The sequence below is a fragment of the Ravibacter arvi genome (genome assembly GCF_039540405.1).
Classification (GTDB): domain Bacteria; phylum Bacteroidota; class Bacteroidia; order Cytophagales; family Spirosomataceae; genus Ravibacter; species Ravibacter arvi.
The window spans coordinates 749728-801395 of the sequence record NZ_BAABEY010000036.1; the positions used below are offsets into that span (position 1 = coordinate 749728).

The window sequence follows — 51668 nt, forward strand, 5'->3', positions numbered from 1 at the left end:
CCTGAAAGCCTTCCATCATTTGTTGGGTCGTGCTTCTGGCTGACACCAGGATGATGGGAATATGCCGGGTATGGAAATCGGATCTCAGGCTTTTGCAAACTTCCAGTCCATTCATTTCGGGCATCATCACATCGCATACGATCATGTCGGGCATGTGTTCCCGGGCAAGTTCAAGACCTTTTTTTCCATTTTCAGCTTCCAGTGTCCGGTAGCTGTCGCGGAGGGCCTCAATGCCGAAAGCACGAAGCTCGTCGTTGTCGTCAATTATGAGAAGTGTATGCTTTTGCGGGTCGTTGATCGGGTCATTTTCGGGTTTAATGCTACTGTATTCCATAAGGTTTGCACTTGTGTGATGGGCGATGGTGGGTTCTGTGAGATCTGATTCTAAAAAGTGAGTTTTTCCTTTTCGGAGCGTGAGTTGGAAGCAGGTCTCGCCGTCGTGTGACGACGTTTTTTGCCTGCTGGTTACTTCCAGTTTTCCCTGGTGCTGACCGGCGATTTCCTTTGAAAGCGCCAGCCCGATGCCGTAGCCGGTATTCCCGGAAGTGTTTTCATATACCTGGTAAAAGTTGGTAAAAAGGTGACCAATATGTTCGGGCGCTATGCCTTGTCCATTGTCCTGCACGGTAATTTTGATTTCCTCTGCTTCTTCCTGTACGGTAACTACGACCTGACCGCCTTCCTGCGTGAATTTGAAGGCATTGCCCAAAAGGTTGTACAAGACCTTCTGGATTTGTGAAATATCAAACCATGCACTGACGACCGGGGAGGAGGTCTCGAGCCGGGCGGTAATTTCCTTTTCGGCCGCAACGTGCTCAAATGAAGCCATCACGTTCCGGAGTACCGCTACAATGTTGTGCTCGGACACAAAGAGTTTTATTTTATTTCCCTGGATTTTCCTGAAATCAAGCAGTTCGTTGACCAGCACCATGAGCCGGTCGGAATTGTTTCGCGCATATACGAGGAAATTCCTTATTGCGCTGCCTTCCGTTGTCAATTCGAAGGCTTTTCCAACCGGGCCTGAAATGAGTGTAAGATGGGTCCGTATTTCATGCGAGATGTTGGTGAAAAAATCCAGCTTGGCCTGATACAATTCGTTTTCCTGCCTGGCCGTTCTTTTAAGCCACAGAAAGCGGTTCAGGGCATAGATTGCTCCTGCCGCCAGCAGGGCATAAACCACGTACGCATACCAGGTGTTCCACCAGGGCGGGAGCACTTCCACACGGACCTTAAGCGGTTCCGGCATCCAGTAGCCGTCACCATTTGCGGCTTTTACCATAAACGTATAGGTCCCGGGAGAAAGGTTGGTATAGGTGGCGCTCGGATTATCTACATAGTTCCAGTTTTTCTCGAAACCGGAGAGCTTATACGCAAACCGGTTCTGATGGGATTTCGGATAGCTTAAAAGTGCAAAGTCGAGGGTAAAGACGTTCTGGTCGTGACGAAAAACAAGCTTGTTTTCCCGGCTGATTTCCTTCTGAAAAATCCCGGAATTGTCTTTCAAATCTGTTTTTTTGTTAAACAACTTCAGTGAGGAGATCACTATTTTCGTCGGGGTGGTGTCGAGTGAAACGCTTTCCGGATGAAAGAAAAAAGGACCTTTGTTGGTGGGGTAGAAAAAAGCGCCTTCACGCGTGAGGAATCCGGCATTTACGCGAAGTGTCGATTTTTGTGGCAGGCCGTCGGCTTCTCCAAAGTATTGAATGCTTTTTCGGTCGGGGTGGAACCGGATGAGGCGGGGTTCGGAGCTCAACCAGAGAAACCCGTCTTTGTCGCACATGATATCAGTTAATACCGTGTTGTCTGCGAATTCCGGGGTGGGCCGGAATTGGTTGGACCGGCGGTCCAGCAACCATAGCATATCGGAAGTAACCGCCCAAATCCGCCCGGAACTGTCTTCGGCAACTCTCCACACATCATGTACGTCGCCGTCGTCTTCGTTTATTTTCATGGACCGCAGGCCGCTGCCGTTTTTGGGCAGGAAAAGAACTTCTTTCTTACCGCCAAACCATGTATTGCCTTCCGAGTCTTTCGAGGCGCTGGCAACCCGCGCCCCGATTCCGGGCCGGAAATTACCTGTTTCCTTGTCGAATAAAAACGAGCCGAACGGGCCGTGCACCATCAATTCGCCGTTACCGGCGGCCAGGAAACCGGTGATCCGTCCCTTTTTTTTGAATTTTTCCGGAAATGGGTAGTCCTCTCGTTTTTTGGTTTGCAGGTTTAAACGGCTCACGATAGAGTTCCCCCCACACCAGAGTATCTGTTCCCTGTCGAGATAGAAACGGTTGTATCGCATGGCGTAGGGGAGGTCGATGGGGTAAGAAGCCTTCACTTCATGCCGATCATTAAACACCACCAGTTGTTTCTGGTTATCTGAAATCCCCCAGATGTTTCCATCCGCGCCTACGCCATACCAGCCGTCGGCGAACTGGCTGGTAAGCTTGCTGTTATTCCCGGCCAGGAGTTTGGTAAACGGATCCGGAGCGACAGAGGTATAATGGATGCCAGCGTTATAGCTACCCAGCCAGAGTCCGTGCTGCCGATCAATAAACCCGCTGACAACCATGGGGTCGGTGAGCGAATTGGGATAGGGCGAATCATTCCCGTACCAGGTGGCATGTCCGGTATGCTCGTCATAAGAGACGATGCCGTCAAAGGTAGTGATCCAGATCTTTCCTTTGCCATCAGGCAGGATGGCTGAGACGACGGGCTTCCGTTTGCCCGCACGCGAGAAAAAAGGGGGCTCCTGAAGGCTTCCACCGACAGGGTCCAGGCACTTTAGATCACCCGATTCGGTTCCGACCCAGATTTTGTTGTTATTATCGCAATAAATCGACGCTACGTCATTTTCCTGAGGGTACGGGCTGCCCGGGTGAACCTGGAAGCGTTTCGTTATTTTCCCGTTGTGGTCCATGCATACTACGCCCTTGGCGGTCCCCAGCCATGTCTCACCGTTTTTTCCGGTGCTTATGGCGCGTATTATATTGGCGCGCGGGTCGCTTGCGTCAATCATAATATGACGGAAAGCGGGTTGCCCCCCGCTATTTTCCAGAATGCTCAGACCATGCTCCGTCCCAACCAGGAGCCTGCTCCGGCTGTCTTCGTGAAGGCAATTCACGGTGTCGCTTGCAATACCGGTTAAGTCGTCCCGGTGACGAAACGAGGAAAAGGTGTCGAGCTCTCTGTTGTATAAGACCAGCCCAATATGCGTGCCGATCCATATCCGGTTTTTTGAATCACAAAGTATGCTTGTCAGATAGTTGGCCGGAAGACTGCCTGACCGGGACCGGTCATGGTAGTAACGCCTGAAGCTTTGTGAGTCATACCGGAGAAGCCCGCGCGTGGTAGCGAACCAAATAAACCCTTCCTGGTCCTGTGTAATGTCAACCGCAACATCTTGTTCTCCGCCCTGAACCCTGGTAAAAAAAACAGAGGCAAAGGCTGTATTAGCTGCGCCAGTAGAAATCAGGCAGGCTATTACAAAATATACAAAAGTGGGTTTCACGGAACTAGTAAAATATACTAAAAGACTCGGTAATAACTTGTAGAACTTTTGTGAAATAATGTTCTAGTCGGAGAATAAACAAGCATAATTCCGCCCGGGGAAATTATTACAAGAATTTCTAACCTAAATGGCAAGAAAAACACACCAAACGCACCTGCCCCCTGCCGGCATTCGCCGGCAGGGGGCAGGTGCGTTCCATAGGACAGGAGACTCTAATAAGGGGTATGTCTCAAAAAGGGTAGAGAGAATGGGCGGACTGACACTTATTTACAAAAAAAAATCGATGCCTTTTTCGAAAAATAGAAGAACAAGTATTTCTACCCGGGTTGACAAAAATAGACTACCCCCGCGTCGCGTCTATTGTAGTTTTCTGCCTTAGGGAAAATCCCGCTCACTTGAATTGGAAAATGAGCGGGAAAATGAATGTCACTATGATCGTCCATAGTGTATAGAGGGGAAGGTAAGCGGAAATGACTTTCCCGACGGATGAAAGTTCTGTTTTGCCGGCTGCAACTCTGAAGAGCCGGATGGTTACAAGTACCAGGTTTCCGAGGATAAGGAGGTTTGCGCCGAGCACAGCCGTGCGGTTGGGGGTAAATCCCCATTCCGAGATGCGGAAGAGTATCGCGGAGAGTGCTATCCCGTTGATGAGGATGGTTATTACTGACAAGCCGAGTAATACCCCTGTTGTCAACCTGTTTTTTTGTTTCCCGGCACTCTCCGCTATTGAAAAGAAAATGATGCCGATAACCGCTAGCAGGAGCAGATTGAAGAAGATCAGGAACTCACGGTCGGTGTAGGGGTTTTTGCCGGTACCGATAATGGCGATCAGGTAGACCACCAGGATAATGAGAACCAGCGGGCTGAATATCCTGGCGATAGCAGGTGACACCTTATTAACCAGTTGCGGGTTGGAACTAACGAGGTAGGTAGCTACGATCGGCGCCGCGGCCAGTCCCAATACCGCTACATTGTCAAAGTAGAATTTTTCGATTCTGATCCCGATCAGTTCGAAAAGCCCTATGGTGAACGCACTCATAAGACCGCCGGCTATCAGGATAAGTCCGGTCATGATCACCCATTCTCCGTTGTATCTCAGGAAGTTTAACCTCCTGCCGAGGTCGAAGGCGTTGTTGCCGCTAAACGCCAAGCCTAAAAGCGACCAGAGAAAAAGTATCAAATGGATGCCGGATAGTACCAGGGTATCGCTTTTCAGGGTTTTCGGGAAAACGTTGATAAATATCAGGGATGCAGCTATTGTACCAAACAGAAATAGAATACGGGGTTGACGGAGGTTATTTTTCCAGGTGAAATATGCGGTAAGGATCGGGAAGACGATGAAACCGATGTTCCGTTGATAGAAATACTCCTCGTCGATGCCGAAAATAGAAGGGATTTTTGCCAGGAATCCGGCGAGCAATGATGCCGCCAGCAGCAGCCACAGCTCGGTACTTGTGCCCCAGTTGAGTTCCTCACCCTCGTACCTGAGCCGCTCGTTCCAACTTTCTGCAAGCAGGTTTCCTTTCCATTCAGGGTATAGTTTTAAAAAAGAGTCCCTGAAGGCGACCTTATCCCGGCGGTACATTTTTTCCAGGTATGCCGGATCGTCGAAATGTGCGCGTATATCGTCTGTCATGGGCCTCGCTTTGTCAGAGGACCGGTTCTCGTCGGAAGTATTGCGGGTATCAGTCATGGTAACCGGATTGTTTGGGTGAGATGAAAAGTACTTTTTTTTTCAAAGTGTATATTAAAAAAAATTACTCCTGGGCGGCGATCAGGTTTTCAAGGGCCTGGAGGTGTTTTTGAAAAGCAGTTTTGCCGGCGGGGGTTACCGCGTAGCTGGTATTGGGTTTCTTTCCGATGAAGGTTTTGTTGACACTGATGTATTTTTCTTTTTCCAGCGCTTTTAAATGAGTGGCAAGATTCCCGTCGGTCAGGTTCAGGAATTCTTTTAGGGAATTAAAATCCAGGCTGTCATTTACGGCAAGCGCCGACATGATGCCGAGTCGGATCCTGCTTTCAAAGGCTTTGTTTAAATCGTCGATCAGTGTTTTCACCTCTCGTATTTGTAGTGAATGTAAATGCCGTAAACAATGTGCAGGACGCCGAAACCCGTTGCCCAGAAGAACAGGCCGAGCGGAACAAAGCATGTGCTCAGCAGCCCCAGCGCAATTTGGAGAATGCCCAGGAACCTTATTTCGGGGTAAGTGAAATTCCCGGCATTATAGAGGGCAAGGCCGTAAAATACCAGGGTGAGCGGAGCGGCCAGCCCGACGTATCCCTGCGACATGAGTATAAGCACGAGCAGTCCGCCGGCGACAAGGGGCACGCTCATTTGCAGGAGCAGCCTCCTGGAGGTGGAGTTCCACAATCTTTCCCCGCGCCGGCTCGCTTTCTCCGCGGAGAAGTAAACGGCGGTTCCGACGGCCAGCGCCAGCACAACTAAGCCGGTCAGAACAAGTTGCAGCCAATTAGTTCCCGCCGGCGATACCCGGGTGGCGAGTACTTCCGGCGTCAGGCCCAGGAAATAGTAGGCGGTAAAAGCTCCGATTAATGCATAAAAGCCGGCCATAATGCCTGCCCAGCCGGCCAGAGACAGGAATTTCGAAGTCCGCTCCATCATGGAACGAATCTCGTTGATGTCCTGGATGTAGTCCTTTTTGTCTCTCATTAAAAAGTACTTTTTTTTACAAAGTTAAAACCTGGAATTTATTATGCAAATTTTCAAGCACGCTAAATCAGAATTTACCAATCGGGCCCCCGTCCATCCCTCCACACAACTTCCAATTTCAGACTTCCGACCTCCGACCTCCGACCTCCGATTTCCGATTTCCGACCTCCGATTTCCCCTTCCCCCTCATTCCACCACCAGGATCTCATACAGCGGGACCGTATCAATTTTCACAATGGCCCGTCCGTTTTCAAAACGGAATCCGCATTTTTTTCCCGAGGGCTGGAGGGTAATTCGGGCGGGTTTTTTACCTGTTCGGATGGAAAGTGTCAGCGGGCCCGCGGGCGATACTTTTTCAATATAAGTAACCTTGTCATGGGGGCCGGAGGTATTGACGAGGTGCACCGTCAGTTTGTTGCCGAGCATACTGGCCGATAAATCTATATCGGTTGCACCTTCTGAACGGACGATAGGATCCGGGAAAAGCGCTTTCACGGCGTCATTAAGAACTGCCCGTTTTTCCTTGCTGCCGTTTTTCAGGTATTCCAGGCCGAAAGCGTCTGGCATAATGCCGATTTGCCCGCTGCCCAGCCGTTTGAAAGTCGTAGGACTCCCGGCGTCTGCTGCAGCCCATTCCGAGAAAAAGCCCGCCGTTTCATTTCCGATGATCAAAAGCGATCCGCCTTCCTTTACGTAGCTGATGAGGTCTTCACAGAGCACGCGCGAAAGTTGCTGCCATTCGGGTACCACAATAAGCGGAAACTTTTTTATGTTACGGTTCAGCATGTCCTCACTGACGATATCCACGCTGTTTTGCCCTTCCAGAAGTGCCTGCAGAACACCCCGCAGGCGGTTGTTACCGGTATTGCGTGTAAAAAGCCCGCCGCTTTCCTTTTGATACGAGCCGGTCGGAAAAAGGAGGCCAATTTGCGGAATTTGGACCGAGTGGTGACAGAATGGTTGTCGCTCCCGCGCAAACTGCGCAACTTCAGCCATTACCTCCATTTCTCCCGGTTTAATGGACCCGTCCCGGTTTTGAGAAAAGTACGCTTGAAAGCCGCCGCCCAGCGCGAGTACGATGGCGGCCTCCTGCTTGAGCTGTACGGCTGTCTTTTGTTTCCAGGGAATGCTGTCGTGATTGGGGGTGCGCGAAAAGCTCCACGCCATAAGGTCCCAGGGGAGGCCCTGATGTACCAGGTACCGTCCGGCATAGCGCGCCGAATTGACACTGTTCCGATGGTCATAGTCGCCTGAAAGGAAATTGAGCGGAACAGAAACCGCCTCCGGCATATGGTCGGTAAATGCCCAGTTGCTGCAAATCTGAAAATCGGGATAAACGCTCCGGACCTCGGCTACATAGTGGCGGAGGTATTTTCGGAAGGCTTCGCGATTAAACTGCATCCACTCATACCAATGCGGATCTTTGGATGTTTTGGGCGGATCTGAAATGCCGGTTGCCTCGCGGAAAAGGCGGGTTGCCCGCTCGCCATAGTCGGGCACGGTCGCCCAGCACTCTCCATCGACCCAAACACCGTCTACGCGATAGTCGCCGGCAAGCTCTTTTAACTGTGGTATCAGCAGCTGGTCCGCATAGGGGCCAAAAACCGAGGTGATGTCCTTATTCTTTTTGCCGTCCGCGTTGGTAACGGCCCAGTCCGGGTGCAACTCGACGGCCCGTGAGTCCCATACCCCGGAATAGTGCATAAAAAGCCCCACTCCCCTCCGGGCGGTCTCCCTTCTCCAGACCCGCAAAGCATCTTTTTCGATTCCGGGCGCGGGATTACCGACTTTTGTCGGGTAGCTCGAATAGCCGGGATGTCCTTTACAGTCTATCTGTATGTAGTCGGGCCGGACTTTATCGAGAATGGAAGTTACCATTTCGGGTGTGGTCCGGCTGCCAATGTGCCGATCGGTCGGACCGGCGTGAAAATCGAAATGAATGCCAAGAAAACTTTCGTTACGCCGCAGCCGTTTCGGATCAGATCCCTCCCGGGTCGGGGGTGACGATTGCGCCGATACGGTCCGGGTTTCCGCTAAACCGTTGCATGTGATCAGGAACCCGCACAAGACAAATTTTAAAAGTGACCCTTTCATATGGAAAAAGGATAAAGGTTGGTTGCTTACAAAAGCATCCGTCGGATCCGATTTACCCGGCAATTTCTTGGCGGTGAAGCCCGTCAGCGGGATTTTACTTCAAGGGAAACTAGCACTTCAGGGATTTCGTTAAATAAGTATCTTATACTTTTTGAAAAGCTGTTATGACTGAACAACGGAAAACTTCAATTGATCCCATCACGGCGCAGGAAGGGAGCCCGCCCCAAAATGACTGGCAGGAGCTTGCGCGGCAATTACGGAGTCCGAGTGGTGACGAAGGCCGAAAGGTTGCCGTAAGCATGAACCATGCCAATATGGAGATGATCGTCAGGGCGTTCGAGCTTTCCGAACTGGCGTCGGATCAGCAGCTTTTGGAACTCGGACCCGGTAACGGGGCGCATTTGCAGGAGGTGATGCACCGTTGGCCGGGGATTTGCTATACGGGAGTGGAAATTTCAGAGACGATGATTCACGAGGCCTGCACACGCAACCAGGGACTCAGGAATATTGCGCTCCTGATGACCGACGGACAGAAGCTGCCCTTTGGTGATCAGGCCTTTGACCGCATTATCACCGTTAATACGCTCTACTTCTGGGAAGAACCGGCCGTCTATGCTGCTGAAATACGCCGTGTACTCAAAACGGAAAGCGGCCTGTTTTGTCTCGCATTTGTGGACGATGAATCTATGGAAAAACTGCCCTTTACCGCTCATGGGTTTAAATTATACAATTTGGAGACCGCCGGCCAACTCCTTGCCGACGCTGGTTTTGTGATCAGGGGTAAGTTTAGCGAAACCGGGACCATTTTGAGCAACACCGGGGATAAGATAGACCGGACGATAAATTATATCCTTGCAGGCCGGAATTGAACCGGTACCTAAATGACGAAAGGGCTCCCATCGGGAGCCCTTTCTTTTGGCTGCTGTTCAATAAACAGTCGCCCGTTAATTTTTAAGCACTTTGTGCGTAGAGACCCGTCCACCGGTTCTGGTGACATTCAGCAGATATACGCCGGTAGGAAGATGACGGACGCTGATGTCGTTCAGCGGGTTGGCCCCTGACTGGTAGAGGACTTGTCCCGTAGTAGAAATCAGTTCCACTTTTTCGACATTTCCGGCATCGCGTACCTTCAGTTTGATAATTTCTACTGCCGGGTTAGGCGTAACGAGAATCTCCGAAGCGAACTTGAAGGAAGCGCTTTTTATCGGGCTGTGATCGAAGGTGCCGTCCTTGTCGATCATTTTCAACCGGTAATAGTTAAGGCCTTCTGCAGGAGCGGCATCCGTGTATTTATAGCGGTTGCCGATGCTGGTATTTCCGGAAGCCGCTACTGTGCCGAGTTTGTGCCAGGTTTTACCTTCGAGGCTGCGCTCTACTTCAAAACGGTCGCTGTTCAGTTCTTCAGAAGTTGCCCAGGATAGGTGAGCAGTTTCTCCTTCCTTGCTGACGGCAAAGTTGACGAGCTTCACAGGCAGGGAGTTCGGGTCGAACACCGAGATGTACAGGGTAGCGCTGGCAGGCATGCCGCCTGTGTTATTAATAGTGTAAGGGAATACACCCGTACCTTCAAATCCGTTTGCAGGCGTATAGGTGTAGGAACCGTCCGGTGAGAAGATTACTGTACCTGCGTCGTTGGTTACCGTGGTAGAGGCAACGTTAAGACTTCCCGATACACGGGCATTGGTAACGTTAATACTTCCTCCTGCGGCATCCCAGTCGTTGATCAATACACCAGGGGTCAGGGCAGTAAGCGGTGTGGCCGGCGTAGTCTTGTCGTAGTCGTCGGTAGCAATTACGGAAGAAGCGCCCGGAGGAAGAATGTTTACAACGACCTGGGCTTCGCGGCATAGCGCAGACGGGGTTTCACATATTTCATAAGTAAAGACATCCGTGCCGTAAAATCCCGGATTGGGCGTATATTCTACCTTGTCGCTCGCGATCACGGCAGTTCCGTGGGCCGGGTTGGTCTTGACAGACAGATTGGCCAGCACGCCGTTTTTATTGCCGGGCTTATCGTTGGCCTTAACGTCTATGGCTTTGGCGGGAACCGGCGCAAACTGTTTTCCTGTTACAGTGACCAGGTCGGCATTGGCTACAGGCGGGTTGTTGGATTTGGCCGGGTCAAGCACAGTAATTGTAAGCGTTCCGATAGGACAGTCTGTTGTCTGACCAGCCGGGCATACCGGGACTTCAAAAACGTATACCCCTTCTTTGACTGTCATGAACGTATAGGTTCCGTCAGATACCATAGCAGGAGCTGTGGTGTTAGGGTTAGACGGATCAGCTACTGCAGTACCGTAAGCTACGACCAGGCCGGAGCCGATTACATCATTGGTACGGACATTGCCCGGAACCGATTTGTTGATATAGGCCACGTTGACGTCCGGGTTGGGAGTGAGACAAGCAAGGCTACCTCCGCTGGTTGAGGTGCGGGTATCGACAAATGCGCCATATACTTTGATTTCGTTGATTACGCTTGCAGATACCGGTCTGTTGGCAACAATCCTGATTTCGTTAAAAGGCTGACTTGCTACGAAACCCACGTTAAGGAATCCTGCGCCGGTGCCGAAAATCGGGAGGCCAAGCAGTTCCAGGTCAATCAGGTTGCCCAGGGTAGCGCTGCTTCCGGCCGGTGCACCGTTGAGATAGGTTTCAACTGTGAGCGATGACAGCAGATCGACATTCACCAGGGAAGGATCTACTTCGATGGTAAAGCCGGCCGCAGTTCCGGAAGGATAGGTGTTGAGTGCATCCACTACTGAAATAGAAGCCTGCGCGAGCACATCGGCATTTCCGTTAACAGTCAGCAGGGCGTAGTCGGTGGTGGAGGCAGAAACGACATTCCAGGTATCTTTTACTCCGCCCAGGCTGACGCTTGCGATGCCGCTTGCCCCGGTGCGTGCCGGGTTGATGTAAACCGGGAATGCAGTTTGGTTAAGATAATAGCTACTGTTGCAGGAGATAGTCGGAGAAGGACAGCTGCCGGTTACTTTTACTCCGTAAATCCTGATGGTGCCCAAATCGAGTGCAACCGGTTGTTTGAAAACAATCTGCGCTTCGTCGAAGGCTACGTCGGATACCACGCCGAGCAACTGCCGGTTTAACCCGTTGTCGAGGAGGCTGGTTGTAGCGCTCAGGAGCATACCTGCAGAGGAAATGGTTTGAACCGGCGTAGCCGAGCCGTCGTTGTACAGCTTGATTTCTATGGCAGAAAGTACGTCTGCAGAAAGCAGGGTGGCGGTACCGATTTCAAAACCTACGAAAGACTTGGCAGGGTAGGTCTCAATTGCATTGGCTACTGACAGGGTTGCGTCAACCGCTACACCGGCAGCAAGTATAACGGAGGCATAGGTAGAAGCACTGCCATCGATGACATTCTGGCTGTCATTGATACTGCAACCTGCACAAACCAACGCGTCGACACCGGTTTTAGCGGCGTTGACGTAAACCGGGTTGGCCGGAATAGAAGCCATGGTAGGATTGTTACAAGCCAGCGGGTCTGTAGATGCACAGAATTTCTGGATGGCGAGCGAATAAACGCTGGTGGTTCCCAAAGTAACCCCTGTCTGCTCCACAATAAGCTGAATTTCATCGAAGGCCTGGGTCGGTATAAACCCGATGGTTTGCCGTGCTACCCCGGAAAGAATAGAGGTATTGACGGAAATAAGCGCATTTGCACTCACTTCGTCAGTGGTGGCGACGCCGCCTTTAAAGGTTTTGATTTTGAATCCCTGGAGGAGACCGACGCCTGCCAGGACCGGACGCGACACATCGAAGCCGATGAAAGCACCTGCAGGGAAGTCTGAGAGTTGTTTTTTGATAGCAATAGTACCGGTTGAAGCAACACCGACGGGCAGAACGATTTGAGCCGGCTGGGTTGCGCCAGCGTTCAGCACGTTGTCCACATCGAGAATGTTGTTGTTAACGCCGATGGTTCCGCTTATGCCCGTGTTGGCAGTGCTCAACATAACAGGGTAGTTGGAGTCGCTTATCGTTACCGGTGTATTGCAGGCGAGTGGGTCAGCTTCACAGAATTTCCGGAAAACAGCGTTGTAAATTCGGGTCTCCGCAGCTACCGATACGCCGAGTGCGGAGGGGATTTCCACGAGCCGAACCTGATTGAAGGGTTGATTGGCTACAATGCCCAGTGTTTTGCGGCCGGTTCCGCTAAGCAACCCGCCTGAAAGCATCAGGCTTGATCCGGAAACTTGTTGCACCTTGTTGGCCCCATCCCATAATTCAACCCGGTAATTGCCCAACAGAGAAAGAGAAAGGAGGTTGTTGTTTTCAATGACAAATCCGGCAAATGTTCCGGCTGGATAGCTGGTAATTTGATCAGTGACGGCAACGTATCGTTCGCCGGAGAGAGACAATCCAAGTGCCTCAAGAGCCCCCAGGTCGATGCCTGCAAGTGAACTGAAAGAAGCGTAGTCTGTGGTAGAGGCAGTTACCAGGTTGCCCGGGTTATTAATGCCCTGAAGCCCCAGAAAGGTCAAAAGGTTAGGAAGCAAACCGCTTTGGCCGCTGCCAGCACTTACATTATAAGCCGGGAAATAAGGACTTGTTTTGGTGTTACAGGCCAGGTCGTCGCTTGCACAGTAGTTTACCTGCGCAACGCTACGGATGTCTAAGTTGGCTGAGTTTGTGGCACTTCCCAGTCCCGTAGTACAGGCCAGTCCATTCGGAGCATTCAGAGTAGCCGAAATCCTGATACCACGAAACGTACCGGCTTGAGAAGGAGTAACAACACCGACCTGGTAATTACCGCCGCCGAGATCGGTTACAATAGGGGTAAGCGCCGATCCAACCGGGTTGCCTGAAGCATCCAGCAGCGTCAGAGAAAATGAATCGAAAGTCGTCAAAGGGTTTTTTGAAGTGATGACGCCGATATAGTTTCCGCGGTTGTAGTCGTTTGCCGCATCCTTTATGTCCACCTGCACGACAGCATCTGTGGTCAGGCCGCATACGTTCAGACCGGAGCTGTATCTCCTCGATACCAACGTCAGTGTGGCTCCGGTAGACGCATCATTGTCGGTGATATTGCCGGCGTTCGTCAATCCTGTCCCGGTGTGCCCCGACGTCTGGCTAAAGGTAGCGGAAGTAGGGAAGGTCGGCGCCGTCCAATTGGTAACGGTGTTACAATTCAGAGCGCTCTGTTGCGCGAAACCGTTCAATACTGATAGCAGCAGTGTGAATAACAGTACATAATTTGCGAGCGAAGCGGATTTTATCAAATCTTTCGCCCGACGCGTTGTTCGGAAATGGTTGATCATAGCGTAATAGTTGTTTAGTCAAACAATAGAGAATTTGTGATGTTTCAAGTGGTTATGGGTAATAAAATCCCAATAACGTACGTACTGTACGTCATTAGAATGTGAAAACTTCAAAACGCGACCCGGAGGACCGGGTAACAAAAGCGAGGCTGTTAACGGAGTAATATATAGGGTTTCCCCGTTGCTACGGCGAGAATATATTGACCCGTTTCAGTGCTTTCTACGGCTACCGGTTCGATATCGATAGAGCTGGTAAAATCAATCGTTTTAAACTAATGTTGTAATTATTCAGAAATCTGATCAGGTAATCATACCTCGAACTTTACGGCAGCCTACGTGGCCCGCCGAAGATTCAAGGGGCGTAAAAGCTGTCTTTCAAGGATAGGTGCTGTGCTTTTCATGTTTGAGTGTTTTTATTATTGATAGAAATGGAATTCGGTATGAAGGTATGTCGAAGAATTCTTATGAAAATATTTTAATAACATTGAACGTTGAAAGTTGACAAATATCTACAAAAAAAATGTAGACATATGTCGAGTCAAATATAGAAAATATCTATAATAAATAGCAAATCCTTGAAAGGATTGTTTATAGGTATCTTTATTTAATGCGTATATTTCTTAGTAAGCGGTTATTCGACGCGGTAGAATGTATGTAGGCAAAGCATTCTGCCGGATCTGTTTTTCGGGCAGAATGCGTGCTAAAAAGCTTGTTCGAGTTCGCTGGTAGTGAAAGCTTTTTCCCGACCGGAGAATTTTTTTCTTAAAGCTTCTACCTCTCCGGCCGAGACAGGTTCAGCGTTGTTTTGCCAGGATTTTCTTATGTAACTCAGCATTTGGGCGATCTGTTCGTTGGAAATAGCCGGATCATAACCAATGCCGGGCATATCGCCGCTGATTTCAGGCGCCTGATACAACCGTTTGTTGACTGTCACGGGGCCCGTCAAACCAAACAGGACGATGCCCGTAAGGATGTCCTTGCGGCCGTTCACCCATTCAGACTGGTTGAGTGGCGGTGCGAGGCTCGGTATACCGTTGCCGTCCGCACCGTGACAGGTCTGACAAATCGTGTTATAAAACTCGGCGCCAAGGGGGTATTGACTGGCAAGCATGGCTTTGCTTTGACTGGCTGCCCGGCTTATCCCGTTCTGTATGGCTGCGTTGAGCTGCCTGACAATGATGCTCGCGGTATCACTTACCTGCAATGCCTGTAAAAATTTTTCTTCCTTTCCCTCGAGGTTGCTGATGACTGCGCCGGCCGTAAAAGCATCATCAGGCTGTTTCTCTGCCAGTTTTTTAAGCATATCGGCAGCAAATACCGGGTCATAGCCCGAGAGGGCGTGCATACTGAAAGCGAGGTAAGGAAATACGTCAGTCTGATTCTCCGCCAGTAATTTGCTCCAGATTTTTTCGAATGTTCTGAAATTATTTTTATCAAGGACAGAAGCTGTCAGGCCGAAAGCCATAGCCCGCATCCGGTAAGACCGGCTGTCATACAGCGGTAACACTTCTTCTGTTGAAATTTTCCCTAAACCTTCAAGGGTCCACAGGCAATGAATAATTTCGATTTCATTTTTACTGCTTGCCGCTACTTTTTTCAGTGCCGGTACGGAGCCCAATCTTTTTTGATCAACAAGCGTTTGTTGCGCATGGTCCCTGATCCAGCCGTTCGCATGGCCGAGCAGGGCTACGAGTTCCGCATCTGTGTCGGCGTTGACCGCAAGCGGGCGCGAAACGGCGCCTTTGGGCGTAATTTTGTAAATACGGCCGTTATTCAACGGATTTGTGAGTGATCGTTCCTGGATTTCTCCGCGCAGGTAGGGGGTAACATAGGTTTTGTGTTGAATAATGCCGCGTGCCATATCCAATACATACATCGCGCCATCCGGCGCGTCGCAAAGGGCTACCGGCCTGAAGCGTTCGTCGGTACTGGCCAGAAATTCGCGGCCGGTATACGCCTGCCTGCCCGGTGTCCGAAACCCCTGTTCGTCAATGATATTCCTTTTGATGAGATTCGCGGAAGGCTCCGGAACGAATACACTTGTCCGGTAGGCCGGATCAAAGAGATCACCGCGATAGACCAGCGGCCCGCAGGCGGCGGTAAAATTTACAAGACGCAGGCTGTCATCGAGAATACCGGGCATATAGCCGCGGTTTACACCGGGAGTGGGCCGTATAGGGTAAACCCGGTTGTTGGCCACGATCGGGTTGTTGTAGCCGGCCAGGCGCTTTTGGTTCGCGTTCCAGTGCCCGAATCCCGGAAGAAAATTGTCCCCGAGCACGTTAGCAGAATTGTGGTTGTAGTAAAGCCTGCCCTGGTTGTCTTGCGAAATCCCCCATTGCCCGCGGAAATGCGTGTTTTCTATCTTCCAGCCGTCACCGTATCGCCGGTATCGTTTGGCCGACTTAGCGTTGTAAATCCAGTTGTCTACAGTTCGTAGCAACCCGTTTGGCTGATGCTCAACATTTCCGCCAACGGCATACACCGAATCCACCAGTGTTCGTTTTCCCGGGCGATCGTTTTCTATCGGGTAGAACCACAGGTTGGGAGGTTCTGCAACCAGGAGACCATTGTCTACAAAACAAAGGGACCTGGGCAGGACCAGCGAATCAAGAAATATTTTCCGGCGGTCAGGACGGCCGTCGGAATCGGTGTCCTCCAGGATGACGATCCTTCCGTTGGGGCGGTCCTCCCCTGTACCGGAGACATCCGGCATATACCCGGTCATTTCCGCAATCCACATTCTGCCGCGTGCATCAAAAAGCATTGCTACCGGCGTCTGAACCATTGGCTCGGATGCCACCAGCGAGATTTCAAACCCTTCCTCCAGCGTAAATTCTTTCAGCGACTGGCCGGCCGCAACAACCGGGGATTTAAGGAAGTCTTTCATCCAAGGGATGTCGGGCCTTTTATAGCCTTCGCCATCTTTTCCCGCCGTTTGCCCGGACGGCCCTTTTTGAGCAGTTTTACAATAATATAGGGTGGTAGTAAAAAGTACCGGGATCAAAAGAAAGAGACTCCGTATCCGTCTCCGGTTAGGTCGATCATTCATTCAGCTCACTGGTTTCACAGAATATGGGAGAGCCAACTCCCGATTGGTTGTTTTCTATCAATTATTTCTCTTTCAATACTTCCTCGACCGGCTTCATTTTTGAAGTAAGTAGCTGGATGATTCCCCAGGCAACAAAATAGGCGAGCCCGCAGATGGTAAACAGGATGTTGTACCCCGCTCCGATATTGCCGATGGCCTTGTAGTGGTCCAGGAGTGAGCCGACCAGCAGCGGAAAAATAGTGGAACCGAGCGAACCCGCCATTCCGCCTATTCCTACTACGGAGCTGACGGAATTTTTGGGGATGATGTCCGAAACTACTGTCAGGATATTGGTGCTCCATGCCTGGTGGGCGGCGGCGGCGATACTAATAAGAATAACAACGGTCCAGATGTCGGTTGCGAATCGTATGAGCAGGATAGAAAGTACCACTACGGCCACGATGAACAGCACGGTTTTCCGGGCTTTGAGTGCAGGCCACCCCCGCTTGATAAGCGATGATGAAAGGTATCCGCCGGCGATGCTGCCGAATGTGGTAAGAGAATACACCACGGCAAGGTGCATGCTGGGCTTTTTAAGATCGAGATCAAAAGTGGAGGCAAAATAGGAGGGGAGCCAGAAAAGGAAGAACCACCAGATGGGGTCAGTAAGCAGCTTTCCTACGATAAAGACCCAGGTTTGGCGAAGCCCGAGCAATTGGCTCCATTTAATTTTCTTTTCAGCGGCGCCCTGGGTTTCTACCGGTGGCTGGCCGGCATGGATAAGGTCGTATTCTGCCTGGGAAAGCCTCTTTTGTTTTGCAGGAACTTCGTAGTAAATCCACCAAAGTACCAGCCAGATGAAGCCCAGCGCACCGGTAATGACGAAGGCTTCTTTCCAGCCGAACGCGCCCAGAAGCCACGGAATCAAAATAGGGGCGATAATCGGCCCGATGCTGGTGCCGGAGTTGAAGATACCCGTGGCCAATCCACGTTCTTTCTGCGGGAACCATTCGGCAATTACCTTGACGGCAGCGGGGAAGTTACCGGCCTCACTGATCCCCAGCAACCCCCGGAAAGCAGCGAACCCAAATGTGGTTTTTGCAGCAGCGTGAAGCATGGCAGCGATGCTCCAGACGACTACCGAAACCGCATAGCCGATCTTGGAGCCGAGGCGGTCGATGAAATTGCCGAAAACCAGGAACCCCAGCGCATAACAGGCGGAAAAAATCATCACAATCCGGGCGTAGTCCGATTCCGTCCAGTTAAATTCCACCTCGAGGGTAGGCTTTAAAAAACCAATAATCTGGCGGTCAATGTAATTGATTGTGGTGGCGAAGAACAGCAATCCGCAGACAAACCAGCGGTAATTTCCTGCCTTGGAAGAATTGGTCATGTTTGGTAAAATGTAAATCTGTTAGAAGACGTCCCTGTTTGGGACAGATATGGGTCTTTTTTATACAAGACGACAAACTAACTGATTTTATCCAAATTCATGCACCAATTTTTGATTAATTATAACCATCCCGTGGTCTTACCTGGCCCCCAGGTAGGGCAGCCAGTTCTCATTGGAGCTCCCGGAAAAGTCCCTGATAAACATCAGGAAGGTGGGTTTGAAAGGCGATTGTTTAAGCGACATTCCCGACTCTTCGGGAGAGAGATCGCCTTTTTGCGCATTGCATCGCTGGCATGCGGTAACCAGGTTGTCCCAGTTACTTTTACCGCCTTTTGATTTCGGGATGACGTGATCCAGGGTCAGGTGGTCTTTCGCTCCGCAGTACTGGCACGTACTCCTGTCACGTTTGAAAATGTTCTGTCGCGTCATAACCACTCCTTTATAGGGGCGGTGTACATACTTGTGCAGCCTGATGACGACAGGATAGAAATAGCATTGGGAGATTGAGCGCAGGAACTGATCTTCGGCCTGTGTTACCAGCTCGGCCTTGTTCAGGTAAACCAACAAAAAAGCCTTCGGTACGGAGCAAATATTAAAGGCACTGTAATCCTGATTTAGTACTAACACTTTCGAACTCATACAACATCAAGGAGTTAGTTTCCTAAAGTTAAGATTTTTTTTCCCAACCCGACAACAGTCGGAATTGAAATTAAAGAACACTTAACAGATGTCGGATGGATGCCAGGGCTAGAAATTGTTCCGGTCAGTCTCGCGTTTGACGTCGCGTTCCTTTATCGTATCGCGCTTGTCATAGAGCTTTTTCCCTTTGGCGAGCGCGATTTCTATTTTGGCCAGCCCCTTTTCGCTGCTGAAGATCCTGATGGGGATGATGGTCAGTCCCTGGTCCTTCAGTTTCGAGTCGAGCTTTTTTAATTCTCTTTTAGTGAGCAGCAGTTTGCGGTCCCTGAGCGGTTCGTGGTTGTAGTGGGTACCTTCCGTATAAGGTGAAATATGGAGGTTGCGAATGTAAAGTTCACCGTCCAGGAGAAGGCAATAGGCATCCTGCAGGTTTACCTTTCCTTCACGGATTGATTTTATTTCCGTGCCGGTAAGGACCATTCCGGCCTCGTATTTTTCAAGAAAAAAATATTCGAAGCCGGCACGCCGGTTGGCGATATTAAAGTTCCTGGCGATTTTCTCCGGCATAGATCAATTCATTAACGGGCGGGTTGCGGCTCCCCGCTACTGGATCATGTCGAGCAGCGAAGTAATTTTGCTTTTCAGTTCCTTGCGATCGACGATAAAATCGAGGAACCCGTGTTCAAGGACGAATTCCGCTTTCTGGAATCCTTTGGGAAGGTCCTTCCCGATGGTTTCACGGATTACTCTGGGGCCGGCAAAACCGATCAGCGCCCCTGGTTCGGAAATATTGAAATCGCCGAGCATGGCGTAGGAAGCGGTTACCCCCCCTGTAGTCGGGTCGGTCAATAGTGAGATATAAGGAACCCCGGCTTCCGATAGCAGGGCGAGTTTTGCGGATGTTTTGGCCATTTGCATCAAAGAAAGGCCGGCTTCCATCATGCGTGCACCGCCTGAACGTGAGATCATCAGGAAAGGAAGTTTTTTCTTGATGCTGTGATCGATTGCACGCGCGATTTTTTCCCCCACAACAGAGCCCATGGAGCCCCCGATAAAGCCGAAATCCATACAGGCAATTACCATTTCGCGCCCGTTTACTTTGCCGGTAGCGGTGCGAACCGCGTCTTTAAGACCGGTTTTTTGAATTGTGGCGTTGATTCTGTCCGGGTAGGCCTTGGTATCAACAAAGCCCAACGGGTCTGCAGAACGCATATCAGGATTGAGTTCCTTGAACTCACCCTCATCGAAAAGGATCTCGAAATAAATTTCCGACCCTATTTTGTCATGGTAATTGCAGTACGGACAGGTATAGGCGTTTAGTTTGTGCTCTCTGGCAGGAGTTACTTTTTTACATTCCGGGCATTTGTACCAGAGCCCGTCGGGTACCTCCCTTTTCATCTCCGTCGGAGTATTGATCCCCTTTTCCTTTCTAACAAACCAAGACATAACCGATTTTAGGTGTTTTGAGTGCCAAATATAGTTAGTTTTAGAGAAAGCCTGACAAGCGCGCCCGGTTTTAAACCAGAGGAGCTCCCGGCGATAATCATCCTTTCAGGAATACGCTGTAGAGCAGCTGGCCGGCAATTGCCAGGAAGACCGCTCCTGTTACCCGGTTGAAAATGAGGATACGACGGGGGGTAAAAAGCCGCTGGAATCGTTTCGCAAAGTAGGCAATCAGGCTTTCGGTGACGAATACGCCCAGGAGACTGGCTGCGAAGAAAATCAGGACCTGGTTGTGGTCGTAATGCAATGATGAGCGGACATAGGTGGCCAGTGTAACCCAACTGATGAAATTTACCGGGTTGAGACCGTTCAGCAGAAATCCTGTGGTGAAATAGTAAACAAAATTTCCGACCCGCGTCGTTGGATACACCAGCTTGGGCTGGCCTTTCAGGATGTTGATGGATCCGAGCGCGGCCAGGAAAACAATCCCGGTTCCGCCAAGCCATTTTTCAAAATGCGGGATGTTGGGCAGGCTGGCAGTGCCGTAAATGGCGAAAAAGACAAATATGATGTCGCAAATAATGACGCCGACCACTATTTTCAATGCATCTCTGAATCCATTGTCTACACTGGTTTGGACCAGTGAAAAAAAGACGGTCCCGAATGTGGAGCACAACAGGATACCGGTCAATATACCGAAAAGTGCAGCTGCTATCATGCTCTAATAACCTTTCAGCCGCGCTACCATCAGGATGCCGCACACGGACAGCGAATCGGTAATTTCCGAACGCATAACCATTTGTACAGCCTCGGAAATATGAATTTTCCGAACTTCTATTTCTTCCGTTTCTTCAGTTTCCTGTTCAAATTGCTGGAGGTCACCCGCCAGGAAAAGAAAACCCTCCTCATCAGTGGCCGAGTTGGAAGTATGGATTCTGCCCAGCTCCTGCCAGGTTCCGGCGACCAGCCCCGTTTCTTCCTTCAATTCTCTTTTTGCAGTTTCGAGGGGCGCTTCGTTCAAGGGGCCGCCTCCTTCGGGAATTTCCCAGCTATAGGCGTTGAGCGGATACCTGAATTGCCCTACCAGGTAAATGTTGTCTTCTTTGTCGACCGGTACGATGCCTATCGCTTTATTTTTGAACTTTACCACACCGTAGATTCCCTCGCTTCCCGTGGGCGTAATCACGTCGTGGTGCTCAAGCGACAACCAGGCGTTTTCATAGACGGTCTTTTCCCGCAGGGTCTTCCAGTTGTTTCCGTTGGACATAGTGCTTTTGATCCGAATGGTGTTTTTTGACGCAAAATAGTGCAATATAATGCTGCTCCCCAAGCAGAATTGACTAAACCGTGCTATTTTGGGCCGGGATAAGGATATTTTTAACAGCTACTTTACTTTTACCAATATTATGCTGCGTTAATGCGGTGTTCAACCTTTAAAACATCTAATATGTATTCATCACGTCGGGATTTTCTGAAAAAGGCTGGTTTCGCAGCATTGGGCGCTGGTATGATTCCGGGCCTTGCGTGCCAGGGTACTTCGAAAAAGCTTTTTTTCGAGATTGCATTGGCCGAGTGGTCGCTTCACCGGACTTTAAGGGAAGGGAAATTGACGAATCTTGATTTTGCAGCTACCGCTAAAAATGAATTCGGGATCAACATTATCGAATATGTTAACCAGTTTTTTAAAGACAAGGCAGAAGATGCGACCTATCTGAATGACCTTTTGCAAAGGTCCAAGGACAACGGCGTCAGAAATCACCTCATCATGATCGATGGTGAGGGCGGGCTTGGCGATACGGACGCCGCCGCGCGCAACAAGGCAGTGGAAAATCACTTTAAATGGGTAAATGCCGCCAAGCACCTGGAATGTGTAACGATTCGCGTCAATGCTTACGGTGAGGGTTCCGCGGAGGATGTATCGGCAGCGGCGATAGACGGTCTTGGTAAGCTCGGGGAGTTTGCTTCGAAATCGGGGATCAATGTGATTGTGGAAAATCACGGGGGATATTCTTCCGATGGCGCCTGGCTATCCAACGTGATGAAGCAGGTAGGGCTGCCAAACGTAGGGACACTCCCCGATTTCGGTAACTTCTGTATTGAAAGAAAACCGGATGACCATAATGTGTGCCTCAAAGAATACGACCGCTACAAGGGGACGCAGGAACTGATGCCGTTTGCCAAGGGAGTGAGCGCCAAAGCCCATAGTTTCGACGACCAGGGAAATGTGGTGGAAACGGACTACAATAAAATATTGACCATTGTTAAGGACAGCGGTTTCAGAGGGATTGTCGGGATAGAATATGAAGGCGACAAGCTGTCGGAATATGACGGCATCAAAGCCACCAAAAAGGCGCTGGAAAAAGCCGGAGCGGAAGTTAGTTAACAGGGCCGTTATTCCGGACGGAACGTAGGAAAGCGGGGGATTTCTCAGGCGGGTCATCTCCGGGTGGCACTCCTACCGGACGGTCATCCCGACCGCAGTGGAGGGATCTCCCGGTCCCTGTACCAAACCCATTTCAACGGGCTTTTTTCTTGCAACAGGAGATCCTTCGACTCCGCTGCGCTCCGCTTCAGGATGACCATCCGGCAGATGCGCTACCATTGACAACAACAGGTTTGGCGCCGCTCCGACCGGAGGGTCATCCCGACCGCAGTGGAGGGATCTCCCGCTCCCTGCACCAAATCCATTTCAACGGGCTTTTTAGTACCAACAGCAGATCCTTCAGTTCCACTGCGTTCCATTCAGGATGACCATCCGGCAGATGCGCTAGCATTGACAACAACAGGTTTGGAGCCGCACCACCCGGAGGGTCATCCCGAGCGCAGCCGAGGGATCTCCCGGTCCCCGTACCAAATCCATTTCAACGGGCTTTTTTCTTGCAACAGGAGATCCTTCGACTCCGCTGCGCTCCGCTTCAGGATGACCATCCGGCAGATGCGCTACCATTGACAACACGATGGATGGCTCCGCTCCAACCGGAGGGTCATCCCGACCGCAGCGGAGGGATCTCCCCCTCCCCGTATCCAATCCCTTTCAGAGGGAGTTTTTCTTGCAACAGGAGATCCTTCAGTTCCACTGCGTTCCATTCAGGATGACCATCCGGCCGATGCCCTCCGTCTGGCGTCCTATGGTTGTCGCCTCCGTCTGTCGTCGGTTAAACAGACAGGTCGAACTCTTTCCTGAGATAATCTTTCGCGATATTCTCTTCGTATAGGTACAGGTCCTGGTTGAAGAGTGCGTCGTGCCCGGCGTTTTTTAGGCTTATCCAGCTGTGAATGGCATAGGGGTCATAGTCAAAATGACTGAACCGATGCCCGAGATTGTTCATGGCATGAAACCATTCGATCCCCAGGTCGACAATATTATAGGAACCGAATGGCTGTGCAGTACCGAGAGGCGCGGTATCAGGCCGGGCTTTTTTCAGGCTGACCATCGCCACATATTCATTCAACCGGCATTCCGGAAGCGGCCAGGGGTGTGTCTTGTCTACTACGGTTTTGTATTTATCTTTCCTGATAGCGGCGTGGCGACCTGCTATTTCCATTATTTCGTTATAATCCGGTCGATAAGCCGTGTAGGTTTCGGGCGTGCAAAGATTTCCTGCAAATGCCGGGCAGTTCCAGCATTGTCCGATCCGACCGATACCGGTACTTTCTCCAATATTATGCAGGTACTGGCCTACGAGATCCCCTGTAAACAGCACGTCGTTGTGAAGAATCAGCAGAAACTCCTTGTCAGACCGCTCCCAGCCGTACTGGTAGCGGACGGCATTCCTGAAATAGCTGGTTTTCATGAGTAGCCGGCGGGCTTTCATTTTATTGACCCATAGCCAGACTTTGGGCTTATAGTAAACAATCCGGTCACCCAAAAGGTCGAGGATGAACTGAAAATCTGCTCCGTTGGGCTGTTTCCGCTCTTCAACGAAATAGATCTTGTCAATCCATTTGCCGGAATGTTCCAGCAGCGACAACAGGGTCACTGCGGTTTGGTAGGGTTTGCCGTAAACGTTGACGACGGCGTCTACCGATTTTTCTTTTAGCGTCATATTGGACAGGTGGGATGGGGGCGGAAAGCGGAAAGCGGAAATCAGAAATCGGAAATCGGAAATCGGTTTACCCTGCTTCCGCAAACGATTATCTGACGCGGCCGGGCCGATTTCCGACCTCCGATTTCCGACCTCCAATCCCCTTCATGAATGCTTTTCAATCACCTGTTTCAGCTGGTTGATCGGGACAATCCCGGACTGCCGCCAAACAGGCTTTCCGTTTTTGAAAAGCATCAGGGTGGGCACGCTTTGTATTTGAAACCTGGTGGCGAGTGATGTGTTCTTATCGACATCAATTTTGACGATTTTACTCTTTTCGCCTACCTCTTTTTTCAGTTGCTCCAGCATGGGGGACATGGTTTTACACGGCCCGCACCAGGTCGCAAAAAAATCTACGAGAACAGGTTTGTCGCTGTTTACGATGTCTGCAAATGTGCTCATATCAACCAGTATTATGATAAGTCAGTATATGAATGATACCCCGGATATTTCTGCCATCCGGGGCATTACGTAATGCCTTCGGGATTAAAACAACAAAAATAAACTTATAGTTTGGAAGCGTTGGTTCCACAGGTGTTTTTGTGATACTTTTGCCCGCGTATTTTTTTAGGTCGCGGATACCTTCGTCATGTCATGCTAAAAAAACTGGCCAGTGATACGGCGCTTTATGGTGTAAGTACCATGCTCGGGAGAATGATCAACTATTTGTTGGTGATGCTCCATACAGAACTTTTTGCCCCAGCCGAACTGGCGGTCCAGGTGCAGCTCTATGCGTTTACGGGTATCGCGCTGGTGCTTTATTCTTTCGGGATGGAAACTGCTTTTTTCCGGTTTGCCCGGGACCAGAGCGACCGCGCCCGGTACTATAACCTGATATTAAGCGCGGTAATATTGGTATCTGTTGTATTTTCCGGGGTTCTGCTCGCAGGAGCTTCCGGGGCAGCAGCTGCTATCGGCTACCCCGACGACGCAAAGCTGGTGAGGTGGTTTGCCCTGATTCTCGCAGCCGATTCCATCACCTCCATTCCTTTTGCCCGGTTGAGACTGGAGGAAAAGGCCAGGAAATTTGTAGCGATTAAATTTGGGAGCATCCTGCTTCTCGTCGGGTTAAACCTCCTGTTCCTGGTTGTTTTCAGGGATATTTATGAAGGAAAATACCTGGCTTCGCTCGGGCCCCTGATCAGCGAATTGTATAACCCGCTCAACGCCTCCGATTACATCATTCTCGCTAATCTCATTTCAAGCCTCGTGGTGATTCCTTTGCTCAGCAAGGAGTTTTCAGGTTTCCGCTTTATCTTCAGCTGGCAACTGTTCCGGCCCGTGTGGGTCTATGCTTTCCCGATCCTGGTGATGAACCTCGGCGCCATCATTAACCTGATGTTCGACCGGGTTTTTCTGAGAGAACTCCTGCCGGACGGATTTTACCCCGGCCGGACGACGGAAGAGGCGATCGGTATTTACGGGCAATGTTTCAAATTATCAATTTTTATGAACCTGGCCATCCAGGCATTCAAATATGCTGCCGAGCCCTTCTTTTTTAGCAGGGGAGTGGACAAAAATGCGCCGCCCGTTTTCGCCAGGATCATGAAATGGTTCATTATTGCGTGCTCGCTGATGTGGGTAGCGATCTCGATTAACCTGGACGTGCTGTCGCATTTCTTTCTGCGGAGAAGTATCTATCATGAAGGCGTTTACGTGGCTCCCTGGCTGCTGGCGGGGTTTCTCTTCCTGGGTATTTACTATAACCTCGCCGCCTGGTTTAAATTGACCGATAAAACGGCCTACGGTACCTACCTCTCGATTGCCGGCGCTGTGGTGGTGATACTGCTCAATTACTGGCTGGTACCGCTTTGGGGGTACCTGGGTTGCGCCGTGGCGTTCGCGGGATCAGGTTTCACCATGATGGTTTTGTGTTATTATTTTGGTCAGAAATATTACCCCATCCCTTATGACCTTGCCTCGGCAGCGGGGTATCTCGGCGGCGGTTTAGGGGTAATCCTGTTATTCTCGCAATGGAGAATGGAAGACCTGACCATCTCCTTCCTGGTTCACTCGGCCGCTCTCCTGCTGGCCTGTCTATCGATTTTTCTTGTAGAACGGAAAGAGTTCCGGAGGAGGGATGAGGGATGAGGTGTGAGGTGTAAGGTGTGAGGGAGCGCTGCAACCTCATATCTCAACCTCAAACCTCACAGCTCATCCCTCACACCTCTAACCCGATTTCCTGAGATCCCTCAGAAGTTTGTTAGAGAAAAGAAATTCATTCAGTTCCGGGACCTCGCTTTGGGTAATGGTGGCGTCGTTGCCTTCCCAGAGTTTGCGGCCCTGGTACAGGAAAATAATATTTTGCCCGATTTCCATCACCGAGTTCATGTCGTGGGTAATGACGATGGTCGTAATCTGGTACTCTTCCGTGATTTCCTTAATGAGTTCGTCAATTTTGACGGCCGTCAGCGGGTCGAGTCCTGAGTTGGGCTCGTCACAAAAAAGATACTTGGGGTTCATGACAATCGCACGGGCTATACCCACCCGCTTTTTCATCCCGCCGCTTATTTCAGAAGGCATCCGGTTGGCCGCCTGTTCCAATCCTACCCGTTCCAGGCAAAAATTGACGCGGTCATTCTTTTCCGATGCCGACAGGTCGGTAAGCATATTAAGGGGAAAACGAACATTTTCGGCAACAGTCTGGGAGTCAAACAGTGCGCCGCCTTGAAAAAGCACGCCCATTTCCCTGCGAATGGACTGCATGGCGTCTTTATCACCGCTGTAGAAATCGCGTCCGTCGTATAAGACACGCCCATCGTCAGGCTTGATGAGCCCGATGATGCACTTTAACAGCACACTTTTCCCGGTACCACTACCCCCGATGATCAGATTGGTTTCCCCTTTTTTGAACACGCCATCGATCCCCAGGAGCACATCCTTGCCGTTGAACGACTTTTTTATATTCTTAATTTCAATCATGGTTTTGATAGGTTTGAGCAATGAGGATGAGGAGCGGGGCCGATGTTAAAACCTCAGACCTTACCCCCGAAACCTCCTGCCCCGTCAGAGCAGCAGTTGGGCCAGCAGGTAGTCGGCTATCAGTACGGCGATACAGCTGCTGGTTACTGCCTGAGTGCTGGATTGACCTACTTCCAGTGCGCCGCCGCTGGTGTAGTATCCTTTAAATGAAGAAATCGCGGCGATCAGAAACCCGAAGACGAAGGGTTTGACGCACATAAAAAAGATGTTGTAAGGCACAAAGCTGTCGCGGATCCCGTAGATATAGTCTCTCTCCGAAATAACGCCGGTAACGGTGCCGGCCATGTAACCGCCCCAGATACCAAGGAAGGCCGCCAGAACAACCAGCATGGGGAAAGTCACCATCGCAGCCAGTATTTTCGGCAATACCAGGTAGGACGCCGAATTTATACCCATCACCTCAAGTGCTTCGACCTGTTCGGTGATCCGCATGGTACCCAACTCCCCGGCAATGTGAGATCCTACTTTCCCCGCAAGCACAATACAGGTAATCGTGGGGGCCAGCTCAAGAATCTGCATGTCGCGCACAATCAGTGCGACTGTAGAGACCGGAATAAGGGGGCTGACCAGGTTGTAGGCCGTCTGAATGCAGGATACCGCTCCGATGAACGTAGAAACAATTGCTACAATAAAAACGGACTTGACGCCGATGCTGCTGCATTCCTCCAGAAAACGCGACCAGTATACCGAGAATTTCTCCCGCTGGGTAAACTGGCTGCCGAGAAAGATAAAGAATTTGCCTAAGTTGGACATTGTAATAATCAGAATCGGTAATATTCGGGAAAAATAGGAAAAAATTGAGCTAAATAGAAAAATGAATCCATTTGCAGTAGTAACCAGCGGTACCCGTGGCATAGGTAGAGCAGTTGTTCTTTTGTTTCTGAAAAACGGTTTCGACGTGATAACCGGCTCCAGAAAACAACTTAATATAGACCGGTTGGAGGCCGAGGCGGCCTCAAAAAAGTTCACAGGTAAGCTTTACACTTTCCTGGGCGACCTTTCGGGCGAAGCGGGTGTGAATGCATTTGTGGAGCACGTAAAAAAAATGGGGCGCCCCGTGGATGTCCTGGTCAACAATACCGGGCTCTTTATTCCCGGCCGGATCCACGAGGAAGCTTCGGGCGTATTGGAGAACGTCCTGGAAGCCAACCTGCTAAGTGCGTACCGGATGACCAGGGGGTTTGTAAAAGACATGATGGAACGTCGTTCCGGGCATATTTTTAACATGTGCTCGATCGCCAGCATCACGGCATATCCCAATGGAGGCGCGTACGCAATCGCTAAACATGCTTTGTATGGTATGACGAAGGTGCTGCGGCAGGAGCTCATGCCGTACCGCGTACGGGTAACCGCCGTTTTACCGGGAGCCACGCTCACCGACAGCTGGGCGGGGACTGATTTACCGCCGGAGCGTTTTATGAAAAGCGACGACGTTGCCGCCGCCATCTGGGCCGCCTACTCGCTTTCAGACAGTACGGTTGTGGAGGAGCTGTTGCTGAGACCCCAATTAGGAGATATCTAAGAGCTTGCTAGACTTATTTTGGTCGCGGTAGTCTTTCTTTTAAAAAAGCTGGTTTTTATAGAAGGACCCGGAGACACGGTGCGGCGTTTCGCTGGCTACCTCTCCCGTTACATAAAGAAGCTGAAATCCCGGAAGGGGCCAGGCTTTTCACGAAGTGTTTTGAACGGGAAGCGTTGGGGTTGGTCCGGATTTATTAATTTAGCAGCTTTGTTAAGAACATTTAGGAAGGAGGTACTTATTTTTAAGAAAATATATCAATAATGGAGCAACAATACCTGGGTATCGACATTGGTGGAACTAACGTAAAAATGGGCATTGTAGATGTTAAGGATGGCAGAATCTCGAATTTCTACAGTCACGACACCGCCAGCTGGCGAGAATCCGGCAGGTTTATCGAACGCCTGGGAGATGCAATCGCTTTGGAATTGAAGGAATACCCTGAGGTAAAAAAGGTTGGAATTGGCGTACCGGGGCTGATCACGCGGGACCGCAGCACGCTTATCGAAATTACTGCGATCCCCGAAATCAACGGGATTAAGATTGTCCCGGATTTGAAAAAGCGTTTCCCGGGCCATGATTTTTACCTGGAGAACGATGCCAATGCCGCGGCGTTGGGAGAGTATTATTTTGGTGAAGAGGATGTTCCGGAAGACTATATTTTTATAACGCTCGGGACGGGGATCGGCGGGGCTGCCATTATCGATAAAAAAGTATTTAAAGGCGGCGGCGGAAACGCCATGGAACCCGGGCATATTCCTTCGCGTAACGGGCGGGTGCTGGAGCGCAATATCGGGAAAAAGGAGCTGCTGGAACTTGCAGAGGAAATGCGCGCGGCTTACACCGGTGAAACTTTGCTGCCTGCTGACGGAAGTATCTCGACGACAGGGCTGGTAGCGGCAGCCTCAGAAGGCGATGAGCTGGCGAAAGAAATATTCAGGGAGGTGGGGTATATGCTCGGCGATGGCCTGGTAGCCATGATCCGGATTCTGGACATTACTACCATTCTGATCGGCGGCGGTCTTTCTGCCTCTTTTGACTATATCATGCCGAGTGTCCAGGAGCGTTTGTCCAACTGGCTGACTCCTTATTATGTGAAGACGCTCAACGTCAAGAGGGCCACGCTGGCAAATGATGCGGGTCTGCTGGGCGCTGCATCACTCTGCTTTGAATAGAAAAACAGGGGACTCAAACCCGAAGGTTCTTCCGGTCAGGCAGTTGCCGACATCCGGAAGAACCTTTTTTTATATACATCCGTCCGTTTTTAGCCCTGGCAAATGGCCCTGAAGCCATAATGAGGCGTATATTTGAAAAGGCCGTCCATGTGCCGGCGTGTCAGCAGCGGTTCGCCGCCCCGACTCACAAAACTCATAACTCACAGCTCATAACTCACAGCTCACAGCGGTCCGCCGCGGCTCAAACCTTTTTATAATGAATACCAAATACGTGATAGGCCTCGATTACGGTACCGACTCGGTCAGGGCAGTGGTAGCCGATACCGCAACGGGCGAATTGTTAAGCAGCTATGTCTTTGAATATCCCAGGTGGAAAAAGGGGCTTTATTGCGATGCCGCGGCCTCGCAGTTCAGGCAACACCCGCTCGATTACCTGGAGGGGCTGGAAGCCGCGGTAAAAGGCGCCGTCGCACAGGTGGGCCCCGGTGTAGCCAACAATATTGTGGGTATTTCCATTGATACAACCGGGTCAACACCCGGTGCAGTTGATGAAAACGGTGTTCCGCTGGCATTGCTCCCCGAATTTGAGGAAAACCCGAACGCGATGTTTATCCTTTGGAAAGATCATACCAGCAACCGCGAGGCGCAGGAAATTAATGACCTTGCGCACTCCTGGGAGGTAGATTTTACCAGGTATGTGGGCGGGCTGTACTCGTCGGAATGGTTTTGGGCAAAGATACTCCGTACGCTCCGGGTTGATGAAAAGGTGCGGGCAAAGGCTTTCTCCTGGGTGGAGCATTGTGACTGGATGTCGGCCGTGCTTACCGGTGAAACCAACCCGCTGACTATGAAGAGAAGCCGTTGCTCTGCCGGGCATAAAGCCATGTGGCACGAAGATTTTGGCGGTTTGCCGGCCGAGGAGTTCCTGGTCGCGCTGGACCCGCTATTGGCCGGTTTGCGGAGCAGGCTATATAAAGATACATATACGTCGGATGTTGCGATTGGTACCCTTACCAGCGAATGGTCACAACGGCTTGGCCTGCCCGATACTGTAAAAGTCGGCATTGGCGCCATAGATGCGCATATCGGCGCGGTAGGCTCGGCTATAGAACCGTATTCGTTTGTCCGCGTCATGGGGACATCGACTTGTGATATGCTGGTGGCCCCTAAAGAAGAAGTCGGGAGCCAACTCGTAAAGGGTATTTGCGGCCAGGTAGACGGTTCGATTATTCCCGGTATGATCGGTTTTGAAGCGGGGCAGTCGGCATTTGGCGATGTTTATGCGTGGTTTAAGAAGTTGATTCTGACACCGGTAGCGGAGCTTATCGATGACGAGGAGACTCTTCAGAAGCTTTCGGACCGCCTGTTGCCGCACCTTTCCGAAAAAGCAATGGCGCTCCCGCTTACGGTGGAGGACCCGGTTGCGTTAGACTGGTTCAATGGCCGGAGGACACCTGATGTGAACCTGGAGCTGAAAGGCCTGGTTTCGGGCCTGAACCTGGGTACCGATGCGCCCCGCGTTTTTAAAGCGCTCGTAGAAGCGACGGCGTTTGGTGCGCGGAGCATTGTGGATCGGTTTATGCAGGAGGGCGTAGCCATACGCCAGGTAATAGGCATTGGCGGAGTTGCGAAAAAGTCGCCGCTCGTCATGCAGACGCTGGCAAATGTGCTCAATGTGCCGATTAAGGTGGCGGCCTCCGACCAGGCTTGCGCCCTCGGCGCCGCTATGTATGCTGCGGTGGTGGCGGGTGTTTATGCTACTATCGATGAAGCGCAGCAGGCTATGACTTCCGGCTTTGACACCGAATATTTCCCGGAGCCTGAGAAAGTAGCCGTGTACGAAAAGCTCTACGAGAGATACCTGCGGTTGGGAGCATTTATAGAGGCTGAAACGGTTTCTCAGGGGGAGTAGCAGGCAGATTCGTCTCCAGGGCTTGCTTTAAAAGGGAGACCGATGTTTCCAGTTCGTTTTCATCGAGTGAGGCGAAGCCAAACCGAAAGGCGTTTTCCTGCGGGTAAACGCCTTTTATTTGTAAATGCGGGAGGGATAGCAGCCTTTCGACCGGGTATTGGCTGCGGAGTGTGATCCAGATCGCCATACCGCCCGTAGGAAGCGTGTAAGTGCCGTAAGGGTACAGTTTTTCTTTTAGCAATTTGTCGAGAAAGTCCCGGCGGTGGTGGTATACCTTTTTCGCGCGTTTAAGATGCCTGGAAAGCTCACTGTTTTTGATCAGCGACGCCAGCGCATTTTGCATATAGCCGTCGCCGCCGGCATCGATCGCTTTTCGAAGGGCGGTACAATGACCAATAAAGTTCTTTGGCGCTACCATAAATCCCATCCGCAGCGTGGGACCGAGAATTTTGGAGAATGATCCGATGTAAATTACATTCCCGGAATGGTTGCCGCTGGCTAGCGGGAGGTAGGGAGATGAGGCATAGTGGTAATCATAGTCATAATCATCTTCAATAATGGTGAAGGCATAGCGGTTGGATAAATCCAATAGTTTCATTCTCCTTTCGACGCTTAATGTGACGGTCGTCGGGTAGTGGTGGTGCGGGATCACATAAACCGCGCTTACCTTTTTCTGCCTGCAGATCTCTTCCAGTGCATCGGTATCAATGCCCTGATCGTCAACATTGATTTCAAGGACCTTCGCGCCTGCTTCGGTAAATGCCCTGTTGGCAATCAGGTACCCTGGTTTTCCCGCAACAATGAACGAGCCGGGCTCCAGGAGAAGCCTGGCCGAGAGATAAATGCTCATTTGGGCTCCGTGAGAAACCAGGAGGTTGTCGGGGGTGATGGCAAGGCCTCTCGTTCCGGACAGATAACGCGCCAGTTCGGCTCTTAGTTGAACGGTTCCCTGGAGGGTACCGATGTTGGCGTTCTTTATGGTATGTCGTTTGGACGTATAGAATCGGTAGTTTTTCAGAAGTTCATCGATCGGGGATAACCTGATGTCCGGGTAGCCATCGTCGATCATTAATTCGGGTACTGCTGAGGATTCGGCGCCGATGGGAGCAATATGCCGGAAGGGTAGCGTCAAATCATTCTGGTACGAAGTGGCGCTGAGGCCGGATTTCCATTTTTGCGGGCTCAGGAGCGGGATCCGTTGCGAAACCATGACGTGTTTCCTGGGATGGACCTGGATCCAGTCCTGCGCGGCGAGTTCCTCATAGGCAGCTACCACCGTCTTCCGGTGTACCTGAAGGATTTTGGCGAGCTCCCGGCTGCCCGGCAGATGGGTACCGGCGCCTAATACCCCGTTTCGGATTTCATTAACGAGAGCTGCGGCTATTTGCCGGTAGATGGGGGCAGGGCTGGAACGGTCCAGGCGGACGAGGTGCTCAAAGGGAATCATTCTGGACTATCTCATAGTTGATTTCTGGACTACAAAGGTAGTCCTGTTCGCGGCTACTTTTACCAACGAAATCATAAACACTTTTTACAAGATGGACTACAAAATCAAAAAAGCAAGCCTGGAAGACTTGAATGAACTGGCGGAACTGTTCGACCAGTATCGTGTATTTTATCGCCAGGAATCGGATGTGGAAAGAGGAAAAGCTTTTCTTAAAGAGCGATTGCTGAACCATGAATCTGATATTTTCGTGGCTGTCGCCGATGGGAAGGCGGTTGGGTTTACACAGCTTTACAAGCTTTTTCACTATACCAAATTGCAGAAACAGTGGTTGCTGAGCGATTTATTCGTAACGCCCGCTTACAGGGGGAGGGGGCTCTCTGTTGCGCTGATCGACCGCAGTAAGCAATGGTGCGACGAAACAGGGGCCTGCGGTCTGATGCTGGAGACTGAAAAGACAAACGGGATCGGCAACCAGCTCTATCCGCGCTGCGGTTTTGAATACGACGGGCTCCATAACTACTACCATTGGTGGAAATGAGTGGCGGTACAATTACGCCGTAATCAGGGCCAGTTCGGTATAACCCGGTCAATCATAATAACAAACGTCATCCACAGCACAATGAAGACAGACAGCAGATTGGCGGCGGCAAGCAGGGTGTACTGATTTCCCCGGAGACCGCCGGATTCCCGGTTGCAACTGAGCTGCTTTATCCGGGAAATGCCGGGGTTCAGCTATCAGGTGACGGGCTTAATTTCCAGCCGTTCACACCAGCCCAGAAAACGTGCGTGTACCTGGTCCAGAACACCTTGTTGCTCCTTAGATAGCGTTCTGGTCAAGCGGCAAACGAGTTCAACCGGTACACCCCGTTTTTTGAGGAAATATTTCGAGCTGAGCGGATAGCCCTTTGAAATCAAGGGTTCAGTTGCAGCCAGTTCCGATTGAAGCCAGTCGACCTCTTCTTTTTTGACAGGATTATTGGCGTTTTTGCAGAGCCATGTAATGACTTCCGGGTAGAAGTTCCCGGAGATGGGGGAGAGGCCGGCCCCGCCTTCGCGCAGTGACGCTGCCGCCGACGCAGTATGCGCGTTATACAACTTTAAGCTGCTTTTTCCCGTTTTTCCGAGCTTGGCCGCGATGTTGGTGATATTTTCCGACGTGTCTTTGTGGTAAATAAACCGTTTGCTGTCGACCAGGTACTGAAAAACTTCCGGTGAAAGCACCCGTTTATAGGGGCTCGGGCATTCGTAGGTGCCGAGGGGAATATTTCCCGTGAGCGAAACCAGCTTCCGAAGGTTCGCGATCAGGACATCGTCGCTTTCCGATTTTGCCGCCATGTGGCCGGTAATGAGAATGACGGCGTCTGTACCGAGATCGTGTATTTTTTTTACAAACCCGGCCTTTTCCTCCAGGGTGTCGCCGAATGAGCCGGTGCTGACTACCGGCATCTTCCCCTTGAAATGCTTGACGACGCGTTGGGTAACGGCCAATCGTTCCCCGGGGGAAAGGGCGTACATTTCACTGCTCAGGCAGTTGGCAAAGTAGCCGTCCGCCCCGGCGGCGGCGTAAAAATCGGTAACCCGATCGAAGTTACCCCAATCGATAGAAAGGTCCGGTTTGAAAGGAGTTACCATTACCGGGACGAAGCCGGGTTTTCTTTTCTTTCCGGCGATACCGAGAGGTTCCTCAGGATAAGACAGGTTGGAGATAAAAGGCAGGAAAGCAAGTTTTTGCAGGGCTTTCCGCCGGGACTCGAGGTTTTCGGTTTTCATGGCTTGTCAACAAACAAAAGAACAGGGCCGGCAAACCAGCCCTGTTCTGAATTAATAAAAGGTTGCGGGCAGAAGAAACAGTCAATTATTTATCCCACCAGATTTTGGTGTTAAAATTGTCGGCTCCCTGGCGGCCTACAGCTGTTTCATAACTGACTTTGTTGTATACCATTTCGCTTTGCGGATAGCGGAGTCTGGATGGTATTTTTCCATTGGAATCGTTGTCAGGGTATTGCACTGGCACCAGCTTGGGATAGCCGGAACGTCTCAGGTTGGCATAGGTTTCGTAGCCGTTCAGAAAGGTTGCCGCCCAATACTGGGTGTTGATCTGCTCCAGCGCTTTCTCTGTTCCCATTGCTCCTGAATAGGGGTTGGCCAGTAAATAGGCTGCAATGTCCTGGTCAGAAATAACCGCCGATGCGTCATAAGTCGTGAGCACCTTCATCGCGCCTGCCACTCCGCTCTCGTAGCGCGCTTTGGCGTCTGCGGTAATCCATCCGCGCACCGCTGCCTCTGCTAACAGGAACTCAGACTCGGCGAATGTTGCGAAGAATCGCGGACCATCAAATTTTGCGAAGATATCGCGATTCACACCGGAGTACTGATGCTCATTTTTTGTAGGATCGTAGCTGGGGTCGCTTTTGACAGTAGTCGCGTTCAAACCGTTCGGCAGACCCTTCTGAATCGCCGGATTCGTATCTTTTACACTGTTATTGCGCCAGTCCGGATAGATGGCCGCGATGTATTTGAGCCTCGGGTCACCGCCGTTTTTCATGAAGTTGAAAAACGTTGCCGAAAGTTTCCCCGGAACAAACCCTACGCGGAACATTTCGCTCTGGCCGTTCACCAGGTTGGAGTTGGCGCCCGCTGCGTCGGCGCCCCGGATCACCAGGTTGTCGGCATTGCTTGCAAACGTGCCCCCTTTGAAGGCCTTGTCGGCCCATAGTCTGGCACTCTCAGGATCTACTTTGGAAAGCCGCATCCCGAGGCGCAACATCATCGAATAGCCCAGTTTTTTCCACTTGGTGATATCTCCCTTGTAGGCAATATCAGCCGAGGCGAAGGTTTTGCGACTGACGTCCAGCTTGGCGGTAGCGTCTTCAAGCTCAGCCAGCATGTGGCTATAGATGTCTTTCTGGGCATCGTATTTGGGTCTGAAAAGCCTGTCGTAGTACCCTTTTCCGGCTTCCGAATAAGGAATGTCGCCATACATATCCGTCAACCGGGAATATACGATCGTTCTCCAGATACGGGTCATCTGTACCAGGTTGTGGTAGTCGTCTTTGCCCTCCGCCAGGTGGAAAATGTCTTCCAAAAGCTTCACAGGCCCCAGGCCTCCGTCATAGGTGGCGAGCCAAAGGTTGTCATTTGCGCTTTCGTGGTAGACATATTTATCGCCGAAGAAGTCAAAAATACCGCGGTCACTCAGTGTAGCCATTTGCTGGGTCATGGTACTACCGTAGTAAAGCGAATTGGTTTCGTCACCACGGAAAGTGCGGTACTGAGCGGTTGAAAAGAGGTATTCGGCTTTAAATTGCTCCTGCGTAACAGTGAGTGGGTTTTTATTCAGCTCCTCAAAGCCATTGTCGCAGGCGGACAACCCGGCGGTTGCCATCAAACCTAACATGAATTTGAAATATGATTTCATGAGAAATTTCAAAAATGGGATTTATTAAAACTTCAGGTTAACATTGAATCCCCAGCTTCTGACGGGCGGCAGGGTAGATTTTTCAATGCCCTGCTTGTTGTCTGTAAAAAGCTGCGACTCAGGATCCAGTCCGGGCGTACGACTGAGCAAAAGCCCCAGGTTCCTCCCGATAAAAGATACGCTGGCCCCTTTTACAAAGCCAAGTTGTTCGAATACTGACCGGGGCAGGCTGTAAGTCAATGATGCGTACCGGAACCTGATAAAGCTGGTATCGTAAAGATAGTCGTCAAGCGCCTCGCGTCTGGCAATAATAATGGCCCGGTTTTCGACTTGTGATTTGGTCAGCTTAACCTGGTTCACCTCGCCGCTCTCCGTTACCCCCGGAAGCACAATACCGTCCTCGCGTCCCAGAAGTGATTTCCAGCTCATGCCGCGGTGTTCGAGGCTGTAGTTGGTTTCGGAATAATATTTCCCGCCGAATTTTCCATCAATTTGAACCGAAAGTGTTAACCCCTTATAGGAAAAATTGTTCGTCAGACCGGTCGTCCATCTGTGAACGCCTGATCCGAAAGGAACTACGTACGAAGTAACCATAGGGGTGCCGGCGGCATTGATAATATCCTGACCGTTTTCGTTTTTCATGATCTTCCGGCCAACGATCTGTGAGTACTCCTGGCCTACGATATGACGAATGGTAGCTTTGGTTCCCGTAGCCATGTTGAACTCGTTGCTGCTCTCGGAGATCTTCAGAACCTTGCTCTTGTTGAAGGCCGCGTTTACTGCTACATCCCAGGTGAAATCGCCTTTCTGGATCGGTTTTCCGGTAAGCAACAACTCGACACCCCGGTTGCGGATACTGCCGACGTTGACAACGGCGCCTGCATAACCGCTGGTTGTGGAAATAGTTTCGAATGCGATGTCGTTGTTAGCTACTTTGTTGTAGAATGAGAAGTCAAGCCCGGCCCGGTTGTTAAACATTCTGAGATCAAGCCCGGCTTCAATTTCATTTACACTAAGCGGCTTGAGAGCTGCGTTCGGAATGGTGCTTTGTGTGATTGTACCTAGCTGCGCGCCGCTGAAGCTGAACGGAAGCAGGCCGTAGGTCAGGTTCAGAAGGTAAGGGTCGGTTCCACCACCTACCGAAGCATAGGCAACCCTTAATTTTCCGAAGGAAATCGCCTTAGGCAGGCTGAGTGATTCGGAGAATACATAACTGGCGCCTACCGAAGGGTAGAAATAGCTGTTTGATTTCGGGTTCAAAGTCGAGAACCAGTCGTTCCGACCTGTTACGTTGAGGAACAACTGGTTTCGGAAACCCAGTTCTGCTGTTCCGAAAAGAGAGTTTGTTTTGGATCTGTAGTCGCCGGTTGAGACGTTCCTGGTGGCGGTGTTGTTTATCACATAAAACTGCGGCACTACGAATCCGAGCCCTTCGACGTCGGTTTGATAAGTTTTTCGGGCCATCATATTACCGCCCAGATTGACAGACAGGGTAAAGTCATCGGTCAGTTCTTTGTTAATACCTAACAAGCCTTCGTAGTTTCTCTCGTAAAAAGTCGAAGTATTTTCGATGATCTTACCGGCCGGCAGGAAGCCCGTTCCATCGGGGATGACCTGGTTAGCTTTGAACGAGAAAAAGTCCTGACCGACGCGTCCCTGCAGAAATAGCCAGCTCAGAATGTTCCAGCGCGCGGTTACCGTAGTAATAAACCGGTCTTTCTGGCTGTTGTTCGTAATGCGGTTGAGCGCGAAATAGGGGTTGGTAGCGTTCCGGTCGGAACCGAGTACCCATTCCTGGTAATTTTTATCATAGCCGGGCGAGAGGGCGCTGGTCGGCATATTGCTGTTTACATATAGAATGGTTCCGGGGCCGCTTCCCTGCCCGGTTGCCAATATATAACGGTTGTCTACATTTTCATTTACGTAGTCGATATTCGCATTGACCGAAAAGTTTTTGGAAAGGTTCTGGTTGATGCCGAGACTTATGTTATTCCGCCTCATTTTGTTGTTGGGCACAATTCCCTGGTTTCTCATGTCGGAGATACCGAGTCTGAACGTTCCATTATCGCCTCCGCCGGTGAAAGACACGTTGTTTGAAGACGTAAACCCGGTTCTGTAATAGTCTTTGAGCACCTGGTCCTTAACGTAGGAATAGGGCCTGCTCTGACCGTCGTATTGGGGAGTAGGTACGCCATCATACTTCTCGCCCCAGTGGTTTTGGCTGTGCTTGGCCGCTTCTTCCGGCGATGGGGGACGAACCCCGCCATAACCCTGTCCGTAGACATTCTGAATATCCCACAAAAACAGGGGGACGTCCCAGGTATTGTTCGTGTTAAATTCTACGCCGATTCCGCGGCTACCCCGCCCTGATTTTGTGGTGATAAGAATAGCGCCATTCTTTGCCCTTGACCCGTACAAGGCGGCGGCAGTTGCACCTTTCAGAACCGAAATTTCTTCGATATCGTCGGCGTTTAGGCTCGACGGGCCGTCACCCCAGTCAGGTCTTGTACCGTCTGGCTGTCCAAGCTGATCGCTGTTCATGGGCATGCCGTTGATCACATAAAGCGGGCTGTTGCTGCCGGTGATGGACGTGCTTCCGCGAATGGTCACACGGCTCGAACCTGACGCCCCGGTTGCACCCGGTACCACGTTTACACCTGCTACCTTACCGGAAAGTGCGTTCATGAAGTTGGTTTCGCGGTTTTTGGCAAATGCCTGACCGTCTACCCGGGTAATAGAGTATCCGAGTGCCCGCACTTCCTTCTTGATCCCAAGCGCGGTTACTACTACTTCTTCCAGTGATTTATTGTCAACCTGCATGGTTACATTGATGCTGTTGCGTCCGCCGAGTGATACTTCCTGCGGTGTGTATCCCACAAACGAAAACACCAGGACCACGGTATTCTCTGGTACGGTGAGCGTAAACTGACCGTCGATGTCCGTTGACGTGCCTTGTGACGTACCTTTTATCATGATATTTACACCGGGGAGCGGCGCTCCGTTTTCATCGGATACCTTTCCTCTCACGGTTTCGGCGAGTATTTGCTGGAGTTCCGCAAGCCGGACCTGCGTTACAGGCAGCGCCTGCGTCCTGACCTCCGTTTCAATTTTGATCGGCTCGTTTGCTGTTACAGAAACCGGCGCGTCGTTTCGCCTAACCGATTTTAATACCACCGTTTTGCCGACAATGGTATAAGAAATCGATTGTTCTGCCAGACAGGCATCCAGCGCCTTTTCAAGCGATAAATTCTTGACATTTACATTGATTTTTTTTGCATTTCTCAGCAACTCGTGGTCATAGAAAAACGTGTAGCCCGACTGCTTCTTCAGGATTTTGAAAGCTTCTTCGAGCGTGATGTTCTTAGCGGAGAGCGTCACTTTCTGTGAAGCGCTTATGCCTGCGGCAACGCCCGGGCAGGCTGCAAAAAGCAGCAGGGCAAACAGAAGGGCTTTTGATAGTCTGAGTACAGGCCCGGAGCCGGTGCTCAATTTCCATAATTTTAATTTACCGGAATACATCGCAAGGTTTAGATTAGTAATGATAGATCAGCTTTGATGCGTTAACAGATGGTTGATTGGGAGGATTTTAGCGTTTGGGTTGAGATTAAGTACATGATTGTTTTGTTAAGGTTGATATCAATATTAGTCGGTTCGCGTATACTTAAGTTAAGGTTAGAACTCCTTGGGTTCCTATCCGACCCCACATCCGATCTCCAACATCCAACACCAGATTTCCGATCTCCGATTTCCGACATCCGATCTCCAATTCCCCCTTAAGCCTTAATCGTGATTCGGTTGCCGGCCAGCTCTACCTGGATGTGATTGAGCTCAAGGATTTCCAGGACTTCCAGGAGCGTGGCGCTGCGAGGGATTTCCCCGGTAAACTTCTTGCTCATCGGCTTCCCTTCATAGGTTACATCTACGTCGTACCATTTGGAAAGCTGTCGCATGATAGATTCAAGCGAGGATTCCCGGAACTGGAAAAATCCATTTTTCCAGGCGATAACCTGGTCGGTATTGGCGCTTGAAACCCGGATATCATTCGATGTATTCGAAATGGTTGCTTCCTGGCCGGGGTCGAGCATGCTGCTGAATTTCGCGGTTTTAACTTTGACCGAGCCTTCCAGGAGTGTGGTGCTTACCTGTTTTTCATCCTGGTAGGCGTTGATATTAAATTGTGTTCCCAGGACCTCCACCGATACGTCGCGGGCGGTCACGATAAAAGGGATCTTTCTTTTACCTGCAGCTTTTTTGGCTACCTCAAAGTAGACTTCGCCTTCTATTTTAACATTTCGCTGCGCGTTGCTGAAGTGTATCGGATAGGTGATGGCTGAAGCGGCATTGAGCCAAACTCTCGTACCATCGGGAAGTACCAGGTGATACTGGCCGCCCCGCGGCGTGCGAAGCGTGTGAAAGGCTTCTTTTTTAGGGAGGTTGTGACTGGAAGTTTTATAGGAGAGCCAGTCGTCGCCGGCTTTAAAGATTTTGATATTCCCTTCCGTGGCGAGCAGTCCGGACGCAGCGTTGTTGAGTGCGATATCGCGCCCGTCGGAGAGCGTCAGGAACGCTTTGTCGGAACCTGGTTGAACATCCTGCCGGATTACTTTCGGTGCGGCGGAAATGGTTTCCCGGCCGGCTATGTCACGGCTGGTGTACCACACAAGGCCGGCGCCGAGGAGGAGGAAGGCGGCCGCCGCAGCCACACTGCGGGAATAGTACCATCTTTTTGGCGCACGAACCGGATCGGCGTCCTCGTTATTCCCGAGGATCGCCGCTAGCATCCTCTCGGTTTCACCGGTCGAAAACGGCTTGCTTTCATCATGAAAATCATCCCAGGCCTCATCCAGAAGTTGTTTAACCTCTGTTTCGAGCCCTTTTATCTGAAGTAGTCCGGCAAGCTCGCGATTCTCAGCTTCGCTCGACGAATTATTCAAATATTTATAAAGCAGGAGCCGGATCCTTTCTTTGTTCATTCTCTTCAACGGGGTTGAGGTTTGAGCCCTGAGCGTTTCCCGGTGCAACTATACATAGCTGCTGAAACCCTACCGCCCATGATTCATATCTTGGAGACACAGAAACGCCGGGATCGGGTCAATTGATTTGGAATTTTTTTTCAAAAAAAGGAAATAAAACGGGTTGAGGAGGGCGTGGCCACGAATTCACGAATGGATATCAGGATGACCGTCCGGCCGATGCTTCCGGAGAACACCGTACGGATAGAGTCCTAGACTTCCCCTTCGCACCTGCTCATCCTGACGTAGCGCGAAACGGATGCCATGGCCAGGCTGATGTGGCGTTTTACCGTTTCCGGGGAGAGTTGAAGACTTTCAGCGATCTGGTGATAGGCCAGGCCCTGCTCCTTGCTCATTCGCCAGACTTTTTGTTGCTGTGGCGGTAATTGCGACACTGCTTTGTCTACAATTCCGAAGAGAACCTCTTTGTCCGGACTGTCGTCTGCGGTATCGGAAAAGGAAAGGGCAGAAGAGAGCGCTTCAAGCCTGAATTTTTTCTGGGTTTCGTCGCGGAGGGCATTGAAGCTGTGATTCCGCGCAATGGTGAAGAGGAAGGCCCTGAAATTACGTACATCGGCTAGCGTATGCCGGTTGGTCCAGACCTTCATAAAAGTGTCCTGTACAATTTCTTCTGCCAAGGCGTCTGATTTTGTAATCCTGGTGATGAAAGCGCCCAATTCCTGGTGAAACCTGTAGAAGAGAAGAGAAAAGGCTTTCCTGTCCCCGTTGGCTACGGCGGCAAGAATTTCTGCTTCCCCGCGGGTTTCGGTGGGCCTCATGCACAAGACTGGCCAGGTATGCTTTACTGGCTTGTCTTTAATACTTTAAAAGGATTGCAAAAGGCTATTCCGGAAGCATGCCACGCAGAACTGTTTTTTGTTAGTAACAAAAGATGTACCTTTACGAAGTCTATTAAGTCAGTAGATTATTGTTCTAAAACCATTCAAAATATTTATAAGTTATGTCATTGAGATTAGGAGACGTAGCACCGGATTTTGAGGCTAACACCACACAGGGGGTGATCAGGTTTCATGAGTTTCTAGGCGATAAGTGGGGACTTTTGTTTTCTCACCCTGCCGATTTCACGCCGGTTTGTACAACTGAACTGGGTAAGACCGCACTTTTGAAAGGGGAGTTTGAAAAGAGGGGCGTAAAAGTTCTGGCGGTAAGTGTGGATGACCTCGACTCGCACAACCGTTGGATTCCGGATATCAATGAAGTTACATCGTCTGATGTAAATTTCCCGATTATCGCTGATGAAAACCGTAAGGTAGCGGAGTTATATGATATGATCCACCCGAATGCCAGCGAGAAAGCGACCGTCCGGTCCGTTTTTGTGATTGGTCCGGATAAGAAAATTAAGCTTACGTTGACTTACCCGGCATCTACCGGAAGAAACTTTAACGAAATCCTCCGGGTTATCGATTCTCTTCAGCTGACTGCCAACTACCAGGTGGCTACACCGGCCGATTGGGTGGAAGGTGAAGATGTAATCGTCGTTCCTGCCGTAAGTACTGAAGATGCACAGAAGAAATTCACCAAAGGGGTTCGCGTGGTGAAGCCATATCTGCGTTATACGCCGCAGCCGAATAAATAAGGAGTGAGGTTTGAGTAGTGAGCTTTGAGCTTTGAGCCCGCTTGATTCTGAGTCAGGCGGGCTCAGCGCTTTTTAGGTGTGAGGTGTAAGTTTTGAGCCGTGAGTCCGTTTAATTTACCGACCCTCATACCTCACCCCTCACGTCTCACTACCCGATCCTGCTCCAGTTGGTTCCCTGATCGCCGACTTGCAGAAGGTGGTTTTTGACGGGTTGGTTGCCGGGGGAAGATAATTCGGGGTCATTTTCGAGAATTTCCAGGGCGGATGCCCGCGCTTCTTTCAGTATAGGTCCGTCGAGGCCGAGATTGGCTATTTTTAATTCAACAATCCCGCTTTGCTGTGTGCCCATTAAGTCTCCGGGGCCACGCAGCTCCAGGTCGGTTTGTGCAATTTCGAAACCGTTGTTGGTGCGGCACATGGTTTCAATCCGTTTGCGGGTATCTGCCGACAGTTTGTAGCTTGTCATCAGGATACAGTACGACTGCCCGCTACCGCGGCCCACACGTCCGCGGAGCTGATGAAGTTGTGCAAGACCGAAGCGTTCGGCATTTTCTATGACCATCACCGTTGCGTTGGGAACATCCACACCGACTTCAATCACCGTAGTGGCCACCAGTATTTTGGTTTCATTCCGGGCGAAGCGAGCCATTTCAAACGCTTTATCCCGGGGTTTCATTTTGCCGTGTACGATGCTGAGCGGTATGCCCGGGAAAGCCCTGGAAATGCTTTCATAGCCATCTTCCAGGTCTTTTAAGTCCGATTTTTCAGATTCTTCGATAAGGGGGTAGACCAGGTAAATTTGCCGGCCTTCGCCTAGCTGCGATCTTAAAAATCCGAAGACGGCAGCCCGGTGACTGTCGAAACGGTGTGTGGTGACAATCGGCTTCCGGCCCGGCGGTAACTCGTCGATTTCCGATTGGTCCAGGTCGCCGTAAAGCGTCATCGCCAGCGTACGCGGAATAGGGGTGGCCGTCATTACCAGCATATGCGGACGGATGCGGGCGTTTTTGTCCAGCAGACGTGCGCGCTGGGCCACGCCGAACCTGTGTTGTTCGTCGATGATGCAAAGCCCGAGATTGTGAAAGAGGACTTCGTCCTCCAGTAGTGCATGGGTGCCTACTACCAGGCTGATGGTGCCTGAGCGGAGCCCCTCGTGTAATATTTTTCGATCTTTTGCTTTGGTCGCGCCCATCAGTCTGCCTACCTCGATTCCCAGCTTTAGGGCCAGCTTTTGGAGGTTGTTGAAATGTTGTTCGGCGAGAATTTCAGTAGGAGCCATGAGGCACACCTGGTAGCCGTTGTCAATGGCCATCAGGGCGGCGATAAAAGCGACTATGGTTTTCCCGGAGCCTACGTCACCCTGTACCAGCCGGTTCATCTGCAGGCCGGACCTGACATCATTCCGTATTTCCCGTATCACCCGTTTTTGCGCATTGGTCAGCGAAAAAGGGAGGTGCTTTTCGAATAATTCATGGACAAAGGCGATTTGTCCGAATACGGGCCCGGGAGTGGTTTTTTTTTCGAAAAATTTCTTTTTGATCAACTGGAGCTGATTAAAAAAGAGTTCCTCGAATTTGAGACGGCGGCGGGCCTGGTTCAGTAGGTTTTCATTGGCCGGGAGATGAATATGGTATACAGCGTCACGTTTGGCCGGCAACCGGTACTTTTCCAGCAAAGAACCGGGCAGTGTTTCCGGGATTTCGGAATACGTTTTCGCGAGGATGCTTTCCACCGCTCTGAAAAGCGTACGGCTATCGATGCTTCTCCGTTTCAGCTTTTCCGTAAGCTGGTATACCGGCGTAAACCTGGCTGTAAAGGGCTGTCCGGGAACATGAACTTCAATTTCGGGATGTGTAATGCTCCATTTTGACCCGAATTGGACCGGTTTCCCGTAAACAAAATACTCCTGGTGCTGGTTGAGGTTTTTCTGATGCCAGGCTATGGCCTGAAACCACACGAGTTCTACCTGGCCGGTCCCGTCGTTAAGAATGGCGGTCAGTCTTTTTTTGCTGCCCGACCCCTCGAGGGCAAACCGGGTCAGTTTTCCCCGCAGCAAGGCATGGTTCATACCGGTACGAAGATCAGAAGCACGATGAAGGACAGTCCTGTCCTCGTATCTGAACGGGTAATACTGCAACATTTCCCGGTAGGTGCCGATTCCCAACTCACTGGTTAACAGCGCACCTTTTTGATCACCTATTCCCTTGGAAAAAGCGATATTTGTATCAAAAAGATTATTTTTAGGATTCATGCGAGTTTTGCAGTCGAATGGGAGATTCGCCCCTAAAATCGGTCGGAAATGCTATAATAGAAAATAAACAAGATCAGTAGGAATAAATTCACGTAAAAAAATTGCCGTATCGAAAAAAAAAAATCTAGTTTTGTACTAAGATATTGACAGTATAGCGACGGAAGTGTTCGGGTCAATATCTTATTATCAATCATCGGGCTAAGGCTCAGCCGTATAGTAAAAGTATAAATATTTGAAGTTGGTACCTTTCATTGGCCGGCTCAGTCAGTATCAACTAAAGCTTGTGTAATGGACTATCAGATACATCAGGAAGGAAAGTTCACTTATATCGAGGAAGGGGAAGGCGAAACACTTCTGCTTCTTCATGGTTTATTTGGAGCTCTCAGCAATTGGGAGGGCGTCATTGAAGGCTTCAGAGCGAATTATAAGGTAATTATCCCTAATCTGCCTATTTATGATCTGCCTATCAGAAAGGCCAGCCTGGATACCTTGCTGGCTTTCCTGGAGGAATTTATTGCGGTTAAGAACCTGAAGGACTTTACGCTGCTGGGTAATTCGCTCGGCGGGCATATTGGCTTGCTATATATTCTCAAGCATCCGGAAATGGTAAAACGGCTGGTTCTGACCGGCAGCTCGGGATTGTTTGAAAACGGGATGGGCGGATCCTTCCCCAAAAGAGGCAACCGGGATTATATAGCAGAACGTGTTGCCTACACTTTTTACGATCCTAAAGTAGCTACAGAATCGCTGATCGACGAAGTATTTGAAGTGACCAAAAGCATTCCCAAATGTATGAGCATCGTCGGGATTGCTAAGTCGGCCCAGCGGCATAACCTGGCGAAAGACCTCCACGTGATCAAAGCGCCCACCCTGCTGGTGTGGGGGTTGAACGATCCGATCACTCCTCCCCACGTAGGTGAAGAGTTTCACCGCCTGATCGAGAACTCTGAACTGAAATTTATCGACAAGTGCGCACATGCGCCCATGATGGAACATCCCGAGGCGTTCAACCGCATCCTGGAAGAATGGCTCCAGAAGCAGGCCGTTTTGGAGAAGGAGCAAGCCTGATCCGGAGCCGTGCCAAAACTATCGCAGCGGATGTTTGATCTGTTGTGAGTTTTTTCATAGATTTCCCTCAGAAATAACCGATGGCACATGATCGCATCCGTATTAATCGACCCAATGCTGCCAACTCTGAAACCCTCCTTTCTCGTTGCGGAAGCGCTTGAATGGATGGAAGAAAGTGAAATAGCACAGCTCCCTGTGGTTGATAGCGAAAGGTACCTGGGACTTGTTTCCCTCCCCTTGCTGTCAGAACCGGGATTGACAGGGCGAGCCCTCTCGGATTTTCCTTTGGAACACAGCCATATTTTTGCAGGCGAGGATCAGCACCTCTGGGAGGTGGTTGACCTGGTTATTCAGCACGAACTGAAGGTTGTGGCGGTGTTAAATAAAAGCGGCGCCTACCTGGGCGCTGTCCCCGTTGCGGAACTGTATGAAAAGGTAGCAGAAATGGTCGCCGCCGGTGATCGTGGCGCCATTATCGTACTGAATGTAAAACCGCACGACTACTCCCTTAGCGAGATCAGCAGATTGGTAGAATCCAACGGGGCGAAAATTATCACAAGTCATTATTCAAGCAGCTATCCATACGATACAACCGGGAACAGTGAACTGACGATCCGGTTGAACCAGGTCAACGTAGGACCAATACTGGCAACTTTTGAGCGGTTCGGTTATGTAGTGAGTGAAGTACATGCCAATGAGCCTGTTACAAGTGTTGACCAGGAGCGGTTGGATATGTTGATGCGTTATCTCGCTACCTAATTCATGAAAGTTGTAGTCCATGGCAAGCCCTTTGCCGAGGCCGCAAGGCCTTTTATTCAAGGGATGTTTGATGAAATGGCCCTCCGGAAGATAGACGTATGGATTTCCGGCGGTTTCGAAGCCATTCTAAATGCGGCTAATATCCGGCTTTCGAATACTACAACGTTTGGCAGTCCTGCAGACCTGAACGGAGCCCGCCTGGTGGTTAGCCTGGGAGGAGATGGAACTTTACTGGAAACAGTTGCGCTGATCGGCGCGCGCCAGATACCGGTCATAGGTGTCAATGTAGGGCGGCTCGGTTTCCTCGCGACGGTCCCCCCCGAGCGGATCAAAGACATGATTCTCGCTTTGGAAACCGGTGACTACCGCATTGAAACACGCTCTATCCTTGAAGTAGAGGCCAATAACATGGAAATTTTCGGCGGGGTTAATTTCGCCCTCAACGACCTGGCCATTACGAAAACCGATACGTCATCGATGATAACGGTTCATTCCTATCTCAACGGTGAATTCCTGAATTCCTACTGGGCAGATGGGCTCATTGTCTCAACCCCTACCGGATCGACCGGTTATTCGCTCAGCTGCGGCGGACCGGTTCTGGTGCCGAATTCCAAAAGCCTGATCGTGACGCCGGTGAGCCCGCATAATCTGAATGTGCGGCCTCTGGTGGTGGAAGACAGCGCGGTGCTTAGCTTCGAAGTAAAAAGCAGAAGCAATAATTTCCTGCTTTCCCTCGACTCCCGTTCCAGTATTGTGGACGAATCCACGCAACTGAAAGTCAGAAAAGCCAGTTTTGTGGCGAGGCTTGTGAAAATGCGCCAGGATAATTTTTTTGACACCCTCCGGAGCAAATTGTCCTGGGGGCTTGACATGCGGAACTAATTTTTACTCTCCGGCCTATGCGCCTGCGTTATCATTCATTCCAGCTTCAGCTGAAGCATACTTTTACCATCGCCCATGACTCCCGGGATGTGCAGCCGACCCTGATCGTGGAGCTGAGTGACGACGGGTTAACCGGCTTCGGTGAAGCTACCACGAACCCTTACTACGGGATAACGATGGCGGGGATGACCGAAGCGCTTGAGCGTGTGAGGGAACAGGTGGAGCATTATACCTGGGGGAGCCCCGAAGAATTATGGGATCGGGTGCATCCGCTATTGAAAGACAACCCTTTTGCCCAATGTGCATTGGACAATGCTGCTCACGATCTTTTTGCCCGCAAGCAGGGACTTCCGCTTTACCGGCAATGGGGACTTGAAACCGGAACCGTTCCGGCAACCAACTATACGATTGGTATCGATACAATCGACAAAATGGTGGCCAAGCTGAAAGAGTTTCCCTGGCCGCTCTATAAGATTAAGTTAGGTACGTCGCACGATCTCGACATCGTGAGAGAGCTGCGCCGGCATACATCGTCCCCGTTCAGGATTGACGCCAACTGCGCCTGGTCGGCCGAGGAAGCGATAGCCAACAGCGGGCCGCTGAAAGCGCTGGGAGTTGAATTTATCGAACAGCCATTGCCTGCCGCGGACGTCGCGGGCATGAAGGAGGTGTTTACGCAGTCCTTATTACCCGTAATTGCCGATGAAAGCTGTATCGTCGAATCGGACGTGGAACGTTGCCGGGGCCTGTTCCATGGTATCAACATCAAGCTTACCAAGTGTGGTGGCCTTACTCCGGCCCGCCGGATGATTCAGAAAGCACGGGAGCTCGGGTTGAAAACGATGGTAGGCTGTATGACCGAGAGCAGCATAGGGATTGCGGCCATTGGTCAGTTGCTGCCCTTGCTCGACTATGTAGACATGGACGGTAATCTGCTGATCGCCAATGACCCGGCCACGGGCGTTGAATTTGATAAAGACGGGCGCTTTGTGCTCAGTAACCGGAGCGGTATCGGTGCTGCACTTAAAACCGGTAGGTGACACTGACCTGCAGGGACCGTGTCAGAAGCTGAGAATAGTTGGCCCTGACCAAAGCAGGAATCTGATAGGAACCGAATATCTGGTGATAGTATTCCAGGCCTACACGCCAGTCTTCTTCTAACCTGACACCAATAGTTCCCACCAGGCCTACCACAAAAGGGCGGTAGTGCCTGTTCCGGTGCCAGGTCTGGCCGGATTCTTCCGGTTTGAAATAAGAATCCTTGCTGATGGTTTTTGTATTTGAGAAAAGATACAGATCGTTCCGCAAACCCAACGAAGCGAAAGGCAGGAGGTCCAAAACTCTCCAATAACTGGAATTGAACTGGAAAGAGAGGTCGTTGGTCAGAAAATGGTCCCGCGAACGAATCTTGTAGGAACCCAGCGTCGTCTCGTCGTTAGCGCTTATTACGGCATCGACCTTGGTTACCCCGCCTCTTGACCGGTAACCCAAACCCACTTTCAGATCAAGCCCCTGGCTTAGAACCTTGCCAAATGCTAGGGAGGCGCCATAGCTGGGCAGTAATAATCCTTGCCGGGTTAAAGTATCGTCTTTTGCCTTTTGAAGAGAAGTCCCTATATCAGCAGATACGGCCCAATAAGAAGTTTGGGCATTTGCGGCATTGGAGATAAGCAGTCCCGACAGGACGAGCAGAAAAAATACAAAACGGCTGCTGAAACGAACAAAGCCGGATGCTAGCAAAAAAAGCTGGTATTCCATTTATTATTCACGGATATGTCCGTAGGCAGCTTACAAATTAGCGGGGCAATTTATGTATTTAATTCTAAAAATGCGCTATTTGCACCACTTATTGAAACTGCCTTTGAATTTTATAGGAAATGAAGGTCAATTTTGAAGATATCATCCTGTTTCAGGATGACGATTTCCTGGTGGTAAACAAACCGCCCGGCCTGGCCACACTTGATGAACGAACTGCTGACAGGGGGCAGAGTTTGCTTCGCCTGGCCAAAGAATATAACAGTAATTTGCAGGCCGCACACCGGCTTGACAAGGAGACTTCGGGTGCGCTCGCTTTCGCGAAATCGCCGGAAGCCTACCGGCATCTGGCGATGCAATTCGAAAACAGGGAAGTAACGAAAAGATATCACGCGGTAACGGTCGGAATCCATGACCTGGATAGCATTTCTGTTTATCTTCCCATTCACCCCCTGAAAAATGGTACGGCGGTAAAGATTGACAGGGAGAAAGGTAAACCTGCCGAGACAATCTTCAACAGCCTGAAGACATACCGTGGCTATACACTCGTAGAATGTATCCCTATTACCGGGCGTATGCACCAGATCCGGGTTCACTTGTCCTGTCTGAAAGCACCTATCGTCAACGACGAGCAATACGGGGGGAAGCCGGTTTACCTGTCGGAACTGAAAAGGAAATTTAATCTCAAGAAGTTTACCGAAGAGCTGCCTATCATGCAAAGGGTGGCGTTGCACGCATACTCGCTGAGTTTCGGTCTGATGAACGACAGCGACGTGGAGGTCGTGGCGCCTTATCCCAAAGATTTTGCCGTTCTGGTAAATTTACTGAACAAATATGGCGTTTAGGCTGTGTTTTTCAGCTATACTTTTTTTATGTTGAAACAAATACATAAACCTATGAAACCCTCTTCTTATCCAGCAACGCTTGTCTTGATTTTTACTTTATTACTGGTGAACCTCACCGCTTTTGCGCAGGAGTCCGCTTACGATCTTCTTGTAAAAAAGGACGGAACCATAATGGAGGTTAAGATTGTTGAAATCAAGCCTGATGAGATTCTATACCGAAAAAAGGATGACCCGGACGGAGCCATTTTCGGAATCGAGAAATCAGAATTATTGTCTGCGAAGCTGAGTAACGGGGAAACGCTGACGTTTACCGTCACGGTGGATAGTTTCTATGACAAGGCACGTGCGGCATCCTATCCTGCCCGGCCGGCTGGTGTGCCGCTTTATGAGGCGATACCGCCGAAGAATGAATTTGAATCGGGCATACAGGCTTTGCCTTCCGACCAGTTGGAAAACAAATATCATCTTTATCGGGCTGCTTCCAGGGCCGGGAAGGCAAAAGGTTGGACGGGTACGATTTTACAAATAGGGGTAAACCTGATCGGGACTATTATTGCGGTAGCCAACACTGAAACAGATTCTTTCGGAAATACTTATTATACAAACGAGAAAGCCGTGAGAACAGCGGGCTTTCTCATGATCGGAGGAACATTGAGCGGGTTGATCCTGGGGCCTGCAGGGTTCGTGAAAGCCGCGAAGAATGGGAACAAAGCGCGTTACATCCGTGACGAAATGCGCAGAAGAGGCGTATCCTATCAACCTCGGCGTTAGCATACAAAGTTTTTTTTACCACGGAGAGCACAAAGGACACAGAGAACTCTTTGTGTGCTCCGTGCCCTTCTATGTTGAAAAGCAATTTTATAAGCTGATATTTCTGTTATTTTTATTTTTTAGCTGCATTCATCTCTGCTT

At 50.6% G+C, this 51668-nt stretch carries 43 protein-coding genes (1 of these 43 running past the window's edge); 14 read left to right on the forward strand and 29 right to left on the reverse strand.

What is annotated here, in order from left to right; translation table 11 throughout:
• From ABD852_RS22775 to ABD852_RS22795, 5 genes are all read right to left on the reverse strand, one after another.
• Positions 1 to 3505 carry the 5' portion of a two-component regulator propeller domain-containing protein gene (locus ABD852_RS22775; protein WP_345033085.1) on the reverse strand. The gene continues 500 nt to the left of window position 1, outside the view, so 3505 of the gene's 4005 nt are visible here — the first part of the coding sequence; its start codon is at positions 3503 to 3505; its stop codon lies off the left edge, out of view.
• A 391-nt stretch (positions 3506 to 3896) separates the two neighbouring features.
• On the reverse strand, positions 3897 to 5198 hold the full coding sequence (locus ABD852_RS22780) for a hypothetical protein (RefSeq protein WP_345033087.1): 1302 nt from the start codon (positions 5196 to 5198) through the stop codon (positions 3897 to 3899).
• Between the two features lie 64 nt (positions 5199 to 5262).
• Positions 5263 to 5562, reverse strand: a complete 300-nt coding sequence (locus tag ABD852_RS22785) for a winged helix-turn-helix domain-containing protein (RefSeq protein ID WP_345033088.1) — start codon at positions 5560 to 5562, stop codon at positions 5263 to 5265.
• A complete protein-coding gene (locus tag ABD852_RS22790; protein ID WP_345033089.1) occupies positions 5559 to 6176 on the reverse strand; it encodes a hypothetical protein in 618 nt (205 codons plus the stop codon). Before ABD852_RS22790 ends, ABD852_RS22785 begins: the two co-directional genes overlap by 4 nt.
• A gap of 186 nt (positions 6177 to 6362) precedes the next feature.
• The gene (locus tag ABD852_RS22795) at positions 6363 to 8270 is read right to left on the reverse strand and encodes an alpha-amylase family protein (protein ID WP_345033090.1); all 1908 of its coding nucleotides are present in this window, start codon (positions 8268 to 8270) and stop codon (positions 6363 to 6365) included.
• Positions 8271 to 8434: 164 nt separating this feature from the next.
• Here ABD852_RS22795 and ABD852_RS22800 point away from each other — a divergent pair, with 164 nt between their 5' ends.
• Positions 8435 to 9139 (forward strand): class I SAM-dependent methyltransferase, encoded by a 705-nt coding sequence (locus ABD852_RS22800; RefSeq protein WP_345033091.1) that lies wholly within the window; start codon positions 8435 to 8437, stop codon positions 9137 to 9139.
• Between the two features lie 75 nt (positions 9140 to 9214).
• Here ABD852_RS22800 and ABD852_RS22805 read toward each other — a convergent pair whose 3' ends face one another.
• From ABD852_RS22805 to ABD852_RS22840, 8 genes are all read right to left on the reverse strand, one after another.
• Positions 9215 to 13543, reverse strand: coding sequence for an Ig-like domain-containing protein (locus ABD852_RS22805; protein ID WP_345033093.1), 4329 nt, complete (start codon positions 13541 to 13543; stop codon positions 9215 to 9217).
• 700 nt (positions 13544 to 14243) lie between these two features.
• Positions 14244 to 16595 (reverse strand): DUF7133 domain-containing protein, encoded by a 2352-nt coding sequence (locus ABD852_RS22810; protein WP_345033094.1) that lies wholly within the window; start codon positions 16593 to 16595, stop codon positions 14244 to 14246.
• A 61-nt stretch (positions 16596 to 16656) separates the two neighbouring features.
• Positions 16657 to 17967, reverse strand: a complete 1311-nt coding sequence (locus ABD852_RS22815) for an MFS transporter (RefSeq protein ID WP_345033096.1) — start codon at positions 17965 to 17967, stop codon at positions 16657 to 16659.
• 138 nt (positions 17968 to 18105) lie between these two features.
• On the reverse strand, positions 18106 to 18606 hold the full coding sequence (locus ABD852_RS22820; RefSeq protein ID WP_345033097.1) for an HNH endonuclease: 501 nt from the start codon (positions 18604 to 18606) through the stop codon (positions 18106 to 18108).
• 108 nt (positions 18607 to 18714) lie between these two features.
• Entirely contained in the window at positions 18715 to 19173 is a 459-nt protein-coding gene (gene smpB, locus ABD852_RS22825; protein ID WP_345033099.1) for an SsrA-binding protein SmpB, read from the reverse strand.
• A gap of 36 nt (positions 19174 to 19209) precedes the next feature.
• Positions 19210 to 20052, reverse strand: coding sequence for an acetyl-CoA carboxylase, carboxyltransferase subunit beta (gene accD, locus ABD852_RS22830; RefSeq protein WP_345033101.1), 843 nt, complete (start codon positions 20050 to 20052; stop codon positions 19210 to 19212).
• Positions 20053 to 20149: 97 nt separating this feature from the next.
• Entirely contained in the window at positions 20150 to 20767 is a 618-nt protein-coding gene (locus tag ABD852_RS22835) for a LysE family translocator (protein WP_345033103.1), read from the reverse strand.
• Between the two features lie 3 nt (positions 20768 to 20770).
• Positions 20771 to 21316 (reverse strand): NUDIX domain-containing protein, encoded by a 546-nt coding sequence (locus tag ABD852_RS22840; RefSeq protein ID WP_345033105.1) that lies wholly within the window; start codon positions 21314 to 21316, stop codon positions 20771 to 20773.
• A 180-nt stretch (positions 21317 to 21496) separates the two neighbouring features.
• Here ABD852_RS22840 and ABD852_RS22845 point away from each other — a divergent pair, with 180 nt between their 5' ends.
• On the forward strand, positions 21497 to 22432 hold the full coding sequence (locus tag ABD852_RS22845) for a sugar phosphate isomerase/epimerase family protein (protein ID WP_345033107.1): 936 nt from the start codon (positions 21497 to 21499) through the stop codon (positions 22430 to 22432).
• A 72-nt stretch (positions 22433 to 22504) separates the two neighbouring features.
• Here the strand turns inward: ABD852_RS22845 and ABD852_RS22850 are convergent, their stop codons facing one another.
• The 6 genes from ABD852_RS22850 to trxA all read right to left on the reverse strand — a co-directional run bounded on the left by ABD852_RS22850 (position 22505) and on the right by trxA (position 24536).
• Positions 22505 to 22651, reverse strand: coding sequence for a hypothetical protein (locus ABD852_RS22850; RefSeq protein ID WP_345033109.1), 147 nt, complete (start codon positions 22649 to 22651; stop codon positions 22505 to 22507).
• Positions 22645 to 22791 carry a hypothetical protein gene (locus ABD852_RS22855; protein ID WP_345033111.1) on the reverse strand — a complete coding sequence of 49 codons (147 nt, stop codon included), beginning with the start codon at positions 22789 to 22791 and terminating at the stop codon, positions 22645 to 22647. The genes ABD852_RS22850 and ABD852_RS22855 overlap by 7 nt, the downstream gene beginning before the upstream one ends.
• 25 nt (positions 22792 to 22816) lie before the next feature.
• A complete protein-coding gene (locus tag ABD852_RS22860; protein ID WP_345033113.1) occupies positions 22817 to 22996 on the reverse strand; it encodes a hypothetical protein in 180 nt (59 codons plus the stop codon).
• Positions 22990 to 23136: a hypothetical protein gene (locus ABD852_RS22865; protein WP_345033114.1), complete on the reverse strand. Its 147-nt coding sequence runs from the start codon at positions 23134 to 23136 to the stop codon at positions 22990 to 22992. Before ABD852_RS22865 ends, ABD852_RS22860 begins: the two co-directional genes overlap by 7 nt.
• A 68-nt stretch (positions 23137 to 23204) precedes the next feature.
• Positions 23205 to 24095, reverse strand: a complete 891-nt coding sequence (locus tag ABD852_RS22870; RefSeq protein WP_345033116.1) for a hypothetical protein — start codon at positions 24093 to 24095, stop codon at positions 23205 to 23207.
• 144 nt (positions 24096 to 24239) lie between these two features.
• Positions 24240 to 24536 (reverse strand): thioredoxin, encoded by a 297-nt coding sequence (gene trxA, locus ABD852_RS22875; RefSeq protein WP_345033118.1) that lies wholly within the window; start codon positions 24534 to 24536, stop codon positions 24240 to 24242.
• A 192-nt stretch (positions 24537 to 24728) separates the two neighbouring features.
• Between trxA and ABD852_RS22880 the strand changes: the two genes are divergently transcribed.
• Positions 24729 to 26225 (forward strand): lipopolysaccharide biosynthesis protein, encoded by a 1497-nt coding sequence (locus tag ABD852_RS22880; protein ID WP_345033119.1) that lies wholly within the window; start codon positions 24729 to 24731, stop codon positions 26223 to 26225.
• 78 nt (positions 26226 to 26303) lie between these two features.
• Here the strand turns inward: ABD852_RS22880 and ABD852_RS22885 are convergent, their stop codons facing one another.
• Together ABD852_RS22885 and ABD852_RS22890 are read right to left on the reverse strand one after the other, a co-directional pair.
• Entirely contained in the window at positions 26304 to 27056 is a 753-nt protein-coding gene (locus ABD852_RS22885; protein ID WP_345033120.1) for an ABC transporter ATP-binding protein, read from the reverse strand.
• Between the two features lie 84 nt (positions 27057 to 27140).
• A complete protein-coding gene (locus ABD852_RS22890) occupies positions 27141 to 27869 on the reverse strand; it encodes an MlaE family ABC transporter permease (protein WP_345033121.1) in 729 nt (242 codons plus the stop codon).
• Positions 27870 to 27930: 61 nt separating this feature from the next.
• Between ABD852_RS22890 and ABD852_RS22895 the strand changes: the two genes are divergently transcribed.
• From ABD852_RS22895 to ABD852_RS22905, 3 genes are all read left to right on the forward strand, one after another.
• Positions 27931 to 28638, forward strand: a complete 708-nt coding sequence (locus tag ABD852_RS22895; protein WP_345033122.1) for an SDR family oxidoreductase — start codon at positions 27931 to 27933, stop codon at positions 28636 to 28638.
• 260 nt (positions 28639 to 28898) lie between these two features.
• A complete protein-coding gene (locus ABD852_RS22900) occupies positions 28899 to 29810 on the forward strand; it encodes an ROK family protein (protein WP_345033123.1) in 912 nt (303 codons plus the stop codon).
• Between the two features lie 256 nt (positions 29811 to 30066).
• On the forward strand, positions 30067 to 31722 hold the full coding sequence (locus ABD852_RS22905) for a ribulokinase (protein ID WP_345033124.1): 1656 nt from the start codon (positions 30067 to 30069) through the stop codon (positions 31720 to 31722).
• Here the strand turns inward: ABD852_RS22905 and ABD852_RS22910 are convergent.
• Positions 31688 to 33169, reverse strand: a complete 1482-nt coding sequence (locus ABD852_RS22910; protein ID WP_345033126.1) for an aminotransferase-like domain-containing protein — start codon at positions 33167 to 33169, stop codon at positions 31688 to 31690. The genes ABD852_RS22905 and ABD852_RS22910 overlap by 35 nt on opposite strands.
• A gap of 91 nt (positions 33170 to 33260) precedes the next feature.
• Between ABD852_RS22910 and ABD852_RS22915 the strand changes: the two genes are divergently transcribed.
• Positions 33261 to 33707, forward strand: a complete 447-nt coding sequence (locus ABD852_RS22915; RefSeq protein ID WP_345033128.1) for a GNAT family N-acetyltransferase — start codon at positions 33261 to 33263, stop codon at positions 33705 to 33707.
• A 197-nt stretch (positions 33708 to 33904) separates the two neighbouring features.
• On the opposite strand, the gene ABD852_RS22920 is transcribed toward ABD852_RS22915, so the two are convergent.
• The 5 genes from ABD852_RS22920 to ABD852_RS22940 all read right to left on the reverse strand — a co-directional run bounded on the left by ABD852_RS22920 (position 33905) and on the right by ABD852_RS22940 (position 42378).
• Positions 33905 to 34939: a dihydrodipicolinate synthase family protein gene (locus ABD852_RS22920; protein WP_345033130.1), complete on the reverse strand. Its 1035-nt coding sequence runs from the start codon at positions 34937 to 34939 to the stop codon at positions 33905 to 33907.
• Between the two features lie 85 nt (positions 34940 to 35024).
• Positions 35025 to 36566, reverse strand: coding sequence for a SusD/RagB family nutrient-binding outer membrane lipoprotein (locus tag ABD852_RS22925; RefSeq protein WP_345033132.1), 1542 nt, complete (start codon positions 36564 to 36566; stop codon positions 35025 to 35027).
• A 45-nt stretch (positions 36567 to 36611) separates the two neighbouring features.
• Positions 36612 to 40076 carry a SusC/RagA family TonB-linked outer membrane protein gene (locus ABD852_RS22930; RefSeq protein WP_345033134.1) on the reverse strand — a complete coding sequence of 1155 codons (3465 nt, stop codon included), beginning with the start codon at positions 40074 to 40076 and terminating at the stop codon, positions 36612 to 36614.
• A 284-nt stretch (positions 40077 to 40360) separates the two neighbouring features.
• Complete coding sequence (locus ABD852_RS22935; protein ID WP_345033136.1) at positions 40361 to 41560, reverse strand: FecR family protein; 1200 nt, start codon at positions 41558 to 41560, stop codon at positions 40361 to 40363.
• A gap of 251 nt (positions 41561 to 41811) precedes the next feature.
• Complete coding sequence (locus tag ABD852_RS22940) at positions 41812 to 42378, reverse strand: RNA polymerase sigma-70 factor (protein WP_345033138.1); 567 nt, start codon at positions 42376 to 42378, stop codon at positions 41812 to 41814.
• 182 nt (positions 42379 to 42560) lie between these two features.
• Here ABD852_RS22940 and ABD852_RS22945 point away from each other — a divergent pair, with 182 nt between their 5' ends.
• Entirely contained in the window at positions 42561 to 43196 is a 636-nt protein-coding gene (locus ABD852_RS22945) for a peroxiredoxin (RefSeq protein ID WP_345033139.1), read from the forward strand.
• 148 nt (positions 43197 to 43344) lie between these two features.
• Here ABD852_RS22945 and recG read toward each other — a convergent pair whose 3' ends face one another.
• Positions 43345 to 45447: an ATP-dependent DNA helicase RecG gene (gene recG, locus ABD852_RS22950; protein WP_345033140.1), complete on the reverse strand. Its 2103-nt coding sequence runs from the start codon at positions 45445 to 45447 to the stop codon at positions 43345 to 43347.
• Positions 45448 to 45735: 288 nt separating this feature from the next.
• On the opposite strand from recG, the gene ABD852_RS22955 reads away from it, so the two are divergent.
• From ABD852_RS22955 to ABD852_RS22970, 4 genes are all read left to right on the forward strand, one after another.
• Positions 45736 to 46515 carry an alpha/beta fold hydrolase gene (locus tag ABD852_RS22955; RefSeq protein ID WP_345033142.1) on the forward strand — a complete coding sequence of 260 codons (780 nt, stop codon included), beginning with the start codon at positions 45736 to 45738 and terminating at the stop codon, positions 46513 to 46515.
• Positions 46516 to 46629: 114 nt separating this feature from the next.
• Positions 46630 to 47274: a CBS domain-containing protein gene (locus ABD852_RS22960; protein ID WP_345033144.1), complete on the forward strand. Its 645-nt coding sequence runs from the start codon at positions 46630 to 46632 to the stop codon at positions 47272 to 47274.
• 3 nt (positions 47275 to 47277) lie between these two features.
• Positions 47278 to 48156, forward strand: a complete 879-nt coding sequence (locus tag ABD852_RS22965) for an NAD kinase (RefSeq protein WP_345033145.1) — start codon at positions 47278 to 47280, stop codon at positions 48154 to 48156.
• Positions 48157 to 48173: 17 nt separating this feature from the next.
• Positions 48174 to 49196, forward strand: coding sequence for a dipeptide epimerase (locus ABD852_RS22970; RefSeq protein WP_345033147.1), 1023 nt, complete (start codon positions 48174 to 48176; stop codon positions 49194 to 49196).
• On the opposite strand, the gene ABD852_RS22975 is transcribed toward ABD852_RS22970, so the two are convergent.
• Positions 49180 to 49914, reverse strand: a complete 735-nt coding sequence (locus tag ABD852_RS22975) for an outer membrane beta-barrel protein (RefSeq protein ID WP_345033149.1) — start codon at positions 49912 to 49914, stop codon at positions 49180 to 49182. The two genes, ABD852_RS22970 and ABD852_RS22975, sit on opposite strands and share 17 nt — an antisense overlap.
• A 119-nt stretch (positions 49915 to 50033) precedes the next feature.
• Between ABD852_RS22975 and ABD852_RS22980 the strand changes: the two genes are divergently transcribed.
• Together ABD852_RS22980 and ABD852_RS22985 are read left to right on the forward strand one after the other, a co-directional pair.
• Entirely contained in the window at positions 50034 to 50756 is a 723-nt protein-coding gene (locus tag ABD852_RS22980) for an RluA family pseudouridine synthase (protein ID WP_345033151.1), read from the forward strand.
• Positions 50757 to 50807: 51 nt separating this feature from the next.
• The gene (locus ABD852_RS22985) at positions 50808 to 51527 is read left to right on the forward strand and encodes a hypothetical protein (protein WP_345033153.1); all 720 of its coding nucleotides are present in this window, start codon (positions 50808 to 50810) and stop codon (positions 51525 to 51527) included.
• Positions 51528 to 51668: the final 141 nt, after the last annotated feature.

Bases quoted from the DNA above. Each gene is read 5' to 3' on its own strand.
- ABD852_RS22800 (WP_345033091.1), top strand. From the start codon at position 8,435: ATGACTGAACAACGGAAAACTTCAATTGATCCCATCACGGCGCAGGAA.
- ABD852_RS22945 (WP_345033139.1), top strand. From the start codon at position 42,561: ATGTCATTGAGATTAGGAGACGTAGCACCGGATTTTGAGGCTAACACC.
- recG (WP_345033140.1), bottom strand. From the start codon at position 45,447: ATGAATCCTAAAAATAATCTTTTTGATACAAATATCGCTTTTTCCAAG.
- ABD852_RS22970 (WP_345033147.1), top strand. From the start codon at position 48,174: ATGCGCCTGCGTTATCATTCATTCCAGCTTCAGCTGAAGCATACTTTT.
- ABD852_RS22850 (WP_345033109.1), bottom strand. From the start codon at position 22,651: ATGGTAGCGCATCTGCCGGATGGTCATCCTGAAGCGGAGCGCAGCGGA.
- ABD852_RS22885 (WP_345033120.1), bottom strand. From the start codon at position 27,056: ATGATTGAAATTAAGAATATAAAAAAGTCGTTCAACGGCAAGGATGTG.
- ABD852_RS22780 (WP_345033087.1), bottom strand. From the start codon at position 5,198: ATGACTGATACCCGCAATACTTCCGACGAGAACCGGTCCTCTGACAAA.
- ABD852_RS22925 (WP_345033132.1), bottom strand. From the start codon at position 36,566: ATGTTAGGTTTGATGGCAACCGCCGGGTTGTCCGCCTGCGACAATGGC.
- ABD852_RS22900 (WP_345033123.1), top strand. From the start codon at position 28,899: ATGGAGCAACAATACCTGGGTATCGACATTGGTGGAACTAACGTAAAA.
- ABD852_RS22985 (WP_345033153.1), top strand. From the start codon at position 50,808: ATGAAACCCTCTTCTTATCCAGCAACGCTTGTCTTGATTTTTACTTTA.
- ABD852_RS22910 (WP_345033126.1), bottom strand. From the start codon at position 33,169: ATGATTCCCTTTGAGCACCTCGTCCGCCTGGACCGTTCCAGCCCTGCC.
- ABD852_RS22835 (WP_345033103.1), bottom strand. From the start codon at position 20,767: ATGATAGCAGCTGCACTTTTCGGTATATTGACCGGTATCCTGTTGTGC.
- ABD852_RS22795 (WP_345033090.1), bottom strand. From the start codon at position 8,270: ATGAAAGGGTCACTTTTAAAATTTGTCTTGTGCGGGTTCCTGATCACA.
- ABD852_RS22980 (WP_345033151.1), top strand. From the start codon at position 50,034: ATGAAGGTCAATTTTGAAGATATCATCCTGTTTCAGGATGACGATTTC.
- ABD852_RS22895 (WP_345033122.1), top strand. From the start codon at position 27,931: ATGAATCCATTTGCAGTAGTAACCAGCGGTACCCGTGGCATAGGTAGA.
- trxA (WP_345033118.1), bottom strand. From the start codon at position 24,536: ATGAGCACATTTGCAGACATCGTAAACAGCGACAAACCTGTTCTCGTA.
- ABD852_RS22915 (WP_345033128.1), top strand. From the start codon at position 33,261: ATGGACTACAAAATCAAAAAAGCAAGCCTGGAAGACTTGAATGAACTG.
- ABD852_RS22855 (WP_345033111.1), bottom strand. From the start codon at position 22,791: ATGGAACGCAGTGGAACTGAAGGATCTGCTGTTGGTACTAAAAAGCCC.
- smpB (WP_345033099.1), bottom strand. From the start codon at position 19,173: ATGCCGGAGAAAATCGCCAGGAACTTTAATATCGCCAACCGGCGTGCC.
- ABD852_RS22815 (WP_345033096.1), bottom strand. From the start codon at position 17,967: ATGACCAATTCTTCCAAGGCAGGAAATTACCGCTGGTTTGTCTGCGGA.
- accD (WP_345033101.1), bottom strand. From the start codon at position 20,052: ATGTCTTGGTTTGTTAGAAAGGAAAAGGGGATCAATACTCCGACGGAG.
- ABD852_RS22860 (WP_345033113.1), bottom strand. From the start codon at position 22,996: ATGGTAGCGCATCTGCCGGATGGTCATCCTGAAGCGGAGCGCAGCGGA.
- ABD852_RS22865 (WP_345033114.1), bottom strand. From the start codon at position 23,136: ATGGAACGCAGTGGAACTGAAGGATCTCCTGTTGCAAGAAAAACTCCC.
- ABD852_RS22840 (WP_345033105.1), bottom strand. From the start codon at position 21,316: ATGTCCAACGGAAACAACTGGAAGACCCTGCGGGAAAAGACCGTCTAT.
- ABD852_RS22845 (WP_345033107.1), top strand. From the start codon at position 21,497: ATGTATTCATCACGTCGGGATTTTCTGAAAAAGGCTGGTTTCGCAGCA.
- ABD852_RS22810 (WP_345033094.1), bottom strand. From the start codon at position 16,595: ATGAATGATCGACCTAACCGGAGACGGATACGGAGTCTCTTTCTTTTG.
- ABD852_RS22960 (WP_345033144.1), top strand. From the start codon at position 46,630: ATGCTGCCAACTCTGAAACCCTCCTTTCTCGTTGCGGAAGCGCTTGAA.
- ABD852_RS22790 (WP_345033089.1), bottom strand. From the start codon at position 6,176: ATGAGAGACAAAAAGGACTACATCCAGGACATCAACGAGATTCGTTCC.
- ABD852_RS22880 (WP_345033119.1), top strand. From the start codon at position 24,729: ATGCTAAAAAAACTGGCCAGTGATACGGCGCTTTATGGTGTAAGTACC.
- ABD852_RS22870 (WP_345033116.1), bottom strand. From the start codon at position 24,095: ATGACGCTAAAAGAAAAATCGGTAGACGCCGTCGTCAACGTTTACGGC.
- ABD852_RS22820 (WP_345033097.1), bottom strand. From the start codon at position 18,606: ATGAGTTCGAAAGTGTTAGTACTAAATCAGGATTACAGTGCCTTTAAT.
- ABD852_RS22955 (WP_345033142.1), top strand. From the start codon at position 45,736: ATGGACTATCAGATACATCAGGAAGGAAAGTTCACTTATATCGAGGAA.
- ABD852_RS22805 (WP_345033093.1), bottom strand. From the start codon at position 13,543: ATGATCAACCATTTCCGAACAACGCGTCGGGCGAAAGATTTGATAAAA.
- ABD852_RS22920 (WP_345033130.1), bottom strand. From the start codon at position 34,939: ATGAAAACCGAAAACCTCGAGTCCCGGCGGAAAGCCCTGCAAAAACTT.
- ABD852_RS22935 (WP_345033136.1), bottom strand. From the start codon at position 41,560: ATGAACAAAGAAAGGATCCGGCTCCTGCTTTATAAATATTTGAATAAT.
- ABD852_RS22975 (WP_345033149.1), bottom strand. From the start codon at position 49,914: ATGGAATACCAGCTTTTTTTGCTAGCATCCGGCTTTGTTCGTTTCAGC.
- ABD852_RS22890 (WP_345033121.1), bottom strand. From the start codon at position 27,869: ATGTCCAACTTAGGCAAATTCTTTATCTTTCTCGGCAGCCAGTTTACC.
- ABD852_RS22965 (WP_345033145.1), top strand. From the start codon at position 47,278: ATGAAAGTTGTAGTCCATGGCAAGCCCTTTGCCGAGGCCGCAAGGCCT.
- ABD852_RS22905 (WP_345033124.1), top strand. From the start codon at position 30,067: ATGAATACCAAATACGTGATAGGCCTCGATTACGGTACCGACTCGGTC.
- ABD852_RS22940 (WP_345033138.1), bottom strand. From the start codon at position 42,378: ATGAGGCCCACCGAAACCCGCGGGGAAGCAGAAATTCTTGCCGCCGTA.